Below are 54,802 nucleotides of genomic sequence, written 5' to 3'. Positions count from 1 at the left end.
TCGCCAAGGCTGCCGAGGGCACCGTGAGGGAGCAGACGCACGCCGCCCGGATCGAGCACGTCTCGAAGTCCTTCTCCGGCCCGGCCGGTAGCCAACTCGTCCTGGACGACGTCAGTCTCGACGTCGCGCCCGGCGAGTTCGTCACCATCCTGGGGGCATCGGGGTGTGGCAAGTCCACCCTGCTGAACCTGGTCGCGGGCCTCGACCGGCCGACCCAGGGGTCCATCGCGACCCCGGGCGGCCGGCCGGCGCTGATGTTCCAGGAGCACGCCCTCTTCCCGTGGCTGACCGCGGGCAAGAACATCGAACTCGCCCTGCGGATGCGCGGGGTGTCCCGGGCCGACCGGCGGACGGAGGCCGAGCGGCTGCTCGACCTCGTCCGGCTCGGCGGCGCGTACGGCAAGCGGGTGCACGAGCTGTCCGGCGGTATGCGGCAGCGCGTGGCACTGGCCCGCGCCCTGGCCCAGGACAGCCGGCTCCTGCTGATGGACGAGCCGTTCGCGGCCCTCGACGCCATCACCCGGGACGTGCTGCACGGCGAGCTCACCCGGGTCTGGGAGACCTCGAACACCAGTGGCTCCGCCACGGGGAACCTCTCCGTCCTCTTCGTCACACACAATGTGCGCGAGGCCGTCCGCCTCGCGCAGCGCGTGGTCCTGCTCTCCTCCCGGCCCGGCCGGGTCGCCAAGGAGTGGACCGTGGACATCCCGCAGCCCCGCCGCATCGAGGACGCGGACGTGGCCGAGCTGTCCCTTGAGATCACTGAGCACCTGCGTGGGGAGATCCGCCGCCATGGCCAGCACTGACACCACCGCGAAGGCCAAGCGGGACGACCTCGCCGGTCTCGAGGCCGGACTCGACGCCCTGGACGCGGTCGAGATCCGTCGCACCCCGGTCCGGGAGGTCCTCCTCAAGAAGGTCCTCCCGCCGACGCTGGCCGTCGGACTCGTCCTCGTCGTCTGGCAGATCCTCGTCACGGCGAAGATCACCGAGGAGACCAAGCTGCCCGCGCCGTCCGCGGTGTGGAACGGCCTGACCGACATGTGGCTCCAGGGGACCCTGCTCGAAGTCATCTGGACCAGCGTCTCGCGCGGTCTGTCCGGCTTCCTGCTCGCCCTGGCCATCGGCACCCCGCTGGGTCTGCTGGTGGCGCGGGTGAAGTTCGTGCGCGCCGCGATCGGACCGATCCTGTCCGGTCTCCAGTCGCTGCCCTCGGTGGCCTGGGTGCCGCCCGCCGTGCTCTGGTTCGGTCTGAACGACGCCATGATGTACACCGTGATCCTGCTGGGCGCCGTGCCGTCCATCGCCAACGGCCTGGTCTCCGGCGTCGACCAGATCCCGCCGCTCTTCCTGCGGGCGGGCCGCACCCTGGGCGCCACCGGCCTCAGGGGCACCTGGCACGTGGTGCTCCCGGCCGCGCTCCCCGGCTATCTGGCGGGGCTCAAGCAGGGCTGGGCGTTCTCCTGGCGCTCGCTGATGGCGGCCGAGATCATCGCCTCCTCCCCCGATCTGGGCCTCGGCCTCGGCCAGCTCCTGGAGAACGGCCGCAACAACATCGACCTGCCCGGTGTGTTCCTGGCGATCCTGCTCATCCTGGTCGTCGGCATCGCGATCGACCTGCTGATCTTCAGCCCGCTGGAGCGCTGGGTGCTCCGCAGCCGCGGCCTCCTGGTGAAGTGAGCTCTGAGCCGACCGTGAACCGTCCCGTCCTCCTCGTCATCGCCCACGGCAGCCGTGATCCGCGGCACGCGGCGACCGTCCGGGCGCTGGTGCGCCGGGCCGGTGCGCTGCGGCCAGGGCTGCGGGTGGAGACGGCGTTCCTCGACTTCGACCTGCCGTCGGTGCCGGGGACGCTCGACCGGCTCGCGGCGGACGGGGTGCGGGACGTGGTGGCGCTGCCGCTGCTGCTGACCCGGGCCTTCCACGCGAAGGCCGACATCCCCGCCGTCCTGCGGCAGGCCCCGCCGTCGCTACGGGTGCGCCGGGCGGAGGTCCTGGGACCCTCACCGCTGCTGATCGCGGCGGTGGAACGGCGGCTGTACGAGGCCGGGCTGACGCCCGGCGACCGGAGCACGACCGGGGTCGTCCTGGCCTCGGCGGGCTCCACAGACCCGGAGGCGATCGCGGTGATCGCAGAAACGGCGCGGGAGCTGCGGCGCACCGGTTGGTGCTCCGTGCGGCCCGCGTTCGCCTCCGCATCCCTTCCGCGTACGGAGGACGCCGTGGCGGCCCTGCGCGCGGAGCCGGGCGTCGGCCGGGTGGCCGTCGCCCCGTACGTGATCGCCCCCGGCCGTCTCCCGGACCGCATCGCGGCCGGGGCGGCGGGCGCCGACGTCCTGGCGGGCGTCCTGGGCCCGTCCCCGGAACTGGCCCGGCTGCTCCTGGAGCGGTACGACGGCGCGCGGGCGGCCCGCCCGATGGCCCGGACGGCCTGACGGCCCTGGTCTTACGGCCCCGGTCCCGCGGCCGCACGCCCCCTGAAGCGCCTCGCCCGGTCGTACGTCCTCCCGGGCGCGGCGGACAGAACGCGACCGAGGCCCTCCGCACGACAAGACCCGTCCTCACGGTCGACGCTCCGTCAATTCCACCGCCCGCAAGGGTTCTCGCCCTCACCGGCACCGCCCCTCCTCCGCCGCTCCGTTACACGGTTGAAGTGATCTCCTGATCCGCCCGACACCCGGCCGAGACGGGCCGGACGGGAAGCATGGTCAGGATCGGGGCGGACGGGGGCGGCCGGACGCCGGCCTCGCGCAAGCCCGCCGGGCGGTGCCCGGCGGCAGACGAAAGCGGGTTCACCTTGCGCAAGTCAATGAGCCGCCGGACGGTCGCGGCCCTCGCGGGGATCGGTGCGTTCGGCATCCTGGGCACGGCCACCCCCTCCGCCTCGGCGATCGTCGGCGGCGCCCCGGTCGCGGACGGCGCGCGGCCCCATGTCGTACAGATCGAGCAGCAGGACGCGGACGGCACCTGGTCGCACTTCTGCGGCGGGGCGCTGATCGACGGCCGGGTCGTGGCCACGGCGGCGCACTGTGCGATGTGGGCCGAGCGGGGCAAGGTCAAGATCCGGCTCGTGCTGGGACGGTCCGACTCCGCGTCGTCGGCGGGTACGGTGCTGACCGACGAGCGCTTCACCGTCCACAGCCACCCCGATTTCTCCGTCGCGACCAACTCCGACCTGGGGCTGATCGTGCTCGACCGGCCCGTGCGGGAGACCGCCGCGTCCCTTCCCCCGCTGGGTGCCGATCCCCGGCCGGGCCGGGTGCTGCGCGCAGCGGGCTGGGGGCGCACCGACCTCGGGGACCCGGCCAAGCCGTCCCGTCTGCGGGAAGCGGCGCTTCCCGTAAGGAAGTTCGACGACGAGGGCGGCACCTGGGACAAGAAGTTCCTCTGCGCGGGCACGGACACGGTCCGGGTCGGGCCCGGTGACAGCGGGGGTCCGCTGTTCGCCCCGAACGTGTCCGGCAGGGCCGTCGTCTACGGCCTCGTGACCGGGGAGACGAACACCTGCCCGGGGCTCTTCACGAATCTGACCGACCCGGCGCTGTGGAAGCCGTTCCGCGCGCCGCTCGCCTCCCACGGGCTCTCCCATGTGATCCCGGTCGAGCGCCGGGTCGCCGACGCGGCCTGATCCCGCCGTGCTCCGGGGCCTCAGCTGAAGTCGAGGCCTCCGGTGCGGGTCCGCTTGAGCTCGAAGAGGTCGGGATGGCGGGCGAGGACGCGGAACCCGTCGAAGAGTTCGGCGGCCGCCTCGCCGCGCGGGACGGCCCGCAGGACCGGTCCGAACCAGACGGTGCCGTCGACGTGGAGGGTGGGGGTGCCGACATAGGCGCCGCTCTCCGGCTCCTTGCCCGCGTCATGGCTGCGGCGGACGGCCTCGTCGTACGCCGGGTCGTGGGCGGCGGCGGCCAGTTCGGCGGGCAGGCCGAGTTCGGCGAGGGACTCGGCGACGACGGCGTCGAGGTCGTCCCGCTTCCGCTCGTGGATACGGGTGCCGTACGCGGTGTAGAGCGGGCGCAGGACGTCCTCGCCGTGCCGCGCGGCGGCGGCCACGGCGACCCGGACGGGCCCTACGGAGGCGTCGACGAGGGTGCGGTACCAGTCGGGCAGGGTGTTGCCCTCGTTGTGGAGGTGGAGGCTCATGACCTTGAAGCGGAGGTCGATGTCCCGGAGCCGCTCGACCTCCAGGATCCAGCGGGAGGTGATCCAGGCGAAGGGGCAGACGGGGTCGAAGTAGAAGTCGACGACGGGCCGGGGTCCACCGGGAGCGGCGAACCCGGCTTCTCCGGTGGCCCCGGCTTTCTCGGCGACCCCGACAGCCCCGACAGCCTTTGCGGTCTCTGCGGTCTGAGTGGTCTCTGCAATCCCCGTAGTCGTCATACGCCGAATCTAGCCACCGAGTGGCCTGCCCCTCTGGTCCAATCGGGCACGGCCGGAGTGGGCCGCTTTCCACGGCCCGCCGCCACTCCGGCCACCGCTCCCTCCGTCACCCCTTCCCCGCCGTCGTTCCCGCCGTCACTCCCCGCCGGTCATCTCCACCAGCTTGCGGACCGTGTTCCAGTTGCGTCCGGTGACGACCAGGCCCTTGACGACCGAGGCGCGGGAGACCGCCTCGCCGAGCTTGGAGTTGCCCAGGCCCTCGGGGGCGTAGAGGTAGAGGACGCGGTCGCCGAGCGCGAACTCCTCGGGGAGATGGGCCTCCCGGTCGATCCCGGCGAAGCGTCCGGGGTCGGCGGACTCGGAGAGGTAGAGGGCGTGGAGCTGCTTGCCCTCCAGTTCGGCGGCGGGGAAGGGGCAGGCGGCGGCGACCGCGGCCAGATAGGCGCCGTCCCGGACGAGGCAGTCGACGCGGAAGCCGAACCGGTGCTCGACCGCGTCCTCGATCTCCGAGGCGAGCGCCTCGTCGGAGGCGGCGGCGGAGGAGGCAGCGGGGGCAGCGGTGGTGAAGACCGCGTTCCCGCTCTGCAGATAGGTGCGGACGTCCCGGTGGCCGAGCCCTTCGAGACAGGACCTGAGATCCGCCATGGGGACCTTGCGGCGACCGCTCACGTTGATGCCGCGGAGCAGGAGCGCGTACGTCTGCGTCATGGGGTCAGCGTAGGACGGTCACCGCGCCTCGTGGGGGGTGGCGCGGTGACCGGTCCGAACACTGTCCGATGAAGGGGAGCCGGGAGAAGAGCCGCCACCCATCTGTGATTTATTCAACAACACTTCGTAAGGTCGAAAACGGAAGCAATCATTCTTTTCCTTGCTCTGACGGGTGGGCCTCGGGGGCTCGTGGTGCGGGTGGGAGAATTCGGCTCGATCGCACGGATGAGGGAGAAGGTCGATGGACGAGGCGCGGGCGCGGGAGATCCTGGCCGGGGCGGGGCTGCCGGTCGCGGAGGCGCGACTGCTGGCCCTCGGTGAGAACGCGGTCTTCGCGGTGGGGGATCTCGCCGTGAAGGTCGGCCGGGACTCCGAGGTGTTCGAGCGGGCGGAGCGCGAGCTGGCGCTCGCCGCCTGGCTCGCCGAGGCGGACGTTCCCGCCGTGCGCCCGGCGGAGGACGCGCCCCGCCGGGTGGACGGGTGCCCGGTCACCCTCTGGCACCGGCTGCCCGAGGCCGTGCGGCCCGCCGAGCCTCGCGATCTGGCGCCGCTCCTGAGGCGGGTGCACGCGCTGCCGGAGCCGACCGGCTTCACGCTGCCCCGGCGGGAGCTGCTGGGCGGGGTCGAGCGGTGGCTGCGTCTCGCGGGGGACGCGATCGACCCGGCGGACGCGGCTTTCCTGCGCGAGCGGCGCGACGCGTTCGCGCCGACGGCCGCCGCGCTGACACCCCGGCTGACGCCGGGTCCGATCCACGGCGACGCCCTCCCCCGCAACGTGCACATCGGCCCCGACGGTCCCGTCCTGGTGGACCTGGAGACCTTCTCGTCCGATCTGCGCGAGCACGATCTGGTGGTGCTCGCGCTCTCCCGGGACCGGTACGGCCTGGACCCGGCGGCGTACGAGGCCTTCACGGAGGCGTACGGCTGGGACGTGCGGGAGTGGGAGGGGTGCGCGGTGCTGCGGGGGGCGCGGGAGACCGCGAGCTGCGCGTGGGTGGCGCAGCACGCGCCGACGAACCCGAAGGCCCTCGTCGAGTTCGAGCGGCGGGTGGCCTCGCTGCGGGACGGCGATCCCGAGGTGCGCTGGTATCCGTTCTGACATCATGGCCCGGTCGAACCAGGCCGATCTACAGGGGTGTTGGGGATGAACGTGGAACTGTCCGAGGTGACGCTCGACGTCGAGGTGAGCGGGGAGGGTCCGGCCGTGCTCCTCGTGCACGGTTTCCCCGACAGTCACCGGCTCTGGCGTCATCAGGTCCCGGCGCTGAACGCGGCGGGCTTCACGACGGTCGCCCCCACCCTGCGCGGTTTCGGGGCCTCGTCCCGTCCGGAGGGCGGGCCGGAGGCGTACGACCCGGCGAAGCACGTGGGTGATCTGCTGGAGCTGCTGGCCCGGCTGGAGCTCGACCGGGTGCATCTGGTGGGGCACGACTGGGGTTCGGGGATCGTCCAGGGCCTCGCGCAGTTCGTGCCGGACCGGGTGGCGAGCGTGACCCTGATGTCGGTGGGCAACATCGCCGCGATCCTGCGGGCGGGGTGGGAGCAGCGGCAGCGCCTGTGGCACGTCACGATGTTCCAGCACGAGGGGCTCGCGGAGGAGTGGCTCTCCCGCGACGACCACGCGAACCTGCGGGAGATGCTCGGTGACCACCCGGACGCGGCGGAGGTCCTGGAGCCGCTGTGCGCTCCGGGCGGGCTGACGGCCGCGCTCAGCATCTACCGGGCGGGGCTGCCGGTCGAGCTGCAGCTGGGTCCCGTCCCGGAGGCGCCCCCGCTGACGGTCCCGGTGATGGGCGTCTGTTCCACCGGCGACCGCTATCTCGGCGAGCGGCAGATGGCGGACACCGGCGCGTACGTCTCCGGCTCCTGGCGGTTCGAGCGGGTCGAGGACGCCGGGCACTGGTTCCCGCTGGAGCGGCCGGAGAAGGTCAACGAGCTGCTGCTGTCCTTCTTGAAGGAGAACGGCTGAGGGGTGTCCCCCGCGCCCCGGTGAGGTCCTCGCGGGCCCGCCGGGGTGCCGACCGCTAGCCGACGGCCAGGGCGAGCGGTGTGCGCAGGGGCCAGGTCGGGTCGACGACGGCGTCCGTGTCGCCCTTGCCGCGCAGGAAGTCCTGGAAGTTCTCGGCCCAGGCGCGGTACCAGTCGATCTGGCGCTCGTGGAGTTCGGCCGGGTCGAGTGCGGCGACCCGTTGGTGCCGCTCGGCTATCGCGACGGCGACCCGGACGGCGGCGAGCGCGTCGGCCGCGGCCTCGTGGGCGGCTTCGAGGACCACCCCGTACTCCCCGCAGACCGCTGCCAGGGTGCGTTTGCCGCGGCGGTAGCGGTCGACGGCCCGGTCGATGGTGTAGGGGTCGACGACGGGTCCGACGGGGACGCCGCCGATGCGCTCGCTCAGGGAGGGCAGTCCGTGGCGGCGCAGCTCGGCGGAGAGCAGCGTCAGGTCGAAGGAGGCGTTGTACGCCACGACCGGGACGCCGTCCTCCCAGTAGGCGGCGAGGGTCGCCGCGATCTCGTCGGCGACCTCGCGGACCGGGCGGCCCTCGGCGGTGGCGCGCTCGGTGCTGATGCCGTGGATCGCGGCGGCCTGCTCCGGGATGTGGACGCCCGGGTCGGCGAGCCAGTCGCGGCGGTGGACGACGTGTCCCGCTCCGTCGACCTCGACGATCGAGGCCGTCACGATGCGGGCCTCCAGTGGATCGGTGCCGGTCGTCTCCAGGTCGAAACCGGCCAGTGGTTCCCCATGCCAAGCCATCGGGTCCTCCTCGTGTGATCTCCCCCGTGGTGCTGACCACCCTCGCACGCGCCACTGACAACGCCGTCGGTCGCCCCCGCCGGGGGGCGGGTCGGGAGACCGGCGGCGGGTCAGGAGACCGGCGGCGGGTCAGGAGACCGGCCGTGAGTCGAGCCAGACGGACTCGAACTCCTCCCGGTAGGTCTCGAAGAGCCCGTGGTCGCCGTCACGGGCGCCCTGGCCGTGCCGGACCACGTTCCGGCCGCCGCGCAGGACGAGGACGGGTGCCTCCATGCCCCGGGCGCGGCGCAGATAGGACTGGACGACGCCGACGCCGTCCGGTCCGTCGCCGTCCACCAGGTAGGCGGTGAAGCGGGGGGTCTCGTCGAAGACGTGGATCTGGAAGGCGCCGGGGTCGCGGAGCTTGGAGCGGACCCGGCGCATGTGCAGGATGTTCATCTCGACCGAGCGGCTGAGTTCGCCCTTCTTCAGCCCGAGCTCGCGTTCGCGCCGCTTCACGGCGCTGCTGGCGGGGTTGAGGAAGAGGAGCCGGGTGCGGCAGCCGGACTCGGCGAGCCGGACCATGCGGCGGCCGGAGAAGTTCTGCACGAGCAGGTTCAGGCCTATACCGGTGGCGTCGAGGCGGCGGGCCCCGCCGAAGAGGTCCTCGGCGGGCAGTTGCCGCTGGAGCCGGACCCGGTCGGGGTGGACGGAGACGACGTCCGCGTACCGGTCGCCGACGAGGTCCTCGACCGCGTCGACGGGCAGCCGGTCGGCGGAGGGCACCGCGGCGCCGCTGCCGAGGATCTCCAGAATGCGGGCGGAGGCCCGTTCGGACTGGGCGAGGACGGTCAGGGAGAGGGCCCGGTTGCGGGAGACGACGTTCCGGGTGACCTCCAGTTCGTCCAGGGCCAGCTCGACCTCGCGCCGGTCGTCGAAGTAGGGCTCGAAGCAGGGCCAGTGCTGGACCATCAGTTCGCGCAGCTGGGGCAGGGTGAGGAAGCTGAGGACGTTGTCGTCGGCCGGGTCGAGGAGGTAGCCCTTGCGGCGGGAGACCTCACGGACGGCGACGGCCCGCTGGACCCATTCCTGGCCGGCGGGACCGGCCGCGGCCACCACCCACTCCTCGCCGTGCACGGGTTCGTACACGGGCCGCAGGACGGCGGCGACCACGGCACGGAGCCGCTGTTCGACCAGGTTCAGCCAGATGTAGGCGCGTCCGGCGCGCTGGGCGCGGGTGCGGACCTCGCTCCACGCCTCGGCCCCCCAGTCGAGTTCGGCCCCTATCTCCACGGGCCGGACGACGGTGACCGTGCCCGGTGGCACGCCCGGCGGGGTGACCGCGCCGGGCGTCGCCTCCGCGGGCCCGGCCGGGCCCCCCTCGTGACCCTCGTCACCTGGGGGCAGCTCCAGACCTCCCGAGCTCACCCGCGCACCGCCTTCTGCTCCTGGACGCCCGTGTCGACCGGTCCGACAACGATCAAGGAAGGGTACTCCGGGAGCGGGAGGCGGTGCAGCAGGATCGTCAGGCTGCTTCGTCAACTACCGAGATCGGGCTGTCCGTTCTCGGAGGCGAGCTCCGGCGGAGTGAGCGGATTCATAGCGGTGACGTCGCGGGGGGCCAGCTGGAAGCCCTGCCAGTGGACCGGCATGGGCTGCTGGTCCTCGTCCCGGGCGATGTGGTGGAACCCTATGTTGACCCAGACGGACGGTTTGGTCAGAGTCTCACCATTGACCCATTTGTCCACGCTGTCACCGGCGTTGGCGCCGCAGTTGCCGATGTTGTTGCTGGCGAACTTCTCGCAGGCGCGGGCCTGGGTGAAGTAGATGTCGTGCTTGGTGAAGCCGCGTCCGGCGTGGGTGTCGCTGTGGCCGGGCACGATCTCGTAGGAGCGGGCGTGGCCGTCGGCGTTCTTCCCGGTGCCGCTGACCACCCGCCACCAGCGCATGTTCTTGGCGTCCCCGGCGAGTTCCTTGGTGACGACGCTGCGCTGGGTCTTCACGGTGGGACCGCCGCCGCCCGCCGCGGGGGCGGTGACGGTGGAGTCGAACTGCTCGATGCGGTCCTTGGTGGAGCCGTCGAGGCCGAAGTCGAGCTTCCAGAAGACGTTGTGGGCGTGGCTGGTGGCGTAGCCCCGGGCGCCCTTGCCGAGGGGCCAGCCCCGGCCGTCGGTGGCGTTGTAGTCGACCGGGGAGAGGCTGCCGGTGGCCCCGACGTTGGCACCGATGGTGCCGTCTGCGGAGAAGCGCCACTCGGTGATGTACTCGTACCAGCCGACCTTGTTCACGGTGTAGACCAGCAGGTCCTTGGCCTGGGCCTGGTAGACCTTGCTGCCGGTGTCGCTGGCCATGCGGTAGGCGTGGCCGCGGGCCCGGGTCGTGGTGCACAGGCCCTTGGCCTCGCCGACCTCGGGGACCTTGATCGTGGTGATGGTGCCGCCGGGACACTCGGCGGGCTTGAGGCTCTGCAGGCCCCAGCCGAATCCGGCGCCGGTCAGGTCGTCGTACTCGGAGACGCCGTCGTCGTACGGGACGTGGATCTGGGCGAGCCGGGCGCTGGCGAGGACCTTGATGGGCGCGGTGGCGCCGGGCGGCTGGAAGGTGATGTTGTCGAGGGTGAGCCCGGCGTCGGTGTCGTAGCGCCAGCACATGCGCCAGGTGGTGCCGCCGTCGAGCTTCTGGGTGATGCGGTAGGCGGCGGAGCAGTCGGCGGTCGGCGGGGCGGGCGTGCGGGTCGGCGCCGGGGGCCGGGGGGCGGCGGTGGCCCCGGTCGCGGGGGCCGCGGCGGCCGTGGCGGTGCCGAGCAGGGCGGCCGCGGTCAGCAGGGCGCCCCGGCGGGTACGCCGGTGTGACTGATGGGACATGGGAACGTACTCCTCGGTACGGAGATCGGTACGGAGATGCGGCGGGCGGCGGTCAGCCGACGCGGGTGACGGTCCTCGCCGAGAGGTCGACGATCAGGTTGCGGGTGTCGATCCAGGCTCCGTTGAGGACCTTGGTGACGAGCCGGACGCAGCGGTGCTTCCCGCAGTCGGTGAGCGCCTCGGGGACGTTCGCCTCGCGGTAGGGGCGGTAGACGTCGCCGTTGAACCACAGCTGGGTGGTGGAGGTCAGCCGCTTGCCCGTGGCGTCCTCGTAGTCCTCCTTGACGCCCTTGCCGAGCGGGCTGGCGAGGATCAGTTCCAGCGCCTTGCGGAGTTCCTCGGGGTGGGCGGAGGGCTGGACCCCGCGCTGCGCGGCGGAGCGTTCGACCTTGCCCGTGTCGAGGTTGACGGTCCGGGTGATCAGCTCGTCCCGCGCGTAGTCGTAGAGGCGGACCTCGGCTCGGCGGGTCGGGTCGCCGGCCAGCGGGTCGGCGAGGTCGGTGCCGAGGTGCTGGGGCCCCCGGCCGCCCACGACGTCCTGCTGTGCGGCGGCGCCGGGCTGGGCGAGCGCCAGGGCCTCGGCGCGGGTCAGTTCGTCGTCGGTCAGCGGATCGCTGCCGATGCCCCGGGCGCCCTCCGCGGCGACGGGGACGACGGTGGCGGGCGCGGGCACGGCGCCCCCGCCCGCGGTTCCTTCACCACCCTGCTGTCCCGTCCCGGACGCTCCGGCCGTTCCGGACGCTCCGGCGGTTCCGGCCGCCGGGCCCCGGGCGCCGGGCGTGTCGTCCGCTCCGGCCGAGCCGGGCAGGCTGATCGCGACCGCGACGGCGGTTCCCGTCACCGCCATGGCCGCTCCGGCCACCACCTTCCCCAGGTGGCGGCGCGCTATTTCGTACACACTTCCCCCTCGTTCCCCCTCTTGTTCTGCGGTCACCCGGTAGGACGGGGTGAAGTCCTAGGAGGTTGCGCCTCTTTCAGGCAGGATGCGGCCGAAGAGCAACCCCCGAACCCGGACAGAAGAGGAATTTTCATACTCATGCAGGTCTGGCCGGGACAGGCGTACCCCCTGGGCGCCACCTATGACGGAGCGGGCACCAACTTCGCGGTCTTCTCGGAGACCGCGCACCGGATCGAGCTGTGTCTGCTCGACGACGACGGGGCGGAGACCTCGGTCGAACTGCGCGAGACCGACGCGTTCGTGCGGCACGCCTATCTGCCGGGCGTGATGCCGGGACAGCGGTACGGGTTCCGGGTGCACGGCCCGTACGCGCCGGAGCGCGGGCTGCGCTGCAACGCGGCGAAGCTGCTCCTCGACCCGTACGCGCGGGCGATGTCGGGGCGGATCGAGTGGGGCGAGGCGGTGTACGGGTATCCCTTCGGGCGGCCGGACGCGCGGAGCGACCTGGACTCCGCCGGGCACACGATGACCTCGGTCGTGGTCAATCCGTACTTCGACTGGGGCGACGACCGGCGACCGCGCACCGAGTACCACCGCACGGTGATCTACGAGGCCCATGTGAAGGGCCTGACGATGCTGCACCCGGACCTGCCGGAGGAGCTGCGCGGGACGTACGCGGGGCTCGCGCACCCGTCGGTGATCGGACACCTGAAGGAACTGGGCGTCACCGCGCTCGAACTGATGCCCGTTCACCAGTTCGTGAACGACCACCGGCTCGTGGACGCGGGGCTCTCCAACTACTGGGGCTACAACACGATCGGCTTCTTCGCCCCGCACAACGCCTACGCGTCCTGGGGCGACCGGGGCCAGCAGGTCCTGGAGTTCAAGTCGGCGGTGCGGGCACTGCACCAGGCGGGCATCGAGGTCATCCTCGACGTGGTCTACAACCACACCGCCGAGGGCAACCACCTGGGCCCGACTCTCTCCTTCCGGGGCCTGGACAACCCCTCGTACTACCGGCTCGGCGACGACCCCCGGACCTACACCGACACCACGGGCACCGGGAACTCGCTGCTCATGCGCTCCCCGCACGTACTCCAGATGATCATGGACAGTCTGCGGTACTGGGTGACCGAGATGCACGTGGACGGCTTCCGCTTCGACCTGGCCGCCACCCTGGCCCGCCAGTTCCACGAGGTGGACCGGCTGTCGTCCTTCTTCGACCTGGTGCAGCAGGACCCCGTGGTGAGCCAAGTGAAGCTGATCGCCGAACCGTGGGACGTCGGCGAGGGCGGCTACCAGGTCGGCAACTTCCCGCCGCTGTGGACCGAGTGGAACGGCAAGTACCGGGACTGCGTGCGGGACCTGTGGCGCGGCGAACCCCGCACCCTCGCCGAGTTCGCCTCCCGGCTGACCGGCTCCTCCGACCTCTACCAGGGCGACGGGCGCCGACCGCTCGCCTCCGTCAACTTCGTGACCTGCCACGACGGCTTCACCCTGCGGGACCTCGTCTCGTACGACGAGAAGCACAACGAGGCCAACGGCGAGGGCAACCGGGACGGCGAGAGCCACAACCGGTCGTGGAACTGCGGGGTGGAGGGCGACAGCGAGGACGTCGGGATCGTCGAGCTGCGCGCCCGCCAGTCCCGCAACTTCCTCGCCACCCTGATGCTGTCGCAGGGCGTCCCGATGCTCAGCCACGGCGACGAGTTCGGCCGCACCCAGGGCGGCAACAACAACGCCTACTGCCAGGACAACGAGGTGTCCTGGGTGCGCTGGCCCAAGGAGAACAGCGAGGCGGAGGCGACCCTGCTCCGCTTCACCCGCGCGATGGTACGGCTCCGCAGGGAGCACCCGGTGTTCCGGCGCCGCCGCTTCTTCCACGGACGGCCCGTCGAGGGCACCCACGACGAGCTGACCGACATCGCCTGGTTCACGCCCGGGGGCGAGGAGATGACGTCCCGCGACTGGCAGGCGGCGCACGCGCGGGCGCTGACCGTCTTCCTCAACGGCAACGCCATCTCGGAGCCGGGCCCGCAGGGCGAGCGGATCGCCGACGACTCCTTCCTGCTGATGTTCAACGCCTCCTCGCGGGAACTGGACTTCGTCGTCCCGGACGGCCACGGGGCCTGCTGGCGGACGGTGGTGGACACCTCCGACCCGGAGGGGATGCCGCCCCGGGAGGGCCCGGAGCTGGCGGGCGGCGAACGGATCACGCTCGCGCCGCTCAGCCTGAGCGTCCTGCGACGCCCCGTCTGACGGCGGGCCCCGCCGGGGCGGACGGTACGGGCCGGGTCCGCACCGCCCAGGACAGGGCCGCGCAGGCCACGGCCGCGCCCACCGCCACCGCGAAGGCGGCGGGCGCGCCGTGCCGTTCGGCGAGCCGCCCGGAGAACGCCAGGGCGAGCGCCTGACCGGCCACGACGCCACTGGTGAGGAAGGCCATGGACTCGGCGAGCCGGGTGGCGGGCACGGCCCGCTCGGTGAGCCCGAAGACGGTGATCAGGTGCGGGGCGTAGGCGGCTCCGAGGACGACCACGACCGCGTACAGGCCGCCGAGGGAGCCGGTCCACGGCAGCGGCAGGGAGAGCCCGACGAGCCCGGCGGTCGCCGCGCGCCAGCGGGTCGTCAGGCCGATCCTGGCGGGCAGGGCGGCCAGGGAGAGCCCGACGACGGCGCTCATCACCCCCATCGCCGCGTACACGAGCCCCGCCTGCGCGGGGACGCCGAGGTCCTCGGTGAGGGCGGTGATGCCCGCCTGGGAGGCGCCGAACATGACGCCTTGGAGGACCATCGCCCCGCGCAGCGCGTACGCGGTCCCCGCGAGCCTCGTCCGTTCGGCGGAGCCCTTACGGGTGGACGCCGGGTCCGGCGCGGTGGCGGCGGCCGAGGGGTGCAGGGCGAAGGCCGTGCCGAAGACCGCGAGGAGCAGCGCCGCGAGGAGGAGGGCGGCGGCCGGGTGCGCGACGGCGACGGCGACCCCGACGAACGCCGGTCCGAGGACGAAGGACACCTCGTCGAGGGTGCCCTCGAAGGAGAGCACCGTGCCGACGAGCCGCCCGTCGGCGCCGGACCGGCGGGCGAGCGCCACCGAACGGGTCCGGGCGAGCGGCCCGGCCTGCGGCACGGACGCCCCGGCGAGCACCGCCACCGCCACCAGCCGGCCGGTGGGGGCGTGGGCGAGCGCGGCGAGGACGAGTCCGGTGACGGCGAGCGCGTTGGCGGCGGAGGCGGCGAGGAGGACCCCGCGCTGTCCGTGCCGGTCGGTGAGCCGCCCGACGACCGGCCCCGCCACGGTCTGTCCGGCCGCGAGCGCCCCGCCCACCAGGCCCGCCGTACCGAGCGAACCGCTGGTCTCCGCCACCAGGAGCAGGGTGCCGAGCTGGCACATGGCGGTGGGCAGCCGGGCGAGGAAGGAGACGACGGGGAGAACGGGGCCGAGCAGCGCGAAGGTGTCGCGGTGGGTCCGGAACATCGGGCGACCGTAACGCGATGCACTCGAACGGGTGCATGGGCCGATGACACAGAAGCCTCCTGGCCGGGTACGTACGTTCGCATGACCTCCCTCACGGCCGGTTCCGCGTCCGCCCGTCCCGTCCCGCCCACCGCCACCTACCGGCTCCAGCTCCGGCCGGAGTTCCCCTTCGCGGCGGCCGGACGGGCCGTGCCGCACCTGGCCGGGCTCGGCATCTCCCATCTGCACCTCTCCCCCGTCCTGGAGGCGGTCCCCGGCTCGGCCCACGGCTACGACGTCACCGACCACCGGTCCGTCCGCGCCGAACTGGGCGGCGAGGAGGGCCTGCGGGAGCTCGCCGCGACCGCGCGGGCGCACGGCCTCGGCCTCGTCCTCGATCTGGTGCCCAACCACATGGCGGCCTCGCCCCGCCACAACCACGCGCTGCGCGCGCTGCTCAGGGACGGCCCCGGATCGCCGTACGCCCGCTGGTTCGACATCGACCGCTCGGCCGGGGACGGGCGGCTGCTGCTTCCGGTGCTGCCCGCGCGCCTCCCCGAGGTCAGGGACCGGCTGCGGGTCGGCGACGGGGTGCTGCGCCTGGACGACCAGGAGTTCCCGCTGCGGCCCGGCACCGAGGGGCTGCCGCTGGACGCGCTCCTGGACGCCCAGTGGTACCGGCTCGGCTGGTGGCGGCTCGCCCGGACCGAGCTGAACTACCGGCGCTTCTTCACCGTCTCGGAGCTGATCGGGGTCCGGATGGAGGACCCGGAGGTGTTCGCGGCCACCCACGCGAAGATCGTCGAGCTGGTCCGGGACGGGGTCGTGGAGGGCCTGCGCGTCGACCATCCGGACGGGCTCGCCGACCCGCAGGGCTATCTGGAGGACCTGGCGGCGGCGACCGGCGGGCGGTGCTGGACCGTGGTCGAGAAGATCCTCACCGGGTCCGAGCGGCTGTCCGCCGCCTGGCCGGTCGCCGGAACCACCGGTTACGACGCCCTGCGCCGTCTCGACGGGGTGTTCACCGACCCGGTGGGCGCCCGGCGACTGACCGGTCTCTACCGGGAGTTCACCGGCCAGCACGAGGACGCCGGAGGTCGCTGGGAACCGACGGAGGAACGCGCCGCCCAGGAGGTCGCCGGGCACGACCTGGCCGCCGAGACGGCCGTCCTCACCCGGCTCGCGGGCCGGATCTGCGCCGCCGACCCGGCCCTGCGGGACCACGCGCCCTGGGCGCTGCGCACCGCCGTCCGTGAACTCCTCGTCCGGGTACCGGTCTACCGCGCCTACCGGACCGGCGGCGAGGAGGTCCTGACCCCGGCGGCGGCGCGCGCCGCGAAGGCCGTGTTCACCGTGCCGGAGGAGGCGACGGCGGTGGACGTCGTCCGGGGCCTGGCGCTCGGCGCGCTGGGCGAAGGGCCCGAACACCGGGCGTTCCGGGCCCGGTTCGCGCAGACGTCGTCGGCGCTGCGGGCCAAGTCCGTCGAGGACACCGCGTTCTACCGGTACGTACCCCTGCTCTCGGCCAACGAGGTCGGCGGCGAGGCGGGCAGCCCGGCGGTGCCGGTGGACGAGTTCCACGCGTACTGTCTGCGGATCTCCCGCGACTGGCCGGACACCGGGACCGTGCTGTCCACCCACGACACCAAGCGCAGCGCCGACGTCCGGGCCGGGATCGCGGTCCTCTCCCAGTGCCCCGAGGTGTGGGCGGAACTGCTCGCCGGGGTCGCCGGGGTGCCCGCCCCGGACCCGCACGTGGCCTGGTCCGCGTGGCAGACCGCCTTCGGCTTCGGCACGCCCGACCCGGACCGGCTCGGCCCCGCCGTCCTCAAGTCCGTGCGGGAGGCGGGGCTGCGGACCAGCTGGACCGAGCCGGACACGGAGTACGAACGGGCGGTGGCCGCGTTCACGGCGGCGGGACCCGGCCGGATTCCGCTGCGGGGAGCCTCGGCGGCGGCCCTCGCCCTGGAACCGCACATCCGGGCGCACGCGCTCGGCACGCTCCTCGCGCAGCTGACGATGCCGGGGGTGCCGGAGCTGTACCAGAACACGGAACGGGCCTACCGGGCGCTGGTGGACCCCGACAACCGGGGCCTGTTCGAGGCCGGTCCCGACGACGACCGGACGGCCCTGGTCCGTGCGGCGCTGCGGCTGCGGCGGGAACGTCCGGCGGCCTTCGGCGCGGTCGGGTCGTACGCGCCGCTGACCGCCGAGGGCCCCGCCGCCCGCCACTGTCTGGCCTTCGCCCGCTCCGGCGAGGTGGTCACGGCCGTCACCCGTCTCTCGCTGCGCCTCGCGGAGGCGGGCGGCTGGCAGGACACCGGTCTCGTGCTGCCGGACGGACGGTGGACCGATGTCCTGGACGGGGGAAGGGAGTTCGGGGGTGGTCCGGCGGCGGGAGTACGCCTCGCGGAGCTGTTCGCGGAACGGCCGGTGGCGCTGCTGGCGCGGGTGGGGGGCTGAGGGCGAGCGCGGACGGGGCGGGCCGCCGGGCTCTCGGGGACGCCGGGCTCCGGGCTCCGGGCTCCGGGCTCCGGGAGGGGCGTGCCCGGGGCCGCCCGTCAGCCGCCGGGGCGGACGATCAGGCTCCGGGGCCCCCGGGTGATGAGACCGGACCACACCGGCCGGAAGCCGTCGGCGAGCCGGAGCCGGGGCATCGCCTCGAACAGGGCCCGCAGGGCGTACTCGGCCTCGAAGCCCGAGAGGAGGACCGCCGGGCAGAACCCGGTGCCGTACGTGAGCTGCCCGGGGTCGTCGCGCGCCGGATCGAACCGGTCGGGATCGCGGAAGCGTTCCGGGTCGCGGCCCGCCGAGCCGAGGAGCAGCGCGACGGACGCGCCCGCCGGGACGATCCCGCCGCTCACCGGCACCTCGGCCGCCGTGCGGCGCACCGCGATCTGCACGGGCGGGTCCCGGCGCAGCGACTCGCTCCAGGCACGGGCGACGAGCCCGGCGGGCGCGTCCCGGAGCGCGGCCACCTGGTCCGGGTCGGCGAGGACGTTGCCGAGGAAGGACGCGAGCGCCTTCTCCCGTACGGCGATCTGCCCGCCGCACTCGCCCGCCAGGGCCCCGGCGGCCCGGCCGCGCACCAGCCGCATCATGTCCCGGTACGGCACGCCGACGGCGGCGGCGACCGTCCCGGCGGGCAGCCAGTGGCAGAAGTCCGCGACCAGGTCGGTCTGCGGGCACCCGGCGATCCGGCGGGCCAGGACGTACGCGGTGCGTTCGGCGACGGCCCGCAGGGCCTCGGTGTCGACGTCCACGTGGGCCCGTGCGCACGGCGGGTCGCCGGGCCGGTGCCCGTGGGTGAAGCGGGGGTCGGTGAGGGCCGTGGCCACGTCCGCGTACCGGCTGAGCACCCAGGCGCGCAGCAGCGGGTCGTGGGTGAGCGGGAAGTCCTCGCGCAGGGCGCGGTGGACGCGGTGCGGGTCGCGCGAGGCGCCCGGGTCGAGGGGGCTGGGGGCGACGGTCCGGGCGCCGGGTCCTGGGCCGTCGGTGGTGGGGCCGTACGCGTCGCGGACCCGTCCGGGGGTGCCCGGCCGCCGGAGCGCGGCGGGGGCCATGGCCGGGAGGCGGGTCCAGGGGTCCGAGGCGGCCCACGGCCCGCCGGTGGGCGTCCGGGGCGGGTCGCCGGGTATCTCCCGGCCCGGCTCGCGGTTCGGCTCGTCGCTCATCGCGCCCCCTGTCGGTCGGCGGTGGGTGCCCCGGCCGACAGACCGTGGCACGCGTCCCCACAGCCCATCACCACCGGGCCGCCACCGCCCGCCGCGTACCGCCGGACGGGTGAAATCGGGGAGCGGCGGGCCGGGGGCCGTACGGGGGAGGGGTAGGAGCCCGGGGCCACGGCCGGGAGACGGTTACGGGCCGTGGTCGATGGGGGGGGCGGGCCGTGGCCCTGCCCTCGTACGGACGGGCCCCGGTCCGGAGGTACGTACGACCGTGGCCCTCCCCTCGTACGGCCCGGCGCCGGGCGCGCGAAAGGGCACTCGCCCGGAGGCGGGGGCCCACGGGGTTCCCTCCCGGCGGCGGGCCCGGCACTCGCCCGGAGAGCCGGGGACGTCCGGGAGGGTCCGGGGCGCATCGGACCCCGGTCCGCTCAGTCGTACGACAGCCGGAACGACATCTCCCCGAAGCCGACGACGTCGCCGGGGCGGACGGCGACCGCGCCCGTGACGCGGCGGCCGTTGACCGTCGTGCCGTTCGTCGAGCCGAGGTCGCGGAGGATCCACATGCCGCTCTGGAGGGAGAGCTCCGCGTGGAGGCGGGACGTCGTCTCGTGGCTGAGACGGAGTCCGTTGACCGGGTCGCGGCCTATCCGCAGCGGATGCGGGCCGGGGGTGGGCAGGAGGAGCTTCGGCAGCCGCTCCGCGTGCCAGGCGCGGCCGAGACGGGCCGTGAAGGCCGACATGCGTCCGACCACACCCACCACGCGCCGGGTCCAGCCGCCCTCGGTCCTCAGGTCGGCGGTGAGCAGGGCGAGTTCGTCCGGCCGCCGGGCCTGGAGCGCGCGTTCCATCCGGAAGAGGAACGTGTCGTGCGAGAGGCGGCCCTGGGCGGCGCCCTCACGGAGCAGCCCGAGCGCGCGGTCCCGCTCGGCATCGGTCAGCCGAGGAGTGTTCGCCGGAAGCTCGAAGGGGGTCGTCACACCGGTGATTGTCGGTCCGGCGGGCCCGCAGTGTCCAGAAGCGCCCCTGACCTGGAGTTCCCGGCAGGTACGCCCGAAGGGCGCAGGCGCGGAAAACCCGTGTCCGGCCCCGTCCGGCCCCTGTTACGGTCTGCCGGTTCCGCACCATGACCTCCCCGGGGGAAACACCACGTGACCGCGCCTTCGGCATCTTCAGCGTCTTCCACGAGCCATCACGACCTCGTCGTCCGTCCACTCGCCGAGCCCGGCGAACTCGGCCTGTTCCTGGGCCTGAGCTACACGCTCGACCACGAACTGGCCTACGACCTCGCCGGGGGCCGTCGGCTGCCGGAGTGGATGTGGGTGGCGCTCGACGGCGACCGGCTGCTCGGGCGGCTGTCCTGGTGGGCGAAGGCACCGGGACGCCCGCCCGAGCACCTCGACTTCTTCGACCTCGACCCGGCCCTCTCCCCCCGGGAGCGTGCCGACGTCGGGCTGCGGCTCCTGGAGACCGCGACCGCCGCCGTGGTCCCGGCGGGCGCGCCGCGTCCCGAGTACACGCGGTTCCTGCCCGCCGACTGGCGGGAGGTGCCCGAGACCCGGGCCCTCCTGGAGTCCCTCTTCGGTGTCCTGACCGCCTCGGGCGCCCGGCCCCTGGTGGAGCGGCTGCGACTGGAGTGGCGGCCCGGCACTCCCCTGCCGGAGCCGACGGGCCGGCTGCTGTTCCGGCCGGTGCGGGACCGCGAGGACCTGGTGTCGCTGATGACGCCGGTCATGGAGGGCACGCTCGACGCGCACGGGCGGGCGGACCTGGCGTCCGGCCTGTCGGCGCGGGAGGCGGCCGAGCTGCACTACGACGAAGAGCTCGGGCGGTACGCGTCGCCGCGCGCGTGGTGGCGGGTGGCGGAGCTGCCGGGGACCGGGGAACCCGTCGGTTTCGTCGTCCCCGCGCGCAACAACTACCACCACACGATCGCGTACATCGGAGTGCTGCCCGCGCACCGGGGCCGGGGGTACGCCGACGAGCTCCTCGCCGAGGGGACCGGGGTCCTGGCCGCTCTCGACGTGCCGCGCGTCCGGGCGGCGACGGACCTGGGGAACGTACCGATGGCGGAGTCCTTCGCCCGGACGGGCTACGTGGCCTTCGAGCGCGCCGTCAACTACGTGTGGGACGTGCCGGGCGTGGCGGGGGCCTGACTGGGAGGATGGCTCCGGTGACCGTTCGCGCACGGGCGGTCACCGGATCTTCCGACTGGACCTTCGACGAGGGGATTCCCGTGCTCTTCGAGGTGTGGGCGCCGCACGCGCGTGAGCGGGTGACGCTGGAGCTGGACGGCTCCCGGCACGATCTGGACCGGGACAGCGAGCGGGACGGCTGGTGGACGGGGGTCGTGGCCGCCGGGGACGGCGACCACTACGGCTTCGCCCTGGACGGCGGTCCGGTGCTGCCGGACCCGCGCGCGCGGCGGCTGCCCTCGGGGCCCGACGGGCTCGCCTCGGTCGTGGACCACTCGGCGTACGAGTGGCGGCACGAGGTCCCGAAGCTGCGGTTGCGCGGCGCTGTCCTGTACGAGCTGCACATCGGCACGTTCACCCCGGAGGGCACCCTCGACGCGGCGGCGGCCCGGCTGGGGGAGCTGGCGGGGCTCGGCATCACCCATGTGGAGCTGATGCCGCTGTGTCCTTTCCCCGGGGTGCGGGGCTGGGGGTACGACGGGGTGGCGCCGTGGGCGGTGCACGAGCCGTACGGCGGTCCCGAGGCGCTGAAGCGGTTCGTGGACACGGCGCACGGTCTCGGCATGGGCGTGGTCCTGGACGTGGTCCACAACCACCTGGGGCCGTCCGGGAACCACCTGCCGTCCTTCGGCCCGTACTTCACGGAGACCCACCACACCCCGTGGGGCGCGGCGGTGAACCTGGACGCGCCGGGCTCGGACGAGGTCCGGGCGTACTTCCTGGGGAGCGCGCTCGCGTGGCTGCGGGACTACCGGATCGACGGGCTGCGGCTGGACGCGGTGCACGCGCTCGCGGACACCCGGGCGTACACGTTCCTGGAGGAGCTGTCGGCGGCGGTCGACGAGCTGGCCGTGGAGCAGGGGCGCAGGCACTTCCTGATCGCCGAGTCGGATCTGGGCGACCCGCGTACGACGACTCCGCGCACCCACGGGGGGCTCGGGGTCCACGCCCAGTGGAACGACGACTTCCACCACGCCCTGCACACCGCGCTCACCGGGGAGTCGCAGGGCTACTACGCGGATTTCGCGCGCGCCCCGATGGCGGCGCTGGCGAAGACGCTCACCCGGGTGTTCTTCCACGACGGCACGTACTCGGCGTTCCGGGGCCGTCGGCACGGGCGGCCGGTGGACCGCGAGCGGACCCCCGCCCACCGTTTCCTGGGGTACGCGCAGACCCACGACCAGATCGGCAACCGGGCGCTCGGGGACCGGCTCTCGGCGTCCCTCTCCCCCGGGCTGCTGGCCTGCGCGGCGGTCCTGGTCCTGACGGGGCCCTCGGTGCCGATGCTGTTCATGGGCGAGGAGTGGGGGGCGGGGACGCCCTGGCAGTACTTCACGGACCACACCGATCCGGAGCTGGCGGAGGCCGTACGGCGGGGCAGGCGGCGGGAGTTCGCGGCGCACGGCTGGGACGAGGAGGAGGTTCCCGATCCGCAGGACCCGGCGACCCGGGACCGTTCCGTGCTCGACCGGACGGAGCGGGAGCGGGACCCGCACAAGCGGCTGCTCGCCTGGCACCGGGAGCTGATCGCGCTGCGCCGGACCCTGCCGGACCTGACGGACCCGGACCTCGCGGGGGTGCGGGTGGCCTTCGACGAGGACGCCCGCTGGCTGGTCTTCCGGCGCGGGGTGCTGCGGGTGGCGGTCAATCTGGGCGCGGAGGCGGCGGAGATCCCGATCGGCTCCCGTGGGAACGACCGGGTCCTGGCGGCGTGGGGGCCGGTGGCGGCGCCGACGGCGGACGGGGTGCTGCGGCTCCCCGGCGAGTCGGCCGTCGTCCTCACGGACGGCTGAGGGCCGGGGCGGTCTCCGGTCGGCCGGCGGGAGGACGACCGCCGTTCAGTCGACGATCGCCATCTCGCGCGGGGTGTTGTTGAAGCGACGGCCGGCCCCGTCCTCGGTGGCCGTGACGATGTCCTCGATGCGCACGCCGAAGCGGCCCGGCAGATAGACGCCGGGCTCGATGGAGAAGCACATGCCGGGGACGACCGGGAGCTCCTCGCCCTCGACCATGTACGGCGGTTCGTGGGTGGTGACGCCGATGCCGTGGCCGGTGCGGTGGATGAAGTACTCGCCGTAGCCCGCGTCCGTGATGACCTTGCGGGCCGCCCGGTCGACGTCCTGGCAGGCGACCCCGGGGCGTACCGCCTCGAATCCGGCCTGCTGGGCCTCCCGTACGAGGTCGTGGACGCGCCGCTCCTCGTCGGTGGGTTCGCCGACGTGCACGGTACGGGTGGTGTCGGAGCCGTATCCGTCCTTGAGCCCGCCGAAGTCGAGGACGACCATGTCGCCGCGCTCGACGACCCGGTCCCCGGCCTCGTGGTGCGGGTTCGCGCCGTTGGGTCCCGAGCCGACCACGGTGAAGTCGACCTGGGAATGGCCGAAGCGGAGGAGGAGGGCGGCGAGGTCCGCGGCGACCTCGGTCTCCCGGCGGCCCGCGAAGCGGACCTTGAGGATCTCGCCGTACGCCCGGTCGGCGGCGGCCCCCGCGGCGGCGATCCTGGCGAGTTCATGGGCGTCCTTGACGCCCCGGAGCATCGGCAGGGCCTCGCTGAGGGAGACGTACGAGGTGCCGGGGAGGGCCCGCTGGAGACCGAGGATGTGCGCGGCCCAGGCGTTGTCGCTGACGGCGAAGCGGCCGTCGACGTCGAGGAGCGGCGCGGTGACGGCGTACGGGTCCTTGCCGTCGGTCCAGTCGCGGAGGGTGAGCGCGGCGGCGCCCTCGGCCTTCGCCGCGTCGGGCGCCTCCAGGGTGGGGACGACGAGGACGGGTGCCTGGCCGACGGCGAGGACGAGGACGGTGAGCCGTTCGGTGATCGCGGTGGGCCGGTAGCCGGTGAGGTGGACGAGGTCGGGGCCGGGGGCCACCAGGACGCCCGCGAGTCCGGCGTCGGCGGCGGACTCGGCGGCGCGCGCCATCCGCGCGCGGTAGTCGTCCGTGGTGAAGGGCACGACCTCGTCGGTGGGACCGGTGCTCGTCATGGCGGGGCTCCTTCTCGGCGGCCTCGGGTCTCATGGCCGGGGTCTCATGGCCGGGGGAGGCTGGCGCGGCCCGGCCGCTCACGGTCGGGGCTTCTCACAGCCCCGGGTCCCTCCCTCGCCGGGCCTCGTGCGGCCCCGGCCGTACGGGGTCAGGTCCGTACGTGGTCAGATCCGTACGCGGTCAGGGCCGTACGCGTCCCCGGGATTCCGTCGTACAGCATCCTGCCCGGGACGGTCCGCCGCCGCGACCGCTCAGCGGCGGTCCGGGCCCTGGGTGATGAGCCGTTCCAGGAGTTCCTGGAAATCGTCGCCGACGACGATCCGCAGCTCTCCGCGTTCCTGGTCGTGCTCGCTGAGCTGGGTGAGGGTGCCGCCGCGCCACCAGAAGACGTACGGGCTGATGGCGCCCGGGGTGTCCTCGTACCCGGAGGCGGCGAAGGAGGCCATGGCGCCGAGGGCGGGGATGATCGTGGTGTCCCGGATGGGGTGGAAGGCGAGCTGGTGCCGGAAGGGCAGGGCGACGAGGGCGCCGTGCTCGCCGAGGGGCGCCCCGGTGACCCGGCGGACGACGCCGTCGAGGTCGAGGACGCGGCTCGCGGTGTAGAAGGAGTCGCCGAGGATGATCTCGAAGCGCATCCCGTCGGCGTCGCGGACGGTCTCGTGCTCCTCGACGGGCAGCCCGCGCAGATTGCGCAGGGCCCGGTCGCGGAGCTGGGCGTGGTCACCGAGCCGTTCGAGGGCCTCGTCGGTGAGCATCATGACGCTCTCGGGAAGGTCGAGGGCGAGCACCTCGTACAGTCCGGGGGCGACGGTCCTGGCGTAGCCGAAGGCGGCGGCGTCGATGCCGTCGCCGCTGACGACCCGGGGGTAGAGCTGGGAGCGGATCTGCTCGGGCGGCAGGGTGTCGAGCGCGGACGGCCCGTCCATGGCGCGGACGACGAGCCCGATGTGCCGGTGGATGGTGGCGGGCCAGACGCGGGGGCCGCGCCGGTCCTGGTGGCAGACGGCGGCGAGGTTGCCGAGGCCGAAGCGGCGGCCCTTGTCGTCGATGACGTGGTCGGCGTAGACGGTGACTTCGAGGCCGAGTTCGGCGAAGGTCTCCCGGACCCGGCCCCGGAACAGCGCGGCCTCGCGCTGCGAGAAGTAACCGAACCCGGGATCCCTCGGCGTGTCCTCGCCGTCCCGCCTGGGCCCCCGCCGCAACCACCCCACGCCAGCCCGCCTTCCGTCGCCGTTGAGGCCAGCCTAGCGACTGGGGGTGTCCGGCCCTGGGCCGTCGGGTGAACCCGGCCCTCCCGCACGGGTTCGGTCGCCGAGACGGCCGGTGAAGTCGTTCAGGGCCTCGGCGTCCGCCCGTACGCGGAGGAAGAACAGGACCCGGGGCGTCGGCGAGCGACGACGACGCGGCGAGCGTGCGGGCGTGCGCGCCGGGGGCCGTGAGCCCGGCACGATCCGGAAGGCACGCCCCGGCTCCGGTGGCCTCGAAGGGCGTGCGGCGGTCCCGGTGCGCGCGGGTGCGCTTCGGTTGCCTCCGGTCGGAGAGCCGTACGCCTGGGGGCGGAAGGGAAGCGATGGCAACGTACGTCACGCAACGGATCCAGTCGGGCACCGAGCGTGAGACCACGCTGCTGTGCGCCCGCTTCGAAAGGGAGTTCCTCGTGCTTCGTCTTCGTTCGCTCGTTCTCGCTTCGGTCACCGCGATCGCCGCTCTCGGGATCGTTCCGACCACCAGCACCGCCGTCGCACCGACCGCCATGGCCTATTCGTGCTCGCCGGGCTACTTCTGTATCTACAGCGACTGGAACGGCGGCGGGACCCGATGCCAGTGGTCCCAGGAGAGGAAGGCCAATACCGCCGACGACTGCTCGTTCATCCAGCGCGGGGAGAACGTCCGCTCGGTGCGGAACGGCACCAACCACCGGGTGCAGTACTACACGCAGACCAACTACAACTCCCGGGTCGGCTCCACCCCGTCCGGCGGGGAGGGAAACCTCCAGGGCAACTACCAGATCCGGTCGTTCAAGAGCCAGTAGCCCGGGACACGGCGCCGGGTTCCCGACTTCGGGTTCCCGGCTCCGCCGAGACCGTGCAGGACGAGCACGGTGTTCCCGGCGTCCTCGGTGACCGTCTCGCGCAGCCGCCGGACGAGTTCGCCCCGGTCCCGGAGGATGGCCGGTGCCCGGCCGACGGGCGGACGCCGCACCGAGTCGGGGCCGGGCCCGGAGGGGCCGTGGTGGTGGTGCTCGGTGATGTGCTGGTCACCGGTCGCCTGGTAGACGCGCCCGTGGCCGTCGGCCCGCCCGTCGTTGTGGCCGCCCATGTTCCGCGCCTCCCTCGGTCCGGCCCGGCTTCCCACTCTAGGAGCGACACCGTGTCAGCACAGTGGGCCGTCGGCGAAGTTTCCGGCCACGCGCGACGCGCCGCACACCGGCCGCGCCCCGTCACCCGTCCAGCGTGATCACCCGGTGGGCTCGCTCCCGGCCCCGGGCGATCAGCTGGGCGTTGGGTTCGTCCGAGGTGTGGACCCAGCGTTCGGCGTGGGCGCGGTCCTTGCCGAAGCGGATGTGGCGTTCGATCAGGCGGGGGACGCGGGTTCCGGCGTCCAGGTGGAGGTACCAGGCCTCGTCCAGGAGGGGCAGGACGGACGCCCAGGCTCCTTCGTCGTGGAGCAGGTAGTTGCCCTCCGTGATGACCAGCGGGACCTCCGGCGCGACCGGGATCGATCCGGCGATCGGCTCTTCGAGGGACCGGTCGAAGGCCGGGCCGTAGACCGTGGTGCCCGCTTCGGGGGTGCGGAGGCGGGCCAGGAGCGCCGCGTACCCGGCGGCGTCGAAGGTGTCGGGCGCGCCCTTCCGGTCGGCCCTGCCGAGCCGTTCCAGTTCGGCGCCCGCCAGGTGGAAGCCGTCCATGGGGACGAGGACGGCGAGCCCGTCGAGCCGGGCGACGAGCCGTTCCGCCAGGGTGGACTTCCCCGCGCCGGGCGCACCCGCGATCCCCAGCAGCCTGCGCCGCCGCCCGGCCGGGGCGACCCCCGGCACCTCGCGCCGCCCGCCCGGGGCAGTGACCGGGGACTCCCCGGCCCCAGCGGTCGGCTCGGCCCCAGCGTTCACCCCTGCCCTGGTAGTCACTCCGATCCCAGGAGCCACCCTGGCCCCGACCGTCACCCCGGACCCGCTGGCCGCCCCTGTCCCGGCCGGTCCCCCGGCCCCGGAGGCCCCCGCCGTCTCCCCCGCCAGCGCCCTCGCCGCCTCCACCAGGGTCTCGAACTGTTGCGTGCGCATGTCGGGCATTCTCGCACCGGCCCGGCCGGTTGACGCGGGTAGATTCCTCCGTATTACGTTGGCTCCCATGCCGTCCATCGCACTCGTCACCCTCGTCGTCCGTGACTACGACGAGGCCATCGCCTTCTACACCGACGCCCTCGGGTTCGACCTGGTCGAGGACACCGACCGGGGCGGTGGCACCCGCTGGGTCGTCGTCCGGCCGCCCGGTGCGGCCGGGGTCGGCGGCGTCGGGAACGCCGGTCTCCTGCTGGCCCGCGCCAAGAACGACGCCGAGCAGGAATCCGTGGGCAACCAGACCGGCGGCCGGGTCGGCTTCTTCCTGCACACCGACGACTTCGCCCGCGACCACGCCCGGATGACGGCGGCGGGCGTGAAGTTCCTGGAGGAGCCGCGCCACGAGCCGTACGGTTCCGTCGCCGTCTTCGAGGACCTGTACGGCAACCGCTGGGACCTGCTCCAGCCCGCCGCCTCCGCGTAGGAACCCCGCTTAATTCGCTGTCGCCCGGCCCGCCGCCCTCCCTACACTCGCGTCCCACGGCCCGCCGTCCGGTGGTGCCGTGGGAGCGATGTCCGTCCGAGGGGAGACCGCCGTGCGCAGCCGTAGTGCCGCCGTCGTGTCCTCCTCCCGCGCCCGGTACGACGTGATCCTCGCCTCTTCGTCCGGCCGGTGGCGGCTGCGCGCCCGCCATCGTCGCCCGTGACGAACCCCGTTCCCCAGAAGCCTTTCTGACGGTCCGTCCTGTCCGGGAATCGCGCTGCCTCTTCTCACCTCGGCAGCGAAAGGCACGACATCGTGCGTACCCACGAGAGCGTCACCACCGTCCGCGCCATCGGCATCCTCGCCCATGTCGACGCGGGCAAGACCACCCTCACCGAGCGCGTCCTCTTCCTCACCGGCGCCGTCCACAAGCGCGGCGAGGTCCACGACGGCACCACCGTCACGGACTTCGACCCGCAGGAACGGGACCGGGGCATCACGATCTTCGCGGCGGCGGTCAGCTGCGCATGGGCGGGCCACCGGATCGATCTGCTCGACACCCCCGGCCACGTGGACTTCTCCGACGAGGTCGAGCGTTCGCTGCGCGTCCTGGACGGCGCCGTCGCCGTCTTCGACGCGGTCGCGGGCGTCGAGCCGCAGAGCGAGGCGGTGTGGCGGCAGGCCGACCGGCACGGCGTGCCCCGGATCGCCTTCGTCAACAAGCTGGACCGGGCGGGCGCGGACCTGGACTCCGCCGTGGAGTCGATCCGTACGCGCCTCGGCGTCGTCCCGCTGCCCGTGCAGCTCCCGATCGGCCGCGAGGACGGCTTCACCGGGGTCGTGGACCTGGTCGGGATGCGGGCGTACGTGTGGCCAGACGGCGGCGGCACCTTCATCGAGGGGGAGGTGCCGGACGACCTCCGAGAGGAGGCCCTACGGCGCAGGCGACGGCTGGACGAGACGGTGGCGGAGCTGTGTCCGGACGCCCTGGAGGAGTTCTGCGAGCGCGGCGAGCTGTCCCCCGCGACCCTGCGGCGCGCCCTGCGCGAACTGACCCTCGACGGCGGCGCGGTGGTCGTGCTGTGCGGTTCGGCGTACCGGAACCGGGGTGTCGAACCGCTCCTCGACGCCGTCGTGGCCTACCTCCCGTCTCCCGCCGACATGCCGCCGGTTCGGGGGACGGTCCCGGCCGACCCGGCGGCGCCGTTCACCGCGCTCGCGTTCAAGGTGACCGCGACGGCCACCGGCCGCATGACGTACGTCCGGGTGTACGCGGGCACGATCGAGAAGGGAGGAACCGTGCTGGACACGGCGTCGGGCCGCACCGAGCGGATCGCCCGCGTGCTGCGGGTCCAGGCGGACCGGCGGACCGAGATCGACCGGGCCCGCCCCGGGGACATCGTGGCCCTCGTCGGGCCCAAGGGCACCCGCGCCGGGGCGACCCTGTGCGCCCCGGACGCGCCGCTCGTCCTCGAACCCCCCTCGACCGCCGAGCCGGTGGTCTCGGTGGCCGTGGAAGCGCGCCGGAGCACCGACACGGGCCGCTTGGCGACGGCGCTCGCGCGGCTCTCCGAGGAGGACCCGTCGCTCGTCGTGCGGTCGGACCCGGAGACGGGCCAGACCCTCCTGTCCGGCCTGGGCGAACTGCACCTGGAGGTCGCGGTGGAGAAGCTGCGGCGCGACCGTGGCCTTGAGGTCACGGTGGGCCGCCCGCAGGTCGCCTACCGCGAGACCGTGGACAAGGGCGTCACCGGGCTGCTGTACCGGCACGTCAAACAGGACGGCGGATCGGGCCAGTTCGCGCATGTCGTCCTCGACGTCGAGCCCCTCGCCCCGAACTCATCCGATACGGAGGAGGAGTTCGTGTTCAGTTCGACGGTGACGGGCGGGCGGGTGCCGCAGGAGTACGTCCGCGCGGTCGAGGCGGGCTGCCGGGACGCCCTCGCGGAGGGCCCCCTCGGCGGCCATCCGGTGACCGGCCTCCGGGTCACGCTCACGGACGGCGCCACGCACCCGAAGGACTCCTCGGAGCTCGCCTTCCGGGCGGCGGGCCGCTTCGCGCTCCGCGAGGCCCTGCGGGCGTGCGCGATGACGCTCCTGGAGCCGGTGGCCGACGTGACGGTCACCGTCCCCGAGGAGTCCGTCGGCGCGGTCCTCGGTGACCTCGCGGCCCGCCGTGGCCGGGTCACGGACCGCACGGCCCGGGGCGGTACGGCGGTGGTGACGGCGACCGTGCCGCTGGCCGAACTGTTCGGCTACGCCTCCCGCTTGCGGGGCCGCACCCAGGGCCGTGGCACGTTCACGACCCGCCCGGCGGGGTACGCCCCGGCGCCCCGTCCGCAGGGCTGACCCCTTCGGGGCGGAGCTCGTACGGGCCGAGGTCGATCTCGGCCCGTACGGTCTTCCCGACCGGCAGCCGGTCGAGCACCTCCCAGCGGGTCGCCAGGGCCGCCACGAGGAGCAGCCCGCGCCCGCCCTCGTCCAGGGGGCGCGGCGCAGACCGCTCCCCGGGGGCTGGCCGCCGCTCGCCCCGGGTGTCGGAGACCTCGATCCGCAGCCGCCGGCCGGGCAGATAGCTGAGCTCCAGCTCGCAGTCCCGGCCGGGCACCCGGCCGTGGGTGACGGCGTTCGCGGCCAGCTCCGCGACGAGGAGCCCGACGGTGTCCGACAGCTCGCAGCCGTAGGGGAAGTGCCAGCAGTGGAGTTGGAGCAGCGCGAGCCTGCGGGCGAGCCGGGCACCGCGCGGAGTCGAACTGAACCGCTGCGCGAACACACGTACGGTGACGGTCTCTTCGTGGGTGAGGGGTGGGGTCATGGTGCCAATGTGGCCATGTCAGGGGCCTGTCCCCAGGTCAGCCACTCGTACTCCGGAGAGAGTACGAGCTCACCCTCTGGACCGTACTCATCACAAACCGTAAGCATGGGGCGCGATCAGTGCGAGGGCACGGGTGCGGGAGGTGACCAGATGATGGACGAGATTCCGGGTGAAGGTCTCGGCTGGGGCGAGCCGGAACCCACGGACGGACTCAAGGCGTTCGGGGCGGTGCTCAAGGTCTTCAGGAACCGGGCGGGGCTGACGCAGGAGGAGTTCGCCGAGCTCGTCGGGTACTCGATGGCGACGGTGGGCTCGGTCGAGCAGGGTCGGCGTTTACCGTCGGTCACCTTCGTGAACCGGGCGGAGGAGATCCTGGACGCGTTCGGAGCGATCCGGGCGGCGGCGATGCACCTGACGCGCAGGCGGGGGCTGGCTCGGTGGTTCCAGCAGTGGGCTCAGCTGGAACTCACCGCCGTAACGCTGTACACGTTCGAGAACCGCCTGGTGCCGGGAATGCTGCAGACCCCGGCGTACGCAAGGACGCTGTTCGAAAAGCGCATCCCTGCGATGGGTGACGACGAGATCGAAGCTCAGCTCGTAGCGCGCGCCGAGCGCAAGAACCTGCTGACAGAACGCCCCCACACGATCTACAGCTTCATCATCGAGGAGCATGTCCTGCGCCGCCTGACGGGCGGTCCGGAGATCATGCGGGAACAGCTCGATCACATCATCGAGATCTGCGCCCGGCGTAACATCGACATCCAGATCATGCCGCAGTCGCGCGACCATCACGCAGGTATCGGTGGCCCCATGCAGCTCCTGGAGACCCCGGAGAACCAGTGGTACGCCTACTGCGAAGGCCAGGAGAACGGGCTCCTCTCCTCCGACTCCAAAGTGGTCAGCATCCTGCAGAAGCGGTATGCCAGGATGCGGGCACAGGCTCTTTCCGTGGAAGATTCCCTGAGCCTGTTGCGGGAGATGCGAGGAGCACTATGAGCGTCACAGAACTGGCCTGGTTCAAGAGCAGCTACAGCAGCAGCGGAAGCGGCGACTGCGTCGAAGTCGCCCTCTCCTGGCACAAGTCCAGCTACAGCAGCGGAGAGAGCGGCGACTGCGTCGAGGTCGCCGCCTGCCCCTCCACCGTCCACGTCCGCGACTCCAAGAACCCCGACGGCCCCCAGCTCACCCTGGACCCCACCGCCTGGACTGAATTCCTCACGCGGCTCGTCTGACACGGGACACCCGGAGGGCCGTACGTCAGGATGGCGTGCGGCCCTCCGCCGTACGCGCCACGCAAGGAGCACGGACCCGACGAGAGGAGAACCATGAACGTCACCGATCTGACCTGGTTCAAGAGCAGCTACAGCGGCGGAAGCGGCGACGACTGCGTCGAAGTCGCCCTCTCCTGGCACAAGTCCAGCTACAGCGGCAGCAGCGGCGACAACTGCGTGGAAGTCGCCCTGCCCTGGCACAAGTCCAGCCACAGCAGCGGCAGCGGTGACGACTGTGTCGAAGTCGCCGCCTGCCCCTCCACCGTCCACGTCCGCGACTCCAAGAACCCCAACGGGCCCCAGCTCACACTTGAGCCCACCGCCTGGAGCGAGTTCCTCACGCGACTCGTCTGACACGGGACACCCCGAGGGCCGCACGCCAGGACGGCGTGCGGCCTTCCGCCGTACGGGCAACGGAGTTGATCGACGCGGAAGCGGTGACACATCCCGCCCGGCGTCTCGGGGTCAGCTCCGTTCGAAGCCGTGAGAGCGGGTGATGACCGAGAAGCCCCGGCGCTCGTACCAGTGCCGTGGCCAGTCCGCCGCCTCCGCGATCAGGAACCGGGTGCCGCAGCCCTCGTCGGCGGCCAGGCGCAGGGCGGTGGTCAGGACGGCGTCGGCGTGACCACGCCCGAGGTGGGCCTCCGAGGTGATCAGGTCCTCGATCGGGGCCGTGCCAGCTGCCAGGTCCGGATCGCTGCCGGGTCCGGATCGAGGTCGGCCCATGAGGCGACCTCACTCGACTGGACCCCGGCCTCGCGCCCCACACCCCCGTCGGCCGGAGACCTCGACGGGCCCGGCGGGGAGAAATCCTCTCCCCTTACTGCGGAACGGCTGGGACGATGCCCCGGTGAACGACTTCTCGCGTCTCAGCATCGGTCCTGGTCACGGCTGGCCGCACTTCCCGGAACCCCACCCGGTCGAGCCCGGCCGGTGGCCGGAGTTGGAGGCCGCGCTCGCCGTGGTCAACCGCGATCTGTCGGCGACCCTGCCGGACCAGGACCCGCTGATCCTGATGTTCTCCCCGTCCTCGGAACCGACGCCCCGGAGCCCCGTGGACCACGGTCAGGTCTATGTGGCGATGGCGGACGGCCGTTGGCACGGCAACTCGGTCCATTCGTACGATCCGGAGGAGAGCGACCCGCCGGAGCAGGACGATGCCACGACGGTTCTGACCGTGGTCGCGGAAGCGGCGCAGGAGACCGTCATGGAACTGCTCTGGCAGGTCTGGCCGCTCTGCTCCGCGCACAAGATCGGGATGCATCCCCGGCCCGCCGGAACCGCCAACGGCTGGTACCCGAGCGAAGCGGACCCGGCGGGCCCGCCGGTGTGGTGGTGCCGGGGCGGCCGGGACGGCTCGTACCACGACGTTTGTCTCGTGGGCGAGTTGGCCGACACTCTGCCGGGCAAGCAACGTCGGGCCCTGCGGCGCAGTGAGCGGAGGAAGGACGGCCGCGACTGACCCCGGGCCGTACGGCTGCGGGTTTGAGCGGAGTCCGCGCTGGTGAAAGTGGCTTGGCGGGCGTGGCGTCGGGTGGTTGGTGTCGCCGTCCATGACCCCGATTCTGCGCACCGAACGCCTGCTCCTCGCCCCCTATGTCCCCGGGGACGAAGAGGGTTTCGTGGCGCTGTTCCAGGATGTGAGGGTGTCGCGGTGGATGGGGGACGGCCTGGCTTCCGAGGAAGAGGACCGGGCCGTGTTCGGGCGCGTCTTCACGAAGGTCTACGCCCAGAACCTGTTCGACGTCTGGGCCGTTCGCCGAGAGGGCCGGTTGATCGGACACGCCGAGATCAAGCCGACCGACGAGACCGGGGGCCACGAGATCGTCTACGCGCTGGCCCCGGCGGCGTGGGGATCGGGTCTGGGCACTGAGCTGGCCCAGGCCCTCGTGGCCTACGGCTTCGACGCCCTCGCGTTGACCGAGGTGCACGCCACCGTGGCCGCACGGAACAGCGTCTCGCTGGCCCTCCTCGGCAGTCTCGGATTCGAGCACGTCCGGGACATCGACGAGGACGACGGCAGCACCACTCGTGTGCTGACCCGCCGCGTGACCGCCACGGACAGGGCTCCGGCCGTCCGGCAGGGCTGAGCCGGATCGGATCGGATCGGATCGGCGGGAGCCTGTTCGAGCGGATCCGGGTCGGACAGCAGCTCCGAGCCGGAGGGGCGAGTCGGGCGGGTCGGGGGCAGGCCCCGTCCGGCACCTCACGGCCGCGCGACGGGAGCGGCGCCCGACCTGGCCGCGCTGTTCGAAACGGTACGGGCGGCCGTCGCGTCGGCGGCCTGCCCCCCCTCTCGGAGTGACGGCCGCCGGGGCCCAGCCCGCAGCCTGCCACGCGGGCGCCGTACGGGCGCCGTACGGGTGCGAAGGCGGTGCGGTGAGGGGCTTGGCACCGGTCGAGCACCCTGCGTACGGTCCCTCCATGCATGATGAGATCACCGCGACGGTCGGCTCCGACCTCTACTCCTTCGACGGCCGGGTACTGGAGATCTTCGGCGGTGAGTACCCCCGCCGCTTCCACGTCCGGCACATGCATCTGAGCGTGACCGGGCCGGACCGGAAGGGGAGACGGACCGTGATGATCGCCCACGGTCGGCCGGAAACCCCGGGCGGAAGCCTCATCTGGCACCCCACGGCCAAGGAATGGGAGCAGTCCCCCGACCTGGCCGCGCTGCTCGAAACGGTACGGACGGCCGCCGCCGCCTCAGGGCCCCGCCCGGTGTGACGGGCGGCAGGCGGCTAGGGCGACTGGCGCCAGCGGTACACGGACCGGTCCCGCACCGCCGTTCGTCGCACCGCCGAACCCGGCGCGAGGCGCGGCACCGTGGTACGGCCGATCGGCAGCTCAAGAGCGCGCGGGAGCGGGAGACTCGGCCTGGGCCCGCCCGTGGGGACCGATGCCCGGCCTCACGTACCCCGCCGATCGAGGCAGCCGCCCGCAGATCCCGGCCGTCGCCGGTGACGGCACTCGGCCCCTCACGCCTAGGGGAGCCGTCCGTATTCACGGCGGACTTCAGGGGCGTGAGTCGGGGCGTCCGCGGAGGAACGCCCTCGTGGTCGCCGCGAATCGCTCGGCGTCGTCGAGCCATGGGTGGTGGCCCGCTCCCGGCTGTACCGTCAGCGTGGCGTCGGGGAACGCCTCCGCGCATTCGGCCGCCGTCACCGGCGGGCTGTTCACGTCGAACTCTCCGGTGAGCAGCAGGACGGGAGCCTCGCAGGAGGCGAGCGCCGCACGCGTGTTCCCCGGGCTGAACGCTCCCTCGGCCCCGAAGAGAGCGACGGCCTCCTGGTTCCGGGGCCGACCGGCCGCGTGGTGCCGCCGTGCCTCGGCATCCCACCGGCCCCAGAAGAAGGGGGCCACCGCCTGCCAGTCGCCGTCCGCGCCCTCGGTGATCGCCCGCAGGGCGGCGAACGCCGCAGGGAACCACGGCTCGTCCTTCCGCAGCCGCGCGACGTCGAGCCGCGCCTCTCCCGTGACCGCCACGCCGAGGGCCCGGGGGCTGGGGCCGACGAGGACGAGCTTGCCGACGTTCTCCGGATGCCGGGCCGCGTACTGCGTCACGATGTTCGTACCGGCGGAGTGGCCGAGCAGGTCCATCCGCGTGAGACCGAGGTGCTCGCGCAGCGCCTCGACGTCGTCGACCAGACGGTCGCAGCGGTAGGTGGAGGTGTCCCGGGGAATCGCGGACCGGCCGGTGCCGCGAAGGTCCATGACGATCAGCCGGCGGTGTGCGGACAGGCCACCGAGGTCACCGAGGTAGGCGGAGTCCGCAGGGCCTCCCGGGACGCAGACGACCGGGTCGCCCTCACCGGTCACACGGTACGAGAGCTGGGTTCCGTCAGATGCGGGGAAGGTAGGCACGGGACGGAACCCTGCCAGCCATAACCCGGTTGTACAACCGGGTTATGGAGAGAGGGTGCTCTCGGATATAACCGGGTGGTGACAGATGAAGAGAGCACCCATCCGATCCCCGCGACGCTCACCGAGGAACAGGCCGGGCGGATGCTCGCCGGGATGAACGAGGTCATCCGCGCGGGCGAGGAGATGCGCAAGCTGCGCGCCGAGATGATCGAGGTGTTCGCGGGCTTCGGCTGGACGCAGGAACGGATCGCGCGGCTCACCGGCATGAGCCAGCCCGCCGTGTCCAAGCGGATGGCGAAGCACAGGAGCGACGAGCCACGGCCCCCGATGGAGGTGTCCCTCGATCAGCGCGACATCCCCTGGCTCGAAGGGCGGCTCTGGGGCCTCGCCGAGGAGATCTCCCGGACCCTGGGCGAAACCGCGCACTGCACCCGCTGCGTCCAGACGCTCGCCCGGGGGAAGAAGCGCTTCACACCTCAGAACGTCGACGGGCTGAGGCGTCTCGTCGAGGAGGACCTGAGGCTGCACGGGGCAGAGCTGCCCGGCGGCCACCGGGCCGCGTACGACCAGATCAGCCGTGGTCTCGACGTCCCCTCGGGAGTCACCACCACCACCGCTTCCGCATCGGTGCGCCGCACCGTCGCGTACCAGATCCAGCGCGATCAGCTCAGGGGCTGACGCGCGAGGCGGTTCCCGTACGTCGGCCCCCGGCCGGGGTGCGTCGTGAAAGCCCCGCTCCGAGGGACCAGGACCGCCGCCCCACGTCCGGCCGCGACGGACCGCCCCCGTCCCGGCCGACCGGGACCGCCGCCCCATGCGGTCGGGACACCGGGACCAGCAGCATGAGCCGGGTCAACGACAAGCGCGGGGGCCGGGTTCACCCGAGTCCGGCCGTCCCCGCGTGGATCTTCTGGGGAGGAAGAATGTCCGTCACCCTTCGCCGACGCACGGCGGTCGGCGTGATCAGTCTGGCCCTGGCCGTCCCGCTGGGCCTCGCGGCCCCCGCCACCGCCGGGGCGGCCGAGCGGCCCGCCACCGTCACGGCCGCGCAGATCCAGGTGGACCCCCACGCCTACAACGGGCGCCGCCTGGAGGACGCCCTCGGGGTCATGGGCATCTGGGTCGTCATCGACGGGAAGCGATGGGGCATCCCCGACATGCAGACCTACGACAACCTGTTCTACAACGCGAACACCCTCAAGGTGGTCGACCTGGAGAGCATCCCGTTCGGCGGGCAGCTCAGCCATGACGCCCACCTGGTCAAGTCCCCCACCACGGGCGCGAGATGGCTGCTCTCCAACGGCCAGCGGCGGTACATCATGACCTCGGCCTTCACCGCTTTCCAGTTCGACGCGAACAAGGTCCAGCCGCTCCGGGACGTCGTGCTCAACTCGATCCCCATGGGGTCGGTCATCGACATCTGAGGCCTTCGGGGCCGTGGCGCGGGGGCCGTCCGGGCCGAACGGCCCGCACGCCACGGCCGGTTCAGGGCGCCCCGCCGGGGTCCGGCGCGGTGAAGGTGATCGCGCCGGAGGGGCAGACCCCGGCGGCCGTCCGCACGGCCGTCCGGTGGGCCGGGTCCGGCTCGGCACGCAGCAGAATCACGAGGCCGTCGTCCGGGTCCTGGTCGAAGACGTCGGGGGCGGTCATGGCGCACATTCCGGCGCCGATGCAGCGCTCACGGTCCAGTCCCAGATGGGGCGCGTTCACTTCGTGTCCCAGGTGACCGGGAGGCTCTTCACCCCGAAGATGTCCGCGGTCTCCGGGCGCAGCACGACCTCCTCGGGGGGCACGGCCAGGCGCAGGCCGGGGAAGCGGTCGACCAGCGCGCGGAACGCGACCCGCATCTCGACGCGGGCCAGCTGCTGGCCCAGGCACTGGTGGATGCCGTGGCTGAAGGCCAGGTGTCCGGGTGACTGCCTGCGCAGGTCGAGGGTGTGGGGGTCGGTGAAGCGGTCGGGGTCGCGGTTGGCGGTGTTGAACGAGAGGAGGACGGTCGTTCCGGCCTCGATGGTCCGGCCGTCCAGCTCGACGTCCTCAAGGGCCGTCCGGTGGAACGTCTTGGCGACGCTGAGGTACCGCAGGAGTTCCTCCACGGCGCCGTCGGTGAGGGTGGGATCGGCGCGCAGGGCGGCGAGCTGGTCCGGGTTCCGCAGCAGCGCGTAGGTGCCGAGGGACAGCATGTTCGCGGTGGTGTCGAATCCGGCGGCCAGGAGGATGAGGCTGATGCCCTTCAGTTCCTCGTCGGTCAGGTCGCTGTCGGTGAGTTCGCTGAGGATGTCGTCGGTGGGCCTGGCCCGCTTCTCGGTCACGAGCCCCGCGAGGTACTCCTGGGTGGCGGTGTAGGCGGCCATCAGCTCCTCGTCGCCGACCTCACCGCCCATGAACGTGTCGATCTGCTCCTGGAAGGACGCCCGGTCCTCGTACGGCACGCCCAGGATCTCGCAGATCACGATGGTGGGGATGGGCTTGGCGAAGGCGGTCACCAGGTCCGTCGGCGGCCCGGTCTCCGCCATGGCGTCCAGACAGTCGGCGGTGATCCGCTCGATGCGCTCGCCGAGCATCCGCATCCGCCGCACGGTGAACTTGCCCACCAGGGGCTTGCGGTAGCGGCTGTGCTGGGGGTCGTCCATGAGGAGGAACTCGCCGGGCGGCGCCGGGGGAAGCTCGAAGTCGACCACGTTCATGAGGTCCCTGCGGGAGCTGAACCGGGGGTCGGCCAGGACGGACCGCACCGCCTCGTATCCGGTGATCACCCAGCCCGGCTTCCCGCCGGGGTGGGTGAAGCCGCTGACGGACCCGTGACGACGGGCGTCGAGCAGTTCGGCCGGCGGGTCGAAGGGGCAGCCCCCGCTCCGCTCCGTCGGCAGGGCCGTGACGGTGTGTACGGACTCACTCATGAAGACCATCCCCCGGTTCGCGATATGACGTGTTTGCTTCCACTCGAAAGCTACGTTGCATTCACGATGTCGTCAATCAATGAAACCCATAATCGCAGCTGGACAGCGCTAAATTGATGCAACGATTGAAGCCAAACGCAACGAGCCCGTTGCAATGATTGAAGGCGAAGGCAATACTGGCGACATGCCAGGAGGACGGTTGACCCAGCAGGAACGCCAGCGGATCTCGGCCGGACTCGCCGAGGGCCTGTCCTATGCCGAGATCGCCCGGCGGCTCGGACGTCCGACCTCGACCGTGAGCCGGGAGGTGACCCGCAACGGCGGCCCCGGCGACTACCGGCCCCAGTCGGCGCACCGGGCGACGGCCCAGCGGGCCCGGGGCGCCCCGGCGGACGCCCCGGGGCACACCCCTGCGGGCGGCACCCTGGGCGGCACGGCCGAGGACCGGATCGTCGAGCTCGCGGTCAGGTCGGGGATGCCGAGGATGATGGCGCGGGTGCATGTCGACCTGCTGCTGTCCGAGGACGGCAGGCGCACCGCGGCCGATCTGGTCCGCAGGCTGAAGGTCAGCCCGGCGTCCGTCTCGGTGGCCGTGAACTCCCTGGTCGAGCACGGATACGTGCGGCGCGAGCGCGATCCGCTGCGGCGGCGGGACATCTACGTCGTGGACGACGAGGCCTGGTACCACTCGGTCGCGATCAGCACCCGGCAGACACTCGAATCGGCGCGGGCCGCGAAGGAGGCGGCCGAGACACTGGGCCCCGGATCGCCGGTGGGACAGCGGCTCCTGAAGGCGGGGACGTTCCTGGAACGGGTCGTCGGGGACATGCAGGAGTCGGCCGACCACTGGCGCACGCTGCTGCGATGACGGCGGCCGTACGGGGCCTTCCCGGAGAGCCCGTTCAGGTGGGGCGATCGGCGGCGAGCCCGCGCCACCGACCGCACCTCTCACCTGCGGCGAGCCCGCGCCACCTACGTGCAGGATGCACGGAGGCCGTGTGCCAGGATGCGGGCACCGGCCGCCCGCCGCACCCGGACGGCCTGGTGGCCGTACGACACGAGGAGCACAGTCCAGATGAGCACCACGCCCGGCGGATACCTCTCCGGCCTCTTCTCCCTCGAAGGGCGCACCGCCCTCGTCACCGGGGGCAGTTCCGGCATCGGCCGGGCCGTCGCCGGGGCGCTGGCCCGCGCCGGGGCGAGCGTGGTCGTCCTCGCCCGCAAGGAGGCCGAACTTGCCTCCACCGTCGACGAGTTGACTGCCGAAGGATGCCGGGCCGCCTGGGTGAGCGCCGATCTGAGCAGCCGTACGGGCATCAAGGCGGGCGCCGAGGAGGCGGCGGGCGTCTTCGGGGAGCCCGACATCCTCGTCAACTCGGCCGGGATCAACCTGCGCCCGCCCTTCGGGGAGCTGGGCGAGGAGGTCTGGGACACGACGATGGCGGTGAACCTGGAGGCGCCGTTCCTCCTGGGGCAGCGCTTCGGCCCCGGGATGGCCGGGCGGGGCTTCGGCCGGATCATCCACCTCACCTCCCAGCAGGCGCACCGCGCGTTCGTGCGGAGCGGGGCGTACGGGGTGTCCAAGGGCGCCCTGGAGTCGCTGGCCCGTTCACAGGCGGAGGCCTGGTCCCCGTACGGGGTCACGGCCAACACCCTGGTGCCCGGCTTCGTGATGACCCCGCTCAACCAGCGGCTCTCCTCCGACCCGGAGAAGGTGGCGGCCCTCGCCGCCCGCACGATGACCGGCCGCAACGGACTCCCGGCGGACTTCGAGGGCGCTGCGGTCTTCCTGGCGAGCCGCGCCTCCGCGTACGTCACGGGCCAGTCGCTCTTCGTGGACGGCGGGTTCTCCGTCCACTGACCGGGACGTGCCTGCCCGGCGGGAGCGGGCCCTCGTCCCGGAGGGGCCGGGGAGGAGCGGGGCCGGGGCCCGGCAGCCCTTCAGCCCAGGAGCTGGATCAGCTTGCCCACCGCGTCCGCGACCGGCTGGGCCATCGGGCCGATGACGTTCGCGAGCCCGCCGAGCCGCGCCAGGGTGAGGCCGCGCGCGGCCATCTCCTCGCGGTTCAGGTCCAGCACGGGCCGGGCCTCCTCGACGAGCCGTGCCTGGTCCGGGGTGAGCCGGTCCTCGATGGCGCGGAGCCGTTCGCGCAGCTCCCCCACGGCGGCGGCGAGTTCCTGGTCGCCGTGGCCGATGGTGACGGAACCGTGGTTGGTCGCGTGGTTGTTGTCGCCCTGCTGGTGGATGACGGGGCCGTTGTAGACCGTGTGGTGGTGGGTCGGCTCACTCACAGATTCTTCGCCCTGTTCTTGTTGCCGGTCTGCTGGATGACGGATCCGTTGTACTGGGTGAACTGGTAGACGTTCTTCGTGAACTCGGCCTCCGGGTGGTCGATCGCGTGGACGATCCGCCCGGCGATGTCCCGCAGTTCGTCCACGTTCGGCAGGGTCACGATCGTCCAGGTGCCCCCGGCCGTCTCCAGGATCAGGATCGGCGTCGCCGCTTCGAACAGCGACCTGCCGACGAAGACGGCGATCAGGACGAGGACGATGAACAGCACCCCTCCGTTCTCTCCCACGGAGTCCGGGCCGCCGCCGAACATCAGAGTGAGCACCGCGAACGCGACGACGGCGGCCAGCAGCCACTTCAGGAGGCTGAGCAGGGCAGCGCCCCGGTCGGGCCGGTACCTGGTCGCCTGGACCCGGCTGAGGTTGTGCAGCGGGAAGGCCGCCGCACCGACCCAGAGCATCCGGCGCCGCACCGAGATCTCCAGCAGGTCTCCCGGGCGCGGCAGCGGCGGGAACGGCCGCGACGGCCCGGCGGGAGGCTCGCGCGGTGGCTCGGACGGCGGCGCGGGCGGTGCCCCCGGCGGCCGTCCGGGCGGCCCGGAGTCCGCCCCGCCCGGCGTACCGGAGTCCGCCCCGCCCCGCGTGCCGGGTGCCGGATTTCCGGCCCCCGGCCTCCAGGGCCGCTCCGGTCCGGTCGACGCTCCCGGTGGTACCGGCCGCTCGGGCGGCCCCGAGTTCCCCAGGTTCCCCGTGGTGTCCATGTGCTCCCCCGTGCGCGTGTCCACTCACCCCGCTCACCCCGCGTCCCGCGCGGGAGCCCCATTAAGCGCCTCCGCCGCCCCTCACGGCAGACGAGAACCGGCCAATCGCGTCGAGGGGGCCGCAGGTCAGGAGCCAGGGCCAGGGGGCCGGGGGACAGAGGCTCACCCTGGGGCCCGTACCCCCGGCGCTGGGGCGTGTTTCGAAAGGAGCGCCGTCTGCCCGGAGGGCAGGCCCGGCGGCGTCCGGTGCGTGCGACCGCAAGGCGGAGGGTCGCCCCGATACCGGTTGTATCGGGGTGTCCCGACAACGCGGCGAGCGTGCGTGCCAGACGCCAGGCAGGCGGGACTCTCGAAACACGGCCTAGCATCCTTGGTCATGGCCATGTTCGTACACCTCACGTCGGCGGCGGACGTCCCGCGCGTCCGGCGGTCCGGCGTCCGGGCGGTGAGTCACGGGCAGGGCGGCGCGCGCGGCGCGTACTGCTTCCCCGTACTGCCGTCGCACACCCTCACCCACCAGTGGCTGCGCGAGCTGGCCCGGTTCCGCGGGCGGGGCGGCCTCGTGGCCGTCCACGTCCGGCTCGACGACGAACAGCCCGTCCTGGTCGGGCACTACTCGGACCGGTGGCGGGACGCCCAGGCCACCGTCCCCGCCGCCGAGGCGGTACGGCGGATCGGCGCGCTGGACGACCCGCGCGGCTGGGAGGTGTTCGTCCCCCGGGCGATCCTCCCCCGCGAGATCCACCGCATCCGCGCCGCGCCCCAGGTGGCGGGCTGGCGCTACCGGCCGGACTCGCACGGCACCCGGCCCTGCGTCTGCCAGGGGTGCCAGGTGCGGGGCGCGTACGGGGCACGGCGCCTGCGCGAACGCCTGACGCGCCCGGCGGACGGACCGCCGCCGCCGTCCGCCGTCCTGCTCGCCAGGATCGAGGCGGCGGGCGACCCCGGGGACCCGGTCGTGCTGCGGGAGGCGCTGGACTGGTTCGCGATGCGGCGGCGCGGCCCGCTGCCCCGGCTGGCCCGCCTCGCCGCCCATCCCGACCCCGGCGTACGGGAGTACCTGGTGTGGGGGGTCTCCCACTGGACCACCCCCGGGGTCACCGAACTCCTCGACGCCCTCGCCGCCGACCCCGACCCGGCCGTCCGGAAGGCGGTGCGGGACGCCCGCGAGCCGTAGGACCGGCCGGTGCCCCCATCCGGGCCTCGGGAGCCGTCACCCCGGGCCTCCGCCCCCTCGGGGCCGCAGGAACGCCCCCCCTGACCGCCCGTAGGACACCCGTACGGAAATATTTCCGTACGGGGGCAACCTGATCCGCCGCCCACCCCGTTCCCCTCGTGTGGAACGAGTGAGACGAGGACAGCGGGATGGGCCCCATGAGCAGCGACGGCGACTTCGAGGCGTTCGTGGCCTCCCGGGGGCCGCGCCTGCTGCGGGTCGCCTGGCTGTTGACCGGGGACGCGCATCTGGCGGAGGACCTGCTCCAGACCGTGCTGGCGAAGGTGTGGCCCAAGTGGGAGCGGATCGGCCGCGACCACCCCGAGGCGTACATCCGCGCGGCGCTGGTCAACACGCACAACTCGTGGTGGCGCAGACGCTGGCGGGGGGAGGTGCCGCACGGCGAGTTCCCCCCGGAGACGCTCCGGACGCGGTCGGCGGACCCGTACGACCCCTTCGCCTCCGTCGAGCTGGAGATGGTGCTGGCCACCGCGATACGGGCGCTGCCCGCGCGGCAGCGCGCGGTGGTCGTGCTGCGGTACTTCGAGGACCTGAGCGTGGAGGAGACGGCGGCGACCCTGGGCTGCACCCAGGGGACGGTCAAGAGCCAGTCGTCCAAGGCCCTGCGCACCCTGCGGGGGCTGCTGCCCCCTCCCACCGCCGAGGGGACGGGTGACCGCCGTGCGCTCCTGGCACTCTGACGACCGGGACACCCCGCCGGACGAACCGGAGAAGGACTCCGCCGAGCGGGAGCTGCGCGTCCTGCTGGACCGCGCCACGCCGTATCTGCCCACCCCGGCGGACCGGCTGGGACAGGTACGGGAACGCATCCGGCGCCGCAGACGCCGGGCGGCGGGCGGCGCGGTCCTCGGCGGGGCCGTGCTGGCCCTGACGGCGACGCTGCTCCCCCGCGCCGTCCTGACCGAGGACGTCGTGGCGGGGCCCGCCGTCACGGCCGCGCCCGCCACCCCGGCCCGGCCGACGGACAAGGTCACCACGACGACGCTGTACGCAGAGGAACTGGCCGGTCTGGTCCTCAAGGTCCCCCGGGGCTGGCACACCCTGCTGCTGCCGGGCGTACCGGATTCGGGCGTACGCCCCGAGGGCTACGTCTCGACGGCCCCGCTCAGGAAGCCACCGAGGCCGTGCCAGAAGTCCACGCGGTGCGATCCGGCCGAGCAGCTGTCGCCGGACGACCTGATCGTCGAGTTCGTCCGGTACCGCAGCGACGGGTACTCGGCCGCCGAACTCCGCGACGGCCGGAAGCTCGCGCCCGACGAGAACCTCGGCCGTGGCTGCTCGGGGCAGGACCGGGCCACCGCCTACACCGGGACGCTCCCCGGCTCCCCCGAACCCCGTACGGCGATCGAAGTCCTGCTGTGCGCCGGTGACGACGTACCCGAACAGACCTTGAAGGAGGCCCTGACGATGGTCGAGGAAGCGACGTTCCGTCAGCCGGACCACCCGCCGAACCCCCCGGAGAAGAAGAACGGAACCGAGCGATGAACCGGTCGACCACCCGCACCCGGCGCATACGGCCCGGCGTCGCCGTGGCCCTGGCCTCGGGGCTGCTCCTGACGGCCTGCACGGCGGAGAAGCCGGACCGCTCCGCGGACGGCCGCGCACCCGCCGGTGAGACGGCCGGCCGGGCGGCCCCCGCCTCCGCCGCCGCCGTTTCCCCCTCCGTCTCCCCCACCGCGCCCGCCGAACTGCCCGGCCTCGGACCCCGCACCCGGGCCACGGTCGGAGCCGACACCCGCCAGGTCGTCGTCGTGACCGGCGAGGGCGAGGACTCCGACCACTCGACGGTCCGCCTCTACGAACGCCACGCCACCCGTGGCTGGGTCCCCGCCGCCGCGGCCTGGCCCGCCCGCAACGGCCACAAGGGCTGGTCGAAGCACCACATGATGGGTGACAAGCGCACTCCCGTCGGCACCTTCACGCTCACCGACGCGGGCGGCAAGCTGCCGAACCCCGGCACCGACCTGCCGTACGACCTCAACCGCGGCCCCGTCTACACCGCCTCCGGTCTCAATCCGGAGAACAAGCCCAAGGCGGGAGCCCTGGACTACGTCGTGGCCATCAACTACAACCGCGTCCCGGGGAAGCCGCCGTACGACTTCACCCGCCCGATGGGCGACGACCGGGGCGGCGGCATCTGGCTCCACGTCAGCCACTACGGCGGCACCGAGGGGTGCGTGGGCATCCCCCGTGAACAGATGAAGCAACTGCTGCGCGCCCTCGAGCCCGGGGCGAAGCCGATGGTCGTGATGGGCCCCCGCGCGGACCTGGCCGAATGAGCCGCTCCCCGCGTTCCCGGCCCGCTGGACCGCCCCGCGCCCCCGGTCCGTCGAGCGGCACCGCGCTCCTGGCCCGCCGCGCCGTCCGGCACCGCGCCTTTCCGGCCCGCTGAGCGGCGCCACACTCCCCCGGCTCCCTGAGCCGCCCCGCTCGTTCCCGGCCCACCGGGCCGTACGGCCCCGAGCATTCCGGCCCACCGGGCCGTTCCGACCTCTCCGGGCCCGGCCCGGACGCGTCCACCACGGACGCCCCGCACCTCCCACCCGCGACATCCGCTGGAGCCCCAGATGCCCATCGCCTCACCGCGCCCCATAGGTACCGTAAAAAAACCGTTCGCACGTCGTCGCTCCACCCGCCTCGGGATGGTGGCCGCCGTACTCGCCCCGCTCACCCTGACCGCCTGCGCCTCCGGCGACCCGGCGCCCGGGGCGGACGGCAGGGCGGCGGCCCCCACGAAGGCCGGGGGCCCTGCCGCGACGGTCGCGGTGACACCGAGCGGCACCGGGACACGGGCCGGGACCCCCGTGAAGGTCACCTCGCGGGGCGGGACCCTGACCTCGGTCACGGTGACCGACGGCGAGGGCCGGAAACTCAAGGGCACGCTGTCCGCGAAGGACACCGTGTGGACCTCGGAACGCCCGGCCGCGCCCGGGGAGACGTACCGGGTGAGCGCGGGGACCCGGGGCGACGGCGGCACCCCGGGCACCCAGGAGACGTCGTTCTCCACCGCGAAGGCCGACAAGGTCAACAAGCTGGAGCTGTGGCCCACGGAGCGGACCGTGGGCATCGCCCACCCCGTCTCCGTCATCTTCGACGCCCCCGTCACGGACAAGGCCGCCGTGGAGAAGGCGCTCAAGGTGACCACCGACAACGGCACCGAGGGGTCCTGGGGCTGGATCGAGCACCACGACGGACGGGAGCGCGTCGACTGGCGGCCCCGGAATTACTGGAAGCCGGGGACGAAGGTCCGGCTGGAGGCGCTGCTCGACGGCGTCGACTCCGGCGCCACCGGCGGCCTGTTCGCCAGGGACTACGACCTCTCCTTCACCATCGGCTCCGCCCAGGAGGTGCAGGTCGATCTCGACAGCAAGCAGCTCGACTTCCGGCGCGACGGGAGGACGGTCCGGAAGATCCCCGTGTCCGGCGGCGACCCCACCCACGGCGACAAAGCGTCCTGGAGCGGCACCCAGGTCCTGATGCGCAAGGCGGGCACGGTCAGGATGACCTCTCAGAGCGTGGGCCTGGGCGACGCGTACGACAAGGACGTCGCCTACTCGATGCACCTGACCTGGTCCGGGGCCTACGCCCACGCCGCACCGTGGAACTCCGCCTACTTCGGCAAGGCCAACAAGAGCTCCGGCTGCATCGGCATGAGCACCACGAACGCCGCCTCCCTGTACGGGGACATCCAGGTCGGCGATCCCTTCACGGTCACCGGCAAGGACACCAAGGGCCTCCCGCCGCAGGGCAACGGCTACAGCAACTGGAACCTGCCGTGGAAGGAGTGGCGCAAGCTCAGCGCGCTGAACTGAACGGGGCGGATCGTGCGCGTCCCGGCGGCTGCGAGGCTTGCGGGCCCCCGCGCCCCCGGGCCCCCGGGCCTCCCGGCACCCCTAGCATCGGTCCGTGACGGAACACAGGAACGAGACGAGGGCGGCCTACGACGGGGTCGTCGAACTGTACGCGTCGCTGTTCGCCGACCGGCTGGAGACCCGGCCGTTCACCCGGGCCATGATCGGCACCTTCGCCGAGCTGGTGCGCGGGACCGGCAACACCCGGACCGCCGACGTGGGATGCGGGCCCGGTCACCTCACGGCCCTGCTGCGCGACCTGGGCCTGGACGCCTTCGGGCTCGACCTCTCCCCCGGCATGGTCGCCCACGCCCGGCGGGCCCACCCGGCGCTGCGGTTCGACGAGGCGCGGATGGAGGACCTCCCGGCCGGGGACGGGGAGCTCGGCGGGATCCTCGCGCACTACTCGACCATCCACACCCCGCCCGCCGAACTGCCCGCGCTGCTCGCCGGACTCGCCCGGGTCCTCGCGCCCGGGGGCCTGCTGCTCGTCTCGTTCTTCGGGACCGAGGGTCCCGGCCCCGTCCGCTTCGACCACAAGGTGGCACCCGCCTACAGCTGGCCGGTGGACCCGCTCGCCGCCCTGCTCACCGAGGCGGGCCTCACCCCCTTCGCCCGGCTGCTCCACGACCCGGCCTCCGAACGCGGCTACCTCGACGCCCACTTGCTGGCCCGCCGGGACGCCGTCGGCACCTGACACGGGCCGCCGCACACCTGTGCCCGTCCGGCGGGAAGACGCCGGGGAACAAGCGATCAGGCCAATGTCGTGTTCCGTCGCCGACCGCGCTTCGTCGACACATCGTCCGGTCTCGGCAGTTCAGCCGCCCGTACGGAAACAGAAGAACGGCCAGGGCCCGGAGACACGGAGGCGCGATTCGTACGGTCCCCGTTCCCTCCGCGTCCGAACGCCCCTGAGGATCCGCGCAGGGGCGTGCCCAGCGGGCCCCGCGTCGACGGGAGGAGCAGCATGAATCGGCCGGAGTCCACGTCCCGGACACGGGGCAGGGGAAGGACCTTCTGGGGGATGCTCGCGTCGGCATCCCTGGTGTGCGTGGGGCTGACGAGCGTACCGGCGACCGCCGCCGACCCGGAGAGGACAGCGACGGCGAACGGGCCCGCCGCCCCGGGGCCGACCGAGCGCCTCGCCTCGACCGCCTACGCGACCGGCGTGGACACACCGGCCGAGGCACGCCGTGTGGAACGCTTCCACACCGCGTCCGCCGGGACGCGCGCGCTCCTCACGGCGGACCTGCCGGAAGGCCGGGTCGTGTCGAGGTCCACCGGCACCGTACCGCTCGACGGCCCGCCCGGCTCCGTGGCCCCCGTCGCCCCGTCCCAGGCGTGGGCGAAGGGGCTCCCCGATCCGGCGGTCCAGCGGATCGAGCGGGCGTTCGCGCCCGAACTCGCCGCCGGAACCGTGCTCCACCGCAGCGTGGGCAAGGTCGAGTTCACCGATCCGCGCCAGCCGACGGTGACACAGATCTGTTCCGGAGCGGCCATCAACAGCCCGTCCAAGATGATGGTGGCGACCGCCGGGCACTGTGTCGCGGTGGGCGGCAGCGGCAACGGCGGGCCGCCCGACACCGACCGCATCTGGATGAAGAACTGGGTGTTCATCCCCGCCTACAACACCAACGGCCAGACCGCCCCGTACGGCAGGTTCACCGCGAAGTCCTTCCGCGCCTTCGACTACTGGCTCGACGGCGGAGGCAGCCCCTACGACTTCGCCCTCGTCACCGTGAACCCCAACGCGGCGGGCCAGCGCGTCGTCGACGCCGTCGGCGGGAACGGCCTGTCCTGGAACTACACCCACGAGGAGGACCTCACCATCGTGGGCTACCCCGTCTTCCACGACTACGGCAACACGCAGTACCAGCACGCGGGCCGTACCAAGACCTCCACGGAGAACTCCGCCAACATCATGATGGAAGGCTCCGGGTTCGACGGCGGAGGCAGCGGCGGCCCCTGGCTCCGGACCATCGACCCCCTCACGAACCTGGGCAAGATCAACGGCGTGACGAGCGGCAAGCACAAGGACTCCAGCGGCAACAACGACAGCCCGCACTTCGGCGGAGACATGAAGTGGCTGTGGGACCAGCAGGGCTCGGTCACCTGACCGCCGCCCCCCGAGGAAGGCGGCCCGCCGGGCCCTCGGCAGCTCCGGCAGCCGCTCCACCCCCGGCTCGTCCACCAGCGGCACCGCGTGATCAGCGCCGTCGGGCGTGCAGCACATGGGCCTCCAGGGGCAGCGGGGCGTGACCGACGAGGTCCAGGCCCGCGTCCGCGAGCAGCAGGGCGTACTCGGCGGCCGTACGCTCCCTGCCGCCCGTGTTGCACATCATGTGGAGGTCCCACGCGGTCGCCAGGGACGGCGCGGAGTCCACCGGCAACAGCCGCTCCACGATCAGGAGTTCGGCCTCCGGCGCCATCGCGTCCGCGCAGTGCCGCAGGATCGTCCGGCACCGCTCGTCGTCCCAGTCGTGCAGGACGCGGGAGAGCACGTACACGTCCCCGCCCGGCGGTACGTCCGCGAAGTCTCCGGTCCTGAAGTCGCACCGCTCCGCGACCGCGCCGAGCCGGGCGCGCGCCGCGTCGACGACCTGCGCGCGCTCCAGGAGGACCCCGCGCAGGGACGGGTGCGCGGCGAGCAGCCGTCCCAGCAGCTCCCCCGTGCCGCCCGCGACGTCCACGACGGTACGTCCTCCGGGGGCCGCCGCGGCGGCCGTGACGACCGGATGCCCCGGCAGCGGTGCGAACATCCGGGCGCTCGCCGCCATGGACCGGTCGAACCGGGCGGCGAGTTCGGGGTGCCGCGCGAAGTAGTCGAAGTGGTTCTCGCCGTACCGGTCCTCGAAGCCCGGCTCTCCCGTGCGCACGGTGTGCGCGAGCCGCGCGAAGGACTCGTAGAACGGCCCGCCGTACATCAGCGCCAGGCTCCGCATCGATCCCTCGGTGTCCTCACGGAGCAGCAGTCCCGCCCCGGTCAACCGGAACCGGCCCCGCGCGCCGGGCTCTTCGGCGACCACGCCCACCATGGCGAGGTACCGCAGCAGCGTCGCCAGGTTCTCCGGCCGCGCACCCACCGCCCGTGCCAGCTCCCCGGCTCCCGCGGCGACGGTCGGACTCATCGCCTCCGGCAGCCGCAGTTCCGCGCACGCCGCCAGCGCCTGTGTCGTCCAGGCGCCGGTCAGCAGCCGGAGGAGCGATTCCGCCGGGTGCACCTCCGGGCTCCCCGCGAGGTGCTCGGCCAGGACGTCCCGGTGGTCGCCCCTGGCGTACAACTCCACCCGAAAGTAAGGGGACTTCGTGTCTCCGGGTGCGTCGAAGTAGAAGACGGTGCCGTCCTCGTGCGGGTTGCAGCCGCCCCCGTCCGGCGCCGCCCCGTGCCGCAGGAAGCCCGCGCGCAGCCCGCGCAGGACCAGGGGGTCCGGGCGGTGCACGTCGAAGGCGAGGTGCGCCTCGTGGTCCGCCGTCCGCTCCTCGGCGGCGACGGCTCCCAGCCCCGAACCCTCCGGGACGGTCAGCGCGAACACCTCCACCGCGCGCCCCTCGCCGCCGGGCCCGTGGACCGGCGGCCGGAGGATCCGTACGTCCAGCTCCCCGGCCCCGAGGCCGTACCGGACGGCCAGCCGGTCCCGTACCACCACGCTGGGCCGTGCCGGTCCGTCCGGGGCGAGCCCGGCGGCGGCCAACTCTGCGCGCAGGGAAGGTTCGTCGGGCGGGAAGACGAGCAGAGCGGCGTGCGCGAACCGGCACCGTTCGGCCGTCGCCCGCAGCTCGGGCCCGTCGAGCCCCGGCAGGACGCGCGCCAGCAGGTCGGCGGTCTCCTGCTCCCGTACGAACGCGGCGGCGGCCGACAGCCGGGCGATGTCGTCGGGAACGGCGGGACCCGGGAGGCCGACGGCCGGAGCCGGGCTGGTGTTCGTCATGAGGGGACATCCTTCGGGGAGGGCGGGAAAGCGGAGAGCCACGGCCGGGCGGCCGGGCCCACGGAGCAGAAGGAGGGCAGGTGAAATGCACCTGGGAGAAGGAGAGTTGGCTGGTGGTGGTGCCGGGGGCTCCGCCGGGGAGGACCGGGGGCGGGCGCCGGGCAGGGACGGCAGGGGCGGGCGCGAAGGGCCGGGGAAGGCGCGACGGCCGGTGACGAAGAGCCGGGCACCGTCGATCGAGGCGCGACGGATCGGACTCGGCACGACACTCCCGCACCGGGGCGGGTCAGGCCGGGTCCGGGAAGGGACCGGGTCACTGCGCCGTCGCGGCGGACGAGACGGCGAGAGCCGCCAGGGCGATCGGGGTGTTCAGGACAGTCCGAGCGGCCAGGACAGTCAGGGTGGCCAGGCGGTCAGAGCGGTCAGAGCGGTCAGAGCGGTCAGACGCCCACGTAATGCTCGGCGAACCAGTTCTGCCGGGTGGGGGAGTTCCGCAGCTCCGCCATGCGGGCGCGGCGGAGTCCTTCCTGGAACGGCGAGGCACCGCCGTCGGGTCCGGGCACACGGTGGAGGAGCTGGATCATCCAGTGGGAGAACTCCTGGGCGCGCCAGATGTGTTCGAGGCAGCGTGCCGAGTACCGGTCGAGCCCCTCGGCGTCGCCGTGGTGGAGGTCGTCGGCGAGGGCGCGGGCGAGGATCTCGGCTTCGAGGACCGCGAGGTTGGCACCCTTGGCGGCGGACGGGCTGATCAGGCTCGCGGCATCGCCGACGAGGAACAGCGAGCCGTGGCGCAGGGGTTCGAGAACGTCCGACTCGAAGTCGACGACCGTGCTCCGCAGAACGCGCCCTCGCATCAGCGGACCGAACTCACTTGCCCGCAGCCTCAGTTCCAGCTCTTCCCAGACGCGATCCCCGGACCAGTCGCCGGTCTCGGTGCCGCGCGGGCACTGGAGGTAGTAGCGGGTGACCTCGGGCGAGCGGGCCATGTGTCCGGCGAACCCCCGGGGGTGGGTGGCGTATCCGACGGCGTCGAGGCTCGGCGGCGCCTCGGCCAGCAGTCCGAGCCATGAGACCCCGTGGTCCCGGTGGTGGCGCCGGACCGCGCGGGGCGGCAGCGAGCGCCGCCCCGCGCCGTGCCGTCCGTCGCAGGCGGCGACGTACCGCGCGCGCCACCGCGCGGTCCGTCCGTCCGGCTCCCGTACGGTCACCGAGGGGCGCGGCCCGTCGGCGCCGGTCACGTCGAGGACCTCGGTGTCGAAGAGGATGCGTCCGCCCGCCCCGAGGAAGAGCGCGGCAAGGTCGGTGACCAGGTCGTGCTGCGGGTAGACGGTGTGCGGCTCGCCCTTGCCGAGGAGGCCGTAGTCGAGGCGGAAACGCCCGTCCTCGGTGCGGAACTCGCAGACGCCGTGCTCCTGTCCGCGCTTGCGCAGCCCCTCGTCGAGACCGTGCCGGGCCAGGGTCCGTACGGTGGCCGGAGCGAGGAACCCGGCCCGCGTCCGCTGCCGTACGTGCGCGTGGCTCGCCCGCTCCAGGACGACGCAGTCGATCCCGTCACGGAGGAGGAGGTTCCCGAGCACCAGTCCCGCGGGGCCGGCGCCGAGGATGACGACATCGGCGGAACCCGCCATGTCCCTTACAGGAGAAGCGTTTTGACTTTCTGTCACAAGAGTGGATCTTAAGGGTGGCCAAACGTGACGGATGCTGGATATCACCCGAATGCCGTACAAGGAGAGAAAAGGATTCTGCCGCCGGGGACCACGGGGGTCCGGACCTCGGGGTCCGGCTCAGGGAGCGGCCCTCACCGACCAGTCGGCGAGGGCCCGCGCACAGGCGGACGGCAGCCGCCGACAAGGCCCAGGGAGACGGAGAGGCCCGCGGAGAGGGTGAGGACCGGGCGTTCCGCACGACCGCCCACCGTGACCACGCACTCCACCTGGCCAGGGGTCCTCCGTTCCGGGAGGGGCCGGTACGCCCAGCGTCAGCTCACAGCCCCCGGCCCACACGCCCACACGCCCAGGCGGGCAGCGGGAAGCTCCGGACGAACGGGCGGAGCCGTACGGGGGCGATGTCGCCCGCGAGGGCCGAGAGCCCCTCGTGGACCGTCCCGCCCACGAGCCGGGGTCCGCCCGGACCGGGCATCAGAGCCGCCCCTCCTCGTCGACCGCGAGCGGCGCGTCCGTGTCCGTACGGCCGAGGGGGAAGAGCCGGTCGCCGAGGGAGCGGCCGGGCCGGTTCGGGGCCGGGACGTCGAAACGGGCCTGCCGGGGGTCGACGGCACCGCCCACGGCGGCGACCTCCCGGACCCCGGCCACGGCGGGAGGGACGCTCAGCCGGGGAACTCGCGGACGGCCCGCTCGGCGGCGGGGAACAGCTCCGCGCCGACGCTCGCCACGACGAGGACCGCCGGCACCGCCGCCTCCCCCGCGTCACGGCCGGGGCACCAGCCCGCCCCGGTCGGCGTCACGCTCACCCCTGGTCGTGAAGGACCCCGATGCCGAGCCGCTCCAGGAGCGCCGTGCAGGAGCGGCACACCTCCGCCTCCGTGCCGTGCTCCGGGTCGCCGTGCGGACGGATCTTCCGGGCCACGAGGGCGGCACCCGCGAAGTGCGGTACGGCCTCGTCGAGGGTGGCGCTCCTGCCGTCGCCGCGCTTCCGGTCGAGGCCGGACAGTTCGTCGGAGACGAGCGCGGACTCCGCGCAGTGGCCGGGGAACGGCTCCCGCAGGGCGGGCGGCAGTCCGTCGAAGAAGTCCCGCACGGCGGGATGCAGCTCCGGCTCGCCGTCACCGGTGAGGTCGGTGCGGCTGGTGATCGTGCCGTGGATGAGCAGCGAGGCCGCCGTGCCGGGGGTCGGATCAGACATGGAGGTCCTCCGCGTCCTGCACGGGGGCGTGCGCGAGGGCGATCACGGCCTCGCGCTCGTCGGCGCCCACGCAGTAGTCGCCCGTGTCGTGGACGTAGAAGAACCGGCCCCGTTCGTCGATGAGGACGGGCGAGCCCTCCGAGCCGTCCGAGCCGTCCGGCCCGACCGGGAAGAGCCGTACGCCGAGGTCACGGCTCAGCTCGGCGACCTCGGCGGGGGCGGACCGGAAGCCCGGGTACGGGGTGAGGTGGAGATGGTCCTCACGGGCGGCGTCGAGGGTGGGGCGCAGCCCGCCGTGCTCCCCGAGGAAGGCGGTCGCCGTCTCGAAGGGCTCCACCGGGAAGCCTTCCTCGCGGTACTCCTCGGTGGTTCCGGCGATCATCGCCGGTACGGTCTCGGCCACATCGCGTCCCGGGAACCACCCGTACTCCCGGAACCAGGCGTCGACGTCCTCTGGCGTGTTCAAGCGCGGCATGTGTGCTCCGTCGTTCCTCACCCTGTGTAGGCGGTGGTTCCGGCCATCTCCATGGCAATGCTGCACGATCGGCAGGGCTGCTTGTGCTCGCCGTGGCCCAGCGGGTGGGGTTTGAACGCCACGACGTACCCGACGGCCTCCTCAAGACGCTCCCAGACTGTTCACGATGTCGAACATTCGTACCTCAGGGCGTTCCTGACGGGGAGTCCACCCGCACTCGCCGGGTGTCCGGCCGCCCGTACCCGCGCGTGGCGCCTTCACGAACGGGAAGCGGTGACGGAACCGCTGTGGATCGCCTGGCCGGGGGACGGGGGCGCGACTAGGCTGGACGGCGACATCGCGTGCCGGTCACCGCCCCGGTGAGGCATGGAGGTGTCGGGAGATGCCTTCGGAGGCATTCCTTGCCGGTCGAGCTGAACCACACCATCGTCCACGCCCGGGACAACCGGGAGTCCGCGCGGTTCTTCGCGGAGCTGCTGGGACTTGAGATCAGCGGCGAAGGGGGCCCGTTCGTCGCGGTCGAGCTGAGCAACGGGGTCACCCTGGACTTCGCCACGATCCCCGAGGACCGGATCACCCCGCAGCACTACGCCTTCCTCGTCTCCGAGGAGGAGTTCGAGGCGGCGTACGCGCGGATCGAGCAGCGCGGTATCGAGCACTACGCCGATCCGTACCGGCGGCAGCCGAACACGATCAACCACCACGACGGCGGCCGGGGCGTGTACTTCATGGATCCGGTCGGGCACTTCATGGAACTGATCACCGTGCCGTACGGGGGCCTGCCCTCGTAGTACGCGGACGGGGGGGGGGGGGCGGGCGCGGGGGCCCCCCCGCCCCCCCCCCCCCCCCCCCCCCCCCCCCCCCCCCCCCCCCCCCCCCGGGGGCCCCCCCCCCCCCCCCCCCCCCCCTACG

The 54,802-nt window shown here is 73.2% G+C and carries 57 protein-coding genes and 1 pseudogene (1 of these 58 cut by a window edge); 31 read left to right on the top strand and 27 right to left on the bottom strand.

The annotated features are described in order from the left end of the window. From ACIO92_RS28065 to ACIO92_RS28050, 4 genes are all read left to right on the top strand, one after another. Positions 1-806 carry the 3' portion of an ABC transporter ATP-binding protein gene (locus ACIO92_RS28065; protein WP_366441407.1) on the top strand. Its footprint begins 13 nt before the window's first position, so only the last 806 of its 819 coding nucleotides appear in the window; its start codon lies beyond the left edge, outside the window; the stop codon is at positions 804-806. Further along, positions 793-1,680, top strand: coding sequence for an ABC transporter permease (locus tag ACIO92_RS28060; protein WP_366441406.1), 888 nt, complete (start codon positions 793-795; stop codon positions 1,678-1,680). The genes ACIO92_RS28065 and ACIO92_RS28060 overlap by 14 nt, the downstream gene beginning before the upstream one ends. A gap of 14 nt (positions 1,681-1,694) precedes the next feature. After that, positions 1,695-2,435 carry a sirohydrochlorin chelatase gene (locus ACIO92_RS28055; RefSeq protein ID WP_402059463.1) on the top strand — a complete coding sequence of 247 codons (741 nt, stop codon included), beginning with the start codon at positions 1,695-1,697 and terminating at the stop codon, positions 2,433-2,435. A gap of 374 nt (positions 2,436-2,809) precedes the next feature. Further along, positions 2,810-3,628, top strand: a complete 819-nt coding sequence (locus tag ACIO92_RS28050; protein WP_402283691.1) for a S1 family peptidase — start codon at positions 2,810-2,812, stop codon at positions 3,626-3,628. Positions 3,629-3,648: 20 nt separating this feature from the next. Here the strand turns inward: ACIO92_RS28050 and ACIO92_RS28045 are convergent, their stop codons facing one another. Both ACIO92_RS28045 and ACIO92_RS28040 read right to left on the bottom strand, forming a co-directional pair. Next, positions 3,649-4,377, bottom strand: a complete 729-nt coding sequence (locus ACIO92_RS28045; protein WP_402283693.1) for a DsbA family protein — start codon at positions 4,375-4,377, stop codon at positions 3,649-3,651. Between the two features lie 135 nt (positions 4,378-4,512). Then, the gene (locus ACIO92_RS28040; RefSeq protein ID WP_401241621.1) at positions 4,513-5,085 is read right to left on the bottom strand and encodes a DUF1697 domain-containing protein; all 573 of its coding nucleotides are present in this window, start codon (positions 5,083-5,085) and stop codon (positions 4,513-4,515) included. Positions 5,086-5,326: 241 nt separating this feature from the next. Here ACIO92_RS28040 and ACIO92_RS28035 point away from each other — a divergent pair, with 241 nt between their 5' ends. Together ACIO92_RS28035 and ACIO92_RS28030 are read left to right on the top strand one after the other, a co-directional pair. Further along, complete coding sequence (locus tag ACIO92_RS28035) at positions 5,327-6,184, top strand: phosphotransferase enzyme family protein (protein ID WP_401241624.1); 858 nt, start codon at positions 5,327-5,329, stop codon at positions 6,182-6,184. 45 nt (positions 6,185-6,229) lie between these two features. Beyond that, positions 6,230-7,054: an alpha/beta fold hydrolase gene (locus ACIO92_RS28030; protein ID WP_366441401.1), complete on the top strand. Its 825-nt coding sequence runs from the start codon at positions 6,230-6,232 to the stop codon at positions 7,052-7,054. Positions 7,055-7,109: 55 nt separating this feature from the next. Here ACIO92_RS28030 and ACIO92_RS28025 read toward each other — a convergent pair whose 3' ends face one another. The 4 genes from ACIO92_RS28025 to ACIO92_RS28010 form a co-directional block, all read right to left on the bottom strand. Beyond that, positions 7,110-7,838 carry a 3'-5' exonuclease gene (locus ACIO92_RS28025; RefSeq protein WP_366441400.1) on the bottom strand — a complete coding sequence of 243 codons (729 nt, stop codon included), beginning with the start codon at positions 7,836-7,838 and terminating at the stop codon, positions 7,110-7,112. 129 nt (positions 7,839-7,967) lie between these two features. Further along, positions 7,968-9,245, bottom strand: coding sequence for an SAV2148 family HEPN domain-containing protein (locus ACIO92_RS28020; RefSeq protein ID WP_366441399.1), 1,278 nt, complete (start codon positions 9,243-9,245; stop codon positions 7,968-7,970). 110 nt (positions 9,246-9,355) lie between these two features. Next, a complete protein-coding gene (locus tag ACIO92_RS28015) occupies positions 9,356-10,681 on the bottom strand; it encodes a copper amine oxidase (protein ID WP_366441398.1) in 1,326 nt (441 codons plus the stop codon). A gap of 52 nt (positions 10,682-10,733) precedes the next feature. After that, entirely contained in the window at positions 10,734-11,579 is an 846-nt protein-coding gene (locus tag ACIO92_RS28010; protein WP_366441397.1) for a Tat pathway signal sequence domain protein, read from the bottom strand. A gap of 138 nt (positions 11,580-11,717) precedes the next feature. Here ACIO92_RS28010 and glgX point away from each other — a divergent pair, with 138 nt between their 5' ends. Beyond that, positions 11,718-13,838 carry a glycogen debranching protein GlgX gene (glgX, locus tag ACIO92_RS28005; RefSeq protein WP_366441396.1) on the top strand — a complete coding sequence of 707 codons (2,121 nt, stop codon included), beginning with the start codon at positions 11,718-11,720 and terminating at the stop codon, positions 13,836-13,838. On the opposite strand, the gene ACIO92_RS28000 is transcribed toward glgX, so the two are convergent. After that, a complete protein-coding gene (locus tag ACIO92_RS28000) occupies positions 13,807-15,054 on the bottom strand; it encodes an MFS transporter (protein ID WP_402283697.1) in 1,248 nt (415 codons plus the stop codon). The two genes, glgX and ACIO92_RS28000, sit on opposite strands and share 32 nt — an antisense overlap. Positions 15,055-15,135: 81 nt before the next feature. On the opposite strand from ACIO92_RS28000, the gene treY reads away from it, so the two are divergent. Continuing rightward, on the top strand, positions 15,136-17,496 hold the full coding sequence (gene treY, locus ACIO92_RS27995) for a malto-oligosyltrehalose synthase (RefSeq protein ID WP_402283699.1): 2,361 nt from the start codon (positions 15,136-15,138) through the stop codon (positions 17,494-17,496). A 98-nt stretch (positions 17,497-17,594) separates the two neighbouring features. Here the strand turns inward: treY and ACIO92_RS27990 are convergent, their stop codons facing one another. Together ACIO92_RS27990 and ACIO92_RS27985 are read right to left on the bottom strand one after the other, a co-directional pair. After that, positions 17,595-18,707 carry a cytochrome P450 gene (locus ACIO92_RS27990; RefSeq protein WP_402059398.1) on the bottom strand — a complete coding sequence of 371 codons (1,113 nt, stop codon included), beginning with the start codon at positions 18,705-18,707 and terminating at the stop codon, positions 17,595-17,597. Positions 18,708-19,129: 422 nt separating this feature from the next. After that, positions 19,130-19,678, bottom strand: coding sequence for a DUF1707 and FHA domain-containing protein (locus ACIO92_RS27985; protein ID WP_351790104.1), 549 nt, complete (start codon positions 19,676-19,678; stop codon positions 19,130-19,132). Positions 19,679-19,849: 171 nt separating this feature from the next. On the opposite strand from ACIO92_RS27985, the gene ACIO92_RS27980 reads away from it, so the two are divergent. Further along, the gene (locus ACIO92_RS27980; RefSeq protein ID WP_402283702.1) at positions 19,850-20,854 is read left to right on the top strand and encodes a GNAT family N-acetyltransferase; all 1,005 of its coding nucleotides are present in this window, start codon (positions 19,850-19,852) and stop codon (positions 20,852-20,854) included. An 80-nt stretch (positions 20,855-20,934) separates the two neighbouring features. Further along, entirely contained in the window at positions 20,935-22,686 is a 1,752-nt protein-coding gene (gene treZ, locus ACIO92_RS27975) for a malto-oligosyltrehalose trehalohydrolase (RefSeq protein WP_402283736.1), read from the top strand. A 45-nt stretch (positions 22,687-22,731) separates the two neighbouring features. On the opposite strand, the gene ACIO92_RS27970 is transcribed toward treZ, so the two are convergent. Both ACIO92_RS27970 and ACIO92_RS27965 read right to left on the bottom strand, forming a co-directional pair. Continuing rightward, on the bottom strand, positions 22,732-23,874 hold the full coding sequence (locus ACIO92_RS27970) for a M24 family metallopeptidase (RefSeq protein ID WP_401241644.1): 1,143 nt from the start codon (positions 23,872-23,874) through the stop codon (positions 22,732-22,734). A 252-nt stretch (positions 23,875-24,126) separates the two neighbouring features. After that, complete coding sequence (locus ACIO92_RS27965) at positions 24,127-25,086, bottom strand: hypothetical protein (RefSeq protein ID WP_366441390.1); 960 nt, start codon at positions 25,084-25,086, stop codon at positions 24,127-24,129. Between the two features lie 446 nt (positions 25,087-25,532). On the opposite strand from ACIO92_RS27965, the gene ACIO92_RS27960 reads away from it, so the two are divergent. Further along, positions 25,533-25,907, top strand: coding sequence for a peptidase inhibitor family I36 protein (locus ACIO92_RS27960; RefSeq protein WP_401241808.1), 375 nt, complete (start codon positions 25,533-25,535; stop codon positions 25,905-25,907). Here the strand turns inward: ACIO92_RS27960 and ACIO92_RS27955 are convergent. Together ACIO92_RS27955 and ACIO92_RS27950 are read right to left on the bottom strand one after the other, a co-directional pair. Next, the gene (locus ACIO92_RS27955; protein ID WP_402283705.1) at positions 25,877-26,194 is read right to left on the bottom strand and encodes a hypothetical protein; all 318 of its coding nucleotides are present in this window, start codon (positions 26,192-26,194) and stop codon (positions 25,877-25,879) included. The two genes, ACIO92_RS27960 and ACIO92_RS27955, sit on opposite strands and share 31 nt — an antisense overlap. Positions 26,195-26,315: 121 nt before the next feature. Then, positions 26,316-26,912: a nucleoside/nucleotide kinase family protein gene (locus ACIO92_RS27950; protein ID WP_366441434.1), complete on the bottom strand. Its 597-nt coding sequence runs from the start codon at positions 26,910-26,912 to the stop codon at positions 26,316-26,318. 310 nt (positions 26,913-27,222) lie between these two features. Between ACIO92_RS27950 and ACIO92_RS27945 the strand changes: the two genes are divergently transcribed. Then, a complete protein-coding gene (locus ACIO92_RS27945; protein WP_401241658.1) occupies positions 27,223-27,636 on the top strand; it encodes a VOC family protein in 414 nt (137 codons plus the stop codon). A gap of 315 nt (positions 27,637-27,951) precedes the next feature. Continuing rightward, on the top strand, positions 27,952-29,985 hold the full coding sequence (gene fusA / locus ACIO92_RS27940) for an elongation factor G (protein WP_402283707.1): 2,034 nt from the start codon (positions 27,952-27,954) through the stop codon (positions 29,983-29,985). Here fusA and ACIO92_RS27935 read toward each other — a convergent pair. After that, positions 29,936-30,451 (bottom strand): ATP-binding protein, encoded by a 516-nt coding sequence (locus tag ACIO92_RS27935; RefSeq protein WP_402283709.1) that lies wholly within the window; start codon positions 30,449-30,451, stop codon positions 29,936-29,938. The two genes, fusA and ACIO92_RS27935, sit on opposite strands and share 50 nt — an antisense overlap. Before the next feature lie 150 nt (positions 30,452-30,601). On the opposite strand from ACIO92_RS27935, the gene ACIO92_RS27930 reads away from it, so the two are divergent. The 3 genes from ACIO92_RS27930 (at position 30,602) to ACIO92_RS27920 (ending at position 32,076) form a co-directional block, all read left to right on the top strand. After that, positions 30,602-31,447 carry a helix-turn-helix transcriptional regulator gene (locus ACIO92_RS27930; RefSeq protein ID WP_366441381.1) on the top strand — a complete coding sequence of 282 codons (846 nt, stop codon included), beginning with the start codon at positions 30,602-30,604 and terminating at the stop codon, positions 31,445-31,447. After that, positions 31,444-31,683, top strand: coding sequence for a DUF397 domain-containing protein (locus ACIO92_RS27925; RefSeq protein ID WP_366441380.1), 240 nt, complete (start codon positions 31,444-31,446; stop codon positions 31,681-31,683). The genes ACIO92_RS27930 and ACIO92_RS27925 overlap by 4 nt, the downstream gene beginning before the upstream one ends. 93 nt (positions 31,684-31,776) lie before the next feature. Further along, positions 31,777-32,076: a DUF397 domain-containing protein gene (locus ACIO92_RS27920; RefSeq protein ID WP_366441379.1), complete on the top strand. Its 300-nt coding sequence runs from the start codon at positions 31,777-31,779 to the stop codon at positions 32,074-32,076. Between the two features lie 111 nt (positions 32,077-32,187). Here ACIO92_RS27920 and ACIO92_RS27915 read toward each other — a convergent pair. After that, positions 32,188-32,465 (bottom strand): annotated as a pseudogene (locus tag ACIO92_RS27915) (GNAT family N-acetyltransferase); the annotation flags it as partial. 107 nt (positions 32,466-32,572) lie between these two features. On the opposite strand from ACIO92_RS27915, the gene ACIO92_RS27910 reads away from it, so the two are divergent. From ACIO92_RS27910 to ACIO92_RS27900, 3 genes are all read left to right on the top strand, one after another. After that, entirely contained in the window at positions 32,573-33,184 is a 612-nt protein-coding gene (locus tag ACIO92_RS27910) for a hypothetical protein (protein WP_402059380.1), read from the top strand. A 91-nt stretch (positions 33,185-33,275) separates the two neighbouring features. Continuing rightward, positions 33,276-33,812 (top strand): GNAT family N-acetyltransferase, encoded by a 537-nt coding sequence (locus tag ACIO92_RS27905; RefSeq protein ID WP_402283712.1) that lies wholly within the window; start codon positions 33,276-33,278, stop codon positions 33,810-33,812. Positions 33,813-34,146: 334 nt separating this feature from the next. Further along, the gene (locus ACIO92_RS27900; protein ID WP_366441376.1) at positions 34,147-34,449 is read left to right on the top strand and encodes a hypothetical protein; all 303 of its coding nucleotides are present in this window, start codon (positions 34,147-34,149) and stop codon (positions 34,447-34,449) included. A gap of 288 nt (positions 34,450-34,737) precedes the next feature. Here ACIO92_RS27900 and ACIO92_RS27895 read toward each other — a convergent pair whose 3' ends face one another. Beyond that, the gene (locus tag ACIO92_RS27895) at positions 34,738-35,586 is read right to left on the bottom strand and encodes an alpha/beta fold hydrolase (RefSeq protein WP_402059377.1); all 849 of its coding nucleotides are present in this window, start codon (positions 35,584-35,586) and stop codon (positions 34,738-34,740) included. Positions 35,587-35,664: 78 nt separating this feature from the next. On the opposite strand from ACIO92_RS27895, the gene ACIO92_RS27890 reads away from it, so the two are divergent. Further along, on the top strand, positions 35,665-36,264 hold the full coding sequence (locus ACIO92_RS27890; protein WP_366441374.1) for a sigma-70 family RNA polymerase sigma factor: 600 nt from the start codon (positions 35,665-35,667) through the stop codon (positions 36,262-36,264). 245 nt (positions 36,265-36,509) lie between these two features. Next, a complete protein-coding gene (locus ACIO92_RS27885; protein WP_366441373.1) occupies positions 36,510-37,010 on the top strand; it encodes a hypothetical protein in 501 nt (166 codons plus the stop codon). A gap of 61 nt (positions 37,011-37,071) precedes the next feature. On the opposite strand, the gene ACIO92_RS27880 is transcribed toward ACIO92_RS27885, so the two are convergent. Then, positions 37,072-37,296, bottom strand: a complete 225-nt coding sequence (locus tag ACIO92_RS27880) for a ferredoxin (protein WP_366441372.1) — start codon at positions 37,294-37,296, stop codon at positions 37,072-37,074. Continuing rightward, on the bottom strand, positions 37,293-38,486 hold the full coding sequence (locus tag ACIO92_RS27875; protein WP_402283716.1) for a cytochrome P450: 1,194 nt from the start codon (positions 38,484-38,486) through the stop codon (positions 37,293-37,295). The genes ACIO92_RS27880 and ACIO92_RS27875 overlap by 4 nt, the downstream gene beginning before the upstream one ends. 184 nt (positions 38,487-38,670) lie before the next feature. On the opposite strand from ACIO92_RS27875, the gene ACIO92_RS27870 reads away from it, so the two are divergent. Further along, positions 38,671-39,354 (top strand): helix-turn-helix domain-containing protein, encoded by a 684-nt coding sequence (locus ACIO92_RS27870; RefSeq protein ID WP_402283718.1) that lies wholly within the window; start codon positions 38,671-38,673, stop codon positions 39,352-39,354. 207 nt (positions 39,355-39,561) lie between these two features. Beyond that, positions 39,562-40,347, top strand: coding sequence for an SDR family NAD(P)-dependent oxidoreductase (locus ACIO92_RS27865; RefSeq protein WP_402283720.1), 786 nt, complete (start codon positions 39,562-39,564; stop codon positions 40,345-40,347). An 80-nt stretch (positions 40,348-40,427) separates the two neighbouring features. Here the strand turns inward: ACIO92_RS27865 and ACIO92_RS27860 are convergent, their stop codons facing one another. Both ACIO92_RS27860 and ACIO92_RS27855 read right to left on the bottom strand, forming a co-directional pair. Further along, positions 40,428-40,778 (bottom strand): hypothetical protein, encoded by a 351-nt coding sequence (locus ACIO92_RS27860; RefSeq protein ID WP_366441368.1) that lies wholly within the window; start codon positions 40,776-40,778, stop codon positions 40,428-40,430. Next, positions 40,775-41,248 (bottom strand): DUF6232 family protein, encoded by a 474-nt coding sequence (locus ACIO92_RS27855; protein WP_402059368.1) that lies wholly within the window; start codon positions 41,246-41,248, stop codon positions 40,775-40,777. The genes ACIO92_RS27860 and ACIO92_RS27855 overlap by 4 nt, the downstream gene beginning before the upstream one ends. 664 nt (positions 41,249-41,912) lie before the next feature. On the opposite strand from ACIO92_RS27855, the gene ACIO92_RS27850 reads away from it, so the two are divergent. The 7 genes from ACIO92_RS27850 to ACIO92_RS27820 all read left to right on the top strand — a co-directional run bounded on the left by ACIO92_RS27850 (position 41,913) and on the right by ACIO92_RS27820 (position 48,740). Next, on the top strand, positions 41,913-42,713 hold the full coding sequence (locus tag ACIO92_RS27850) for a HEAT repeat domain-containing protein (protein WP_402283722.1): 801 nt from the start codon (positions 41,913-41,915) through the stop codon (positions 42,711-42,713). A 188-nt stretch (positions 42,714-42,901) separates the two neighbouring features. After that, positions 42,902-43,453, top strand: coding sequence for a SigE family RNA polymerase sigma factor (locus ACIO92_RS27845; protein WP_401241699.1), 552 nt, complete (start codon positions 42,902-42,904; stop codon positions 43,451-43,453). Beyond that, positions 43,425-44,258 (top strand): hypothetical protein, encoded by an 834-nt coding sequence (locus tag ACIO92_RS27840; RefSeq protein WP_366441364.1) that lies wholly within the window; start codon positions 43,425-43,427, stop codon positions 44,256-44,258. The genes ACIO92_RS27845 and ACIO92_RS27840 overlap by 29 nt, the downstream gene beginning before the upstream one ends. After that, positions 44,255-45,052, top strand: coding sequence for a L,D-transpeptidase family protein (locus ACIO92_RS27835; RefSeq protein ID WP_401241701.1), 798 nt, complete (start codon positions 44,255-44,257; stop codon positions 45,050-45,052). The genes ACIO92_RS27840 and ACIO92_RS27835 overlap by 4 nt, the downstream gene beginning before the upstream one ends. Before the next feature lie 363 nt (positions 45,053-45,415). Next, positions 45,416-46,585, top strand: a complete 1,170-nt coding sequence (locus tag ACIO92_RS27830; protein WP_402283725.1) for an Ig-like domain-containing protein — start codon at positions 45,416-45,418, stop codon at positions 46,583-46,585. 94 nt (positions 46,586-46,679) lie between these two features. Then, positions 46,680-47,321 (top strand): class I SAM-dependent methyltransferase, encoded by a 642-nt coding sequence (locus ACIO92_RS27825; protein WP_366441361.1) that lies wholly within the window; start codon positions 46,680-46,682, stop codon positions 47,319-47,321. A gap of 327 nt (positions 47,322-47,648) precedes the next feature. Further along, on the top strand, positions 47,649-48,740 hold the full coding sequence (locus ACIO92_RS27820) for a trypsin-like serine peptidase (protein WP_402283727.1): 1,092 nt from the start codon (positions 47,649-47,651) through the stop codon (positions 48,738-48,740). A gap of 91 nt (positions 48,741-48,831) precedes the next feature. Here the strand turns inward: ACIO92_RS27820 and ACIO92_RS27815 are convergent, their stop codons facing one another. The 7 genes from ACIO92_RS27815 to ACIO92_RS27785 all read right to left on the bottom strand — a co-directional run bounded on the left by ACIO92_RS27815 (position 48,832) and on the right by ACIO92_RS27785 (position 53,881). Then, positions 48,832-50,553 carry a methyltransferase gene (locus tag ACIO92_RS27815; protein WP_402283729.1) on the bottom strand — a complete coding sequence of 574 codons (1,722 nt, stop codon included), beginning with the start codon at positions 50,551-50,553 and terminating at the stop codon, positions 48,832-48,834. 440 nt (positions 50,554-50,993) lie between these two features. Continuing rightward, a complete protein-coding gene (locus ACIO92_RS27810) occupies positions 50,994-52,181 on the bottom strand; it encodes a 4-hydroxybenzoate 3-monooxygenase (RefSeq protein ID WP_401241715.1) in 1,188 nt (395 codons plus the stop codon). A gap of 355 nt (positions 52,182-52,536) precedes the next feature. After that, a complete protein-coding gene (locus ACIO92_RS27805; RefSeq protein ID WP_402283730.1) occupies positions 52,537-52,692 on the bottom strand; it encodes a hypothetical protein in 156 nt (51 codons plus the stop codon). Continuing rightward, positions 52,692-52,865, bottom strand: coding sequence for a hypothetical protein (locus ACIO92_RS27800; protein ID WP_366441356.1), 174 nt, complete (start codon positions 52,863-52,865; stop codon positions 52,692-52,694). Before ACIO92_RS27800 ends, ACIO92_RS27805 begins: the two co-directional genes overlap by 1 nt. Before the next feature lie 14 nt (positions 52,866-52,879). Next, positions 52,880-53,017 carry a hypothetical protein gene (locus ACIO92_RS27795; protein WP_366441355.1) on the bottom strand — a complete coding sequence of 46 codons (138 nt, stop codon included), beginning with the start codon at positions 53,015-53,017 and terminating at the stop codon, positions 52,880-52,882. A gap of 2 nt (positions 53,018-53,019) precedes the next feature. Further along, entirely contained in the window at positions 53,020-53,415 is a 396-nt protein-coding gene (locus ACIO92_RS27790; RefSeq protein WP_402283733.1) for a YwqJ-related putative deaminase, read from the bottom strand. Then, positions 53,408-53,881 (bottom strand): SUKH-3 domain-containing protein, encoded by a 474-nt coding sequence (locus ACIO92_RS27785; protein WP_401241726.1) that lies wholly within the window; start codon positions 53,879-53,881, stop codon positions 53,408-53,410. The genes ACIO92_RS27790 and ACIO92_RS27785 overlap by 8 nt, the downstream gene beginning before the upstream one ends. Positions 53,882-54,291: 410 nt before the next feature. Between ACIO92_RS27785 and ACIO92_RS27780 the strand changes: the two genes are divergently transcribed. Further along, complete coding sequence (locus ACIO92_RS27780) at positions 54,292-54,681, top strand: VOC family protein (protein WP_366441352.1); 390 nt, start codon at positions 54,292-54,294, stop codon at positions 54,679-54,681. Positions 54,682-54,802 lie beyond the last annotated feature (121 nt).

Origin of the sequence: Streptomyces sp. NPDC087215 (assembly GCF_044744885.1) — a bacterium.
Classification (GTDB): Bacteria; Actinomycetota; Actinomycetes; order Streptomycetales; family Streptomycetaceae; genus Streptomyces.
The sequence above is the reverse complement of the archived record's forward strand: the minus strand, read 5'-3'. Positions and strand labels throughout refer to the sequence as shown.

What these genes read in the sequence shown, in the direction of transcription:
- ACIO92_RS27905 (WP_402283712.1), top strand. Translation starts at nt 33,276, where the DNA reads ATGACCCCGATTCTGCGCACCGAACGCCTGCTCCTCGCCCCCTATGTC.
- ACIO92_RS27805 (WP_402283730.1), bottom strand. Translation starts at nt 52,692, where the DNA reads ATGCCCGGTCCGGGCGGACCCCGGCTCGTGGGCGGGACGGTCCACGAG.
- glgX (WP_366441396.1), top strand. Translation starts at nt 11,718, where the DNA reads ATGCAGGTCTGGCCGGGACAGGCGTACCCCCTGGGCGCCACCTATGAC.
- ACIO92_RS27865 (WP_402283720.1), top strand. Translation starts at nt 39,562, where the DNA reads ATGAGCACCACGCCCGGCGGATACCTCTCCGGCCTCTTCTCCCTCGAA.
- ACIO92_RS27820 (WP_402283727.1), top strand. Translation starts at nt 47,649, where the DNA reads ATGCTCGCGTCGGCATCCCTGGTGTGCGTGGGGCTGACGAGCGTACCG.
- ACIO92_RS27810 (WP_401241715.1), bottom strand. Translation starts at nt 52,181, where the DNA reads ATGGCGGGTTCCGCCGATGTCGTCATCCTCGGCGCCGGCCCCGCGGGA.
- ACIO92_RS27900 (WP_366441376.1), top strand. Translation starts at nt 34,147, where the DNA reads ATGCATGATGAGATCACCGCGACGGTCGGCTCCGACCTCTACTCCTTC.
- ACIO92_RS27945 (WP_401241658.1), top strand. Translation starts at nt 27,223, where the DNA reads ATGCCGTCCATCGCACTCGTCACCCTCGTCGTCCGTGACTACGACGAG.
- ACIO92_RS27875 (WP_402283716.1), bottom strand. Translation starts at nt 38,486, where the DNA reads ATGAGTGAGTCCGTACACACCGTCACGGCCCTGCCGACGGAGCGGAGC.
- ACIO92_RS28045 (WP_402283693.1), bottom strand. Translation starts at nt 4,377, where the DNA reads ATGACGACTACGGGGATTGCAGAGACCACTCAGACCGCAGAGACCGCA.
- ACIO92_RS27850 (WP_402283722.1), top strand. Translation starts at nt 41,913, where the DNA reads ATGGCCATGTTCGTACACCTCACGTCGGCGGCGGACGTCCCGCGCGTC.
- ACIO92_RS28030 (WP_366441401.1), top strand. Translation starts at nt 6,230, where the DNA reads ATGAACGTGGAACTGTCCGAGGTGACGCTCGACGTCGAGGTGAGCGGG.
- ACIO92_RS27845 (WP_401241699.1), top strand. Translation starts at nt 42,902, where the DNA reads ATGGGCCCCATGAGCAGCGACGGCGACTTCGAGGCGTTCGTGGCCTCC.
- ACIO92_RS27930 (WP_366441381.1), top strand. Translation starts at nt 30,602, where the DNA reads ATGATGGACGAGATTCCGGGTGAAGGTCTCGGCTGGGGCGAGCCGGAA.
- ACIO92_RS27885 (WP_366441373.1), top strand. Translation starts at nt 36,510, where the DNA reads ATGTCCGTCACCCTTCGCCGACGCACGGCGGTCGGCGTGATCAGTCTG.
- ACIO92_RS27955 (WP_402283705.1), bottom strand. Translation starts at nt 26,194, where the DNA reads ATGGGCGGCCACAACGACGGGCGGGCCGACGGCCACGGGCGCGTCTAC.
- ACIO92_RS27925 (WP_366441380.1), top strand. Translation starts at nt 31,444, where the DNA reads ATGAGCGTCACAGAACTGGCCTGGTTCAAGAGCAGCTACAGCAGCAGC.
- ACIO92_RS28000 (WP_402283697.1), bottom strand. Translation starts at nt 15,054, where the DNA reads ATGTTCCGGACCCACCGCGACACCTTCGCGCTGCTCGGCCCCGTTCTC.
- ACIO92_RS27830 (WP_402283725.1), top strand. Translation starts at nt 45,416, where the DNA reads ATGGTGGCCGCCGTACTCGCCCCGCTCACCCTGACCGCCTGCGCCTCC.
- treY (WP_402283699.1), top strand. Translation starts at nt 15,136, where the DNA reads ATGACCTCCCTCACGGCCGGTTCCGCGTCCGCCCGTCCCGTCCCGCCC.
- ACIO92_RS28025 (WP_366441400.1), bottom strand. Translation starts at nt 7,838, where the DNA reads ATGGCTTGGCATGGGGAACCACTGGCCGGTTTCGACCTGGAGACGACC.
- ACIO92_RS27815 (WP_402283729.1), bottom strand. Translation starts at nt 50,553, where the DNA reads ATGACGAACACCAGCCCGGCTCCGGCCGTCGGCCTCCCGGGTCCCGCC.
- ACIO92_RS28035 (WP_401241624.1), top strand. Translation starts at nt 5,327, where the DNA reads ATGGACGAGGCGCGGGCGCGGGAGATCCTGGCCGGGGCGGGGCTGCCG.
- ACIO92_RS28015 (WP_366441398.1), bottom strand. Translation starts at nt 10,681, where the DNA reads ATGTCCCATCAGTCACACCGGCGTACCCGCCGGGGCGCCCTGCTGACC.
- ACIO92_RS27920 (WP_366441379.1), top strand. Translation starts at nt 31,777, where the DNA reads ATGAACGTCACCGATCTGACCTGGTTCAAGAGCAGCTACAGCGGCGGA.
- ACIO92_RS27870 (WP_402283718.1), top strand. Translation starts at nt 38,671, where the DNA reads ATGCCAGGAGGACGGTTGACCCAGCAGGAACGCCAGCGGATCTCGGCC.
- ACIO92_RS27990 (WP_402059398.1), bottom strand. Translation starts at nt 18,707, where the DNA reads ATGAGCGACGAGCCGAACCGCGAGCCGGGCCGGGAGATACCCGGCGAC.
- ACIO92_RS27970 (WP_401241644.1), bottom strand. Translation starts at nt 23,874, where the DNA reads ATGACGAGCACCGGTCCCACCGACGAGGTCGTGCCCTTCACCACGGAC.
- ACIO92_RS27790 (WP_402283733.1), bottom strand. Translation starts at nt 53,415, where the DNA reads ATGTCTGATCCGACCCCCGGCACGGCGGCCTCGCTGCTCATCCACGGC.
- ACIO92_RS27935 (WP_402283709.1), bottom strand. Translation starts at nt 30,451, where the DNA reads ATGACCCCACCCCTCACCCACGAAGAGACCGTCACCGTACGTGTGTTC.
- ACIO92_RS28060 (WP_366441406.1), top strand. Translation starts at nt 793, where the DNA reads ATGGCCAGCACTGACACCACCGCGAAGGCCAAGCGGGACGACCTCGCC.
- ACIO92_RS28050 (WP_402283691.1), top strand. Translation starts at nt 2,810, where the DNA reads ATGAGCCGCCGGACGGTCGCGGCCCTCGCGGGGATCGGTGCGTTCGGC.
- ACIO92_RS28040 (WP_401241621.1), bottom strand. Translation starts at nt 5,085, where the DNA reads ATGACGCAGACGTACGCGCTCCTGCTCCGCGGCATCAACGTGAGCGGT.
- ACIO92_RS27835 (WP_401241701.1), top strand. Translation starts at nt 44,255, where the DNA reads ATGAACCGGTCGACCACCCGCACCCGGCGCATACGGCCCGGCGTCGCC.